Below are 57,671 nucleotides of genomic sequence, written 5' to 3'. Positions count from 1 at the left end.
GTATTTGCTAATGACTTATTAGCCAAAGCTTTAGAAGGTGATGTTAAAGATTCCTTAGGTAGCGGGTCGATGTTTTGGAAGGTTTTTATTCTGGTTGACATTATCCTTGCAACCGCGATGGCTGTGAAAAGTAAAAATCCTATGGTGTTTGTCGGTGTGACGGCTGTTGCTTTTATTCCAGCTTTTTTACTTAAAACGTTTGTGTTTTAAAGGATAACCATGAGCAACATGAGCTATCAATTCTTAAATCATATTGATGCACCTAAAAGGATATTAACGTTAACGCTGGATGAGCTCTTAGTGGCAGGGCTTGGTTCTATGTTGCTCATCGTCTCCAATCAAAAGGTAATCGTGTCCGTATTTGGCTTAAGTTTGTTAAGTGGTTTGCGTTACTTGAAAAAAGGGGAGGGGCCAAAAGCACTTTTAATACTGGCTTATTGGTATTTACCGAGCTTTGTCACCCAGTTTTTTCTGCCGAAATTACCTTTATCACATCATCGTGTCTATGTGGCTTAAGGAGTGAGAGATGAATTTTAATCAGTATCAAAGCCATTTAAGCCAATTATCCGCGCGATTTAATTTAATGGTTGCGCTAGTGTTTGGTTTGCTTGTATCAAATGTTTTACTGTCTTCTTTTCTTTTTAAGGTTTGGCGCCACCATACTATCGAAGTCACTCCCTTTTCTGGCAATCCAGGCTATTTTAAATCAGCAGCGCAGGTGGATGCTCATTACTTAAGTCTCATGGCTGAGAATTTTATAAATGAGCGTTTAAACGTTACTCCTGAAACGGTAGATGCTAAACATCTTCGCCTTTTGTCCTTTGTTAATCATGAGCACTATGCGCCAATGCTGGGGCTGTTAACGAATGAGGCTAAGGTAATAAAAGCAAAAAAAATGTCCTCTACCTTTGATATTACTCACATTAAATCGAACCCCGTTGAACTGACAGCGGTAGTTTCGGGGCGACTGAAACGTTATGTAGGGTTGCAGCCGTTAAATGAGGAGCAAAAGACTTACGTCTTGCAATTTAAATATAACGATAGCCGCCTTTCCATCATTCAATTTTCTCTTTTAAAGGAGAAAGGTAATGGTTAAATCTTTTTATATCGCGCTGGCTTTATTATCAACTACCGCAATCGGAGCTAACAGCATCCAAGTCAAGGATAATAGCGACATTGCCTTAACTTTAAGTCAGGGTAATTACAATAGAATTGTAGTTAAGAACGATAGAATCATCGAAGCAGTGTTTCCGCCCAATGCCATGGCCATTAAACGTGATGAGCAAGATGGGTCCGTGTATGTCATGCTTGCAACAAGCAACCCCTTTACCTTGTTCTTAACTACAGAAGCGGGCCGACATTTTTCAGCGACCTTAACCGGAAGTGAGTCATTAGGTAAGACAATTGAGCTCATTGCCTCACAGGCGGCACTCCCTGCCGCAGCAACTACCCCTCTTAAGTCAAATTCAAAAACAAAGAAAGAAAATACCGTTCCTGAAGCAATTCTTGCTCTGTTAAATCACATGGAGCAACACACGCCTTTTGCCGATGTGAGTGTAAAACGCCAATGGGGACGCGTTGAGCGTTGGGCAAAAGGATTAACGCTCGTTCCTAAAGAGACTTGGAATGGCAAGCTTTTAAAGGGAGAAATTATTGAATTGCATAACGGTGGTAAAGCGTCTTTGGCGTTAGCACAAGCGTGGTTTGTGAAAGAAGGAACCTTAGCGATTAAATTTTCCAAATCCTTAATTGCGCCAGGTGAGCGTGCCATGTTGTATCGCGTGCAAGGAGTGAGCCATGGCTAGGTGGCAATTAAATAAGCAAGTGTTGAGAGGCCAGGTACGAACGTTAATTGTTGTAGGATGTGGTCTAATGTTCCTCGTTGCCATGATGATTGTGTTATTAGCAGAAGGGCGTCCAAAAAAAAGCGAGGCGCAAAAAAAATCAGTCGATTTAACAGGCATCGTTGAAGAATCGTTTACAGAGGCCGCGACAGACAATGCACTCACCACCCAGCAAACTGAACTTCAATCATTAAAAAAACAAGTGGGTGAATTAACACTTTATCTTAAAACCATGAATGATGCGCATCAAAAAGAATTGCAAGCGCAAAAAGAAGAACTTACCTCGAAAGTCCAAGCGCTTATTTTAGCCCAGCAGGAAAAACAACAGGCAGAGCAAAACAAAGAGCCTTTGGCATTAAAGGACGTACAAAACCCAAAACTATGGCATAACCCCAATACGTATGCCATGAATACGAGGATAAATAGTGGAACTACCTTATCTGATGCAAATCCTCGTATTCATACAGTGTCCTTTCGCCCTAAACGCCGCCTTACAAAATCACGCCACTCTGTTTATTTAAGTGCAGCCCATTACGTTCCATCCAATACGTCTGTCCGAGCAGTTATTTTAGGCGGTGCCGATGCTGATGCTTCAGTCAATGGCCAATCGAAAAATAATGGTGTGATGCTTTTTAAATTTTTAGAAGACGGTACTTTGCCTAATGGGGCGCGTTCCCATCTTAAAGGATGTCGCGTCAGTGCTAATTCTTATGGCGATATTTCTAGCGAGCGTGCGTTTGCAACTCTTTATCGCTTATCTTGCGCGCATCCCGGTCAGCCCATCATTGATAAAGAAGTGACAGGCTGGGTGTTTTTCAACGGTAAGGTGGGTATTAAAGGTAAGCCCTTAATGAGGGATAACAAAGTCATGACTTGGGCAGGGGTGAGTGGTGCCTTATCTGGCATTGCTCAAGCGGCACAATACGCCCAAAGCGTGCAAAATATTGGACCCTATGGCGCAAGTTCTGTAGTACCGAGTAGTCAAATTGCACCGTTTGCCGCCTATGGTGGCGCCTCAAAAGCCGCCGATACCTTATCGGCCTATTATGTTAAACGCGCTGAACAATACCATCCCGTCATTCAAGTAGGAAGTGGCAATGTAGTCACGATTGTCTTTAAAGACGGGTTTTACTTAGAGCCCGATGAAGACAAACGTCAACACGCACTGCAGACGTTGAAAGCCGCGCAAGTTACCCAATCACTCATTACTAATCAAGAGGAGAACCAAACTTCTGAGATGAACTTTACGGTTCCCCCTGAGGTCTTAGGGAAAATTGACCGGATGAATACTTTAAGCCGCAATGAAGGAGGCGGGTTTTGATGATAAAGCATGCACTTTTTGTCTTAATACCTATCCTTTGTGGCCTTATGGCGGGTTGTGGCACGATGAATTCTGATTTCAGTTGTCATGCTACTGCAGGTGACAGTTGTTTGACCATTGAGCAGGTCGACGCCATGACCCGCTTTGCGGATGAGGTGACACCGCCACTTTCAAAACGTACTCAAAGGTACCAAGAATTTAACCACGTGAATCACTTAGGGAAAATCATCAAACAACCTAATGGCCAGTCGCTATGGGTCGCACAACAAGTGGAGGAGCAATCATGGGCATAGACTTCACCGTTTGGCGTGATAAAGCACGTGATTTATTACATCGCACGGTCACCTCACTTGGGGAAACAGTAAGTATTAAACCTGCATCTTGTCGTGCGCAAAGTAGGGCGCATGCGTCTTATACGATGGATTTACCCTCCATTAAAGCCCTTTTACCTTATGAAACCATTAATGACGCAGGATTTTTTGTCAATCGCAATTCAAGGGGCTTTGGTTTAGAGCTCACGCCTATGGCAGGTGCCGATGAGTCCTTAATGAATAGTCTCTCACAACTGTTTAAAAACAAATTGACTGCAGGCACCGATTGCACCGTACTTTTGTATAAACATCCCTGGCTTGGCGATACACTTTTACAAAACTATGAGCCTATTTTAAAGCAAGGCGGCATTTATGCAGAACTTGCGCGTTTTAGCTTTAAATACCACTTAAATGCCATTAAAAATGGGTATAAAAATGGCCGCAATGTTCCGGCAGGATTAAGTGATTATTGTGTCTATCTTTTCATTTCAAGACCACTTAACTCAGAGTCGATGCACGCACTTCACTTATTAAGAGAGGACTTTGAATCAGAACTTAAGGTTGCAGGATTTGGATTTAAGCGCTTAGAGGCTGCGCATTTTAAGCTACTGTTGCGGGCCCTAATTTCACCCAATTTTAATGACTTCACCTGGCCTGTGATAGAAAAAACTCAAGGCCTTATTGCAGAATCAATCCCGTGCCCGTCTACCATGATTGAAATTGGAGATGAGGCAATTGACGTATCCATTGTTGATGCAAATGCTGAAAACCTCAGTACTCGTGTGGTTAATTGTGAGTTAAGTCACTATCCAAGTGCGCCCTTTGCGCTGTGGCAAACCCCAGATTTATTCGCCAATCTATTGCAACCTGAGCAAGGCATGCAATGTCCTTTTGTGATTTCATTTACCGTGCGAGGGGTCAATCAGGAAATCATGAAAAAACGCGCTAAAGCCCGAGCTAAATCCTTAAACGCCAATAACAATGCCATTCAGTCTTTCATTAATCCATCCATCTGCGAAGAAGCTGCTGAATGGAAATTTGTGCACGAACATGCCTCTAAAGGTGAATTGCATCTTTTACCTTCTTTTTACAATGTTGTGCTGTATACCACTGAGCATCAAGAGCGCGAGCATGTTGCCAAAGCGATTGCAAGTTTTAGGCAACTGGGATTCACCTTAACACAAAGTCGCTGCAAGCAATGGTTAAGGTTTTTAAGTAGTCTCCCTTTTATGCTTACGGAAGGGTTTTTTTCAAGTCTTGAGTTGCTCGGCATGACTAAAAAGCTTACGCACACCAATATCGCTAACCTTTTGCCAGTCGTTGCTGATTTTAAAGGAGCAAGACAAGGGCTCATTGTGCCGACTTACCGTCATCAGTTGTTTTATTTAAATACCTTTGATGACAGGGTATTACCCATCACCAATTTTAATCGGCTCACTGTGGCTTCAACTGGTGCGGGTAAATCCTTCTTTGAGCAAGCACAAATCTTAGATGGGTTGTCACGTGGTCAGCAGATTTTTGTCATTGATTTAGGCGGCTCTTATAAGCATTTATGTAAGATGGTGGGTGGCAGCTATATCGATGTTTCTACCCTTTCCTTAAACCCTTTTACCCTGTTTGATTTTGATGGGGTGACAGACATTAAAGGAGAAGAAGTCAACGATTACATTCAAATCAGAGATTTGCTTGCGATTATGGCCAGTCCTTCAGAGCCTCTGGGCGAAGTACAAAAAGCCTGGTTGCTGGATGCGGTGACTCATTGCTGGAAAGCATATGGGCGGCACGCCAAAATGGATGATGTGTTAAATGAACTTCAGCGGATGTTAGATAGGCCTGAATCAGAGAGTGATCAACGGCTTAAAGATTTGACTATCTTGCTTGGCAAATATGGCAGCCATGGACTTTACGGTCATTTATTTAATAGTGATATGCCACTACTTAATGACTCTAATTTCATCGTCCTTGAAATGGGAGAACTTGAATCAAATCCTGAGCTTCTCACAATCGTTATGTTTGTCATGATTGTCATTATTCAGGGGCAATTTTATCACGCCGATAGAAAGCGCGAAAAACGCTGTATTATTGATGAAGCTTGGCGGTTTTTAGCACGTGGCTCAAATCCCGTGTGCGCCAGTTTTATCGAGCAGGGTTTTCGCACAGCTAGAAAACACAGAGGCGGCTTTACTGTCATTACCCAAAATCTTCTCGATACTATGAACACCATTCAAGGTCGTGCCATTGCAGCAAGCGCTGACACTAAAATCATTATGCGTCAGGGTTCATTTAAGCACTACCTCGAAGAGCACCCAAATCATTTTAATCCCTTACAAGTTAAAGTGATTGAATCCTTTGGTGAGGCCAAAACGCAAGGCTTTTCAAATCTTATGATTCAGTTTGGTCAAGTGATCACGTTTCATCGTTATTTTTGCGACCCCTTTTCCCGTGTCCTTTTTTCTACCTCAGGCGATGAGGTAAGTGACATTGAGTTGTTGATAAAACAGGGGATGGCGTTAAGTGAGGCAATAGAGCAGGTGGCGCAAAAATACTATGGAGAAGAGTTATGCGATTAATGTCTCTTCTTACAAGGTCTACCTTAGCGCTTTCCGTTTTAGGTGGCGTTTTTTATAGCGTGCATCAACATCCCGTATTGGTGACGTTTGATAAGGATGTGGTCCAAGGCCAATTTATTCGTCAATTGGCAGAAGTAAACGCAAATGAGTCTCAAGTAGAACAATCTAGCAGGCGCTTTAATACGGTGCTTCAACAGGTGCTCGCGAACTTAGCACGGCAAAAGAACGTCATTATTTTAAAAAAGAGTGATGTGCTTGCTGGTGGGGTAGATATTACCGATGAGGTGATTTTAAAGTGTCATCAAGCGATGAGGAAGAAGTCATGAACCTTCTTTGCCTCATAATCCTTCTAGCGTTATCAATTGGGCAAACTCATGCTAAATCCTTTGGGGTTGTCGGTGAAGTCTTTCCCGTGGCTGAAAAAAGTTTTTTGATGTTGATTGAAGAGCGTCTAGCTACTTTGAAAGCGAGTGGGGCGCTTGACGCTATAAATATGCGTTGGGTGCAAACGGCAGCTGAGCATGCCAATAGACCCGAAGCCTTGGCACTTTCGCGTGCCACAGTCTTTGCAGAGCATAAGTTTATTCCTGAAGTGACCTTAAACCAAGATATTACAGATGCAGGAGGTCGTGTTTTGTTTGCCCACGGCACGACGGTTAATGCACTTGCCGAACTACCTGCTTATCGGCCCTGTTGGCTCTTTTTTAATGCTGAAGATGACGCGCAACTTCATTGGGCCGCGCAGCAAAAAACAAGCTGTGCAAGTCCTAAATTCATTCTCACCGGTGGGGCTATCAATACAACGGAGAGAAGGTTGCAGTCGATTATTTATTTTGACCAGGGCGGACGAATCACACGCAAACTTCATATAGCCCATGTACCGGCCAAAGTGATACGTCATCAAAATCACTTAGTTATTCAAGAAATGGCGATTAAGGAGAATGGCGATGTGCTTTAAATCTGTTTTATTTATGATGATGTTTATCACATCCATTACAATTAATGCCCGCCAATGCACGGGTCATTTTGTCAATCCTTTAACTGATGTTTGTTGGCGTTGTTTGTTTCCTTTATCCATCGGTAATACCAAGGTGGTTCATTCCTCACTTCCTGACACTGAAAATGCAGAGAGTCCTATAGGTGTTTGTCCAACCAGTATTGGCGCACGCGTTGGGTTAAATATTGGTTTTTGGGAACCGATGGCGCTTACCGATGTAACCGATACACCTTATTGCTTAGTCAATCTAGGGGGTGCGAAATTAAATTTAGGGTTAAAGCAGGGAAGAGGTGGTCGTCATATAGTCGGCAATGGCCAGCAACGCGCCTTTTTCCATGTGCATTGGTACAAATACCCCCTCATTAACTGGATGAATCTTATTACCTCAGTTGGTTGTCTGGAACAAGGTGATTTTGACATTGCTTATTTAACTGAACTTGATCCAACTTGGATGGACTCCGAGATGAGCTTTGTGCTAAGCCCTGAATCGGTGCTCTTTGGTAATCCAATTGCCTCAGCGGCTTGTGCTTCGGATGCGCTCTCTTCTACGTTAACAAATAAACCACTCGATAGTCTTTTTTGGTGTGCGGGCAGCCAAGGAACCCACTACCCCATGACAGGACATGTTAATGCCTCGGTGTCGCCTGTGCAAACCGCGCTTTTGTTAACAGAGCGCATGAACTACAAGTTGCATCGCGAGTTTTTAGTGTCTGATTCAAGCCCAAAGTCTGGCGAGATTTGCATTGAACATCATTACACGATGACGCCTAAATCACGTTACCGCTATGAGTTAGTCAATCAGGTGGCCGATGGCAAACACTGTTATCCTTCAGGCCATAGCACGCTTACTTGGGAAGCTGGAAAAATTAAACCCCACACCCCTGACCAATATGGTTTTTTAGTGTGGCGAAAACGCAATTGCACCTTTTTGTGAGTGAAAGACCAAAATGATTAAAGAAGGTTTAGCTGTATTGATGGGGTGTTTAACCACGCCAACATTGATAGCCGCAACGTTATCAGTCTTGGTCAGTTTTTCTATGCCCACTAATCTCTTAGAGGAAACGTTAAAAGAAAGTAGTCGTCTGGGCATTCCTGTTTATTTAAATGGGCTTTATCACGATTCCATTGAAGACTCCGCCTTAAAAATAATGGCCTTAAGTAAGCATGTACCTAACTTAAATCTCCAAATTGACCCGACAATATTTGAGCGCTTTGGGATTACAGAGGTACCTGCGTTAATTGCGGATAATGGAGCGACATTTGATGTCATTTATGGTCATTTGCCCATTAAGGAAGGATTAGCGCGCATGGCAGGACGCGGTGATAGCGGCTTGTCTGTACTTGAGGTTCGGAGAATAACCGGTGATTAAATACCTGTCCTTTTTCGTATGTGTCTTTTTATTCAATAGCGCTTTTTCAGGAAATACGGCGGATGTCAACAATGCACGAGACCAAGCCTTGCAAGCGCTTAAGCAGTTTAATCCGCAAACAATTATAAAGGAGTATTCAGAGCACCCGCCAGAAGCCAATATCACGGCGGCTGAAGGCACGAGTCACTTACCGGAATTGGGAAGTCAGAGAGCAAGGCTTAACGACACAGCGACAACGATTCTCTCCCAAGCGTCCCGTCCTCATCTTAAAGCCAATCCCAACGCCTTAGAGATGCAATACGCTGAAACGTTATTGTCTGAAGCTGATGGTGTTTTAGAGGGTAAATGCTATGAGCAACTGGCGCATTGTCAAATGGACTTTACGACAAAAACGTGTGAAGACAAGACGACTTATCGCAATGAGCGTTGTGGTAGCACCTTAAGTATTGGCACTAAAACGGCAGCCCAAACCGTCAATCGTTATCTTTTTTATGACAATAAGCCAGGCGCTGAAATGCTTCGCAAAACAATACATTTAAATGCGTGTGATGCAGAAACACCAGCGCCGTTGTGTTCGGCAAATAATCTCATTACGGTAAGCACACAATGTATCCACTTAGCGGTACTTGTTAGCCAAGGTGGGCTACCTTTAATCGTGCTCAAACCCCCAAGTTGCCAAGACCCAACCGTTACTTTTGATTTATTGTGGGATGAGGCGGCCTTTGGTGGTACCGTGACAATTACCGCGGTTGAAAGTCAATTTGAAGACCACTGGAGTGCGGCAAATTGCACGCCCTTTGATGAGAAAATTAAAGAGGGAGCCTGTGTTATTACAGGGTCTGACTTATGTTTAGAGCCTAACACGAGTCGCATTATTGATGGCGTTGTGGTTTATCGTCCTTGTTGGGGGAAATATAGTGCTTATCAGTGTATTGATGGCTTAACCAGCACCTGTGAACCCTTATTTTCAGAAGGTTGTTCGCAGATTGATTCTAAGTGTAGGCTTGCTACTGAGAGACAATGTGAGGCGTTTGTACAAACCTTTCGCTGTCCTGTCAATCATTGCTTTCCAAAGCAAACCATTTGCCAGCCAAAACTTTCTTGCACTCAAGGTGAGTGTACTGAAACTAAAGATGAAGCGAGTGATGATGTGGCCGAAGGGCTCACGCGATTAGGCGCCCTTGCGGGTACGGCGGCGGATGTTTCAGCTAATCAAATTAATTTAAGCGAACCCTCTATTTTTAAAGGGGCCACTGTCGAATGTGACGCCTACCCCTTAGGAATTCACGATTGTTGCCATGATAAGGGCTGGGGAAAATGGGCCATTCATTGCCCTCAGAATTTACAACAATTATTAAAAGCTAAACAGGCAAAGCGAGTACATAAAGTAGGCCATTATAAGAAAAACTTAATTAAGCACTATGTCTATTGTGTGTTTCCTTCAACCCTTGCAGGCCTTGTGCAAACTCAGGGGCGTTTTGGACAGCTTCATATTGGATTTGGTAAACCAAAAGCGCCTGATTGTCGAGGGCTAACACCGGAGGAGTTAGAGCGTATTCAATTTGATGCACTTGATTTATCAGCATTAGCCTCTGAATTTACCGAGCGACAAACGTTACCTGACGCAACTGGAGTAGGTGCTTCTAACGAAGCTAAAATTACACGGCTTTATCAAGAGGGTAAGGCCCATGATTAAAATCGCTTTTCTACTTTGTTTCTTAATCACACAGGTTTGGGCAGCAGAGAATAAGCCCGCTGGCTTTCTTTGGTACGCTATTGAAAAAGAGAAAAAAAGAATTGATAAGAAAAAACCTGCTGGTATTCCTTTTAAGCGTTTAAGTTATACCGAGCGTGATGCCGTTTTGCGCTTTTATACCATGGAGGCGCTTCATAAAGCGCGCTACACCAAAAAAGTTAAAGATATGCGTGTTTTTTTAAGTCTTCAAGATTACTGGCTTAAAGAATCCTCCCGATTTAAATCGGTATTTCAACAAACGATGCTCACGCATCCTGAATATGACTACGCCGTAACACATCCAACTTCCAATCTTGGTAGCAAAATCACCGATGAACTGCGCGAAACCCAAACGAGAGAGGTGATTAATCGCTTATCTAAATCCCATGGTTTGTTATTTTTTTATCGTGGCAAAAGTCCTTATGATGTTAAACAAATCCCAATTCTCGTTGATTTTTGCAGGCGCTTTAATATTTCGTTGATTCCTATTAGTGTGGATGGCGTTATCTCCCCTGAACTCATACATTCACGAATTGACAAGGGGCAAGCGAACCGATTAGGCGTGCATTATTTTCCCGCCTTACTGTTGGTTAATCCGCTGAGCCATCGCGTGGCGCCAGTCGCCTATGGCCTAACCACCCAAGATGTATTGATGACGCGTATAAAGCAAGTAGCAACTCATTTTAAAGGAGACGAATAATGAGTAGGCGCATCCTTTTAGGATTGGTTTTAGCCTTTAATGTCTTTAGTGCCGAAGCTTCTGGTGCGCAATGGCTTAAGAACCTCATTGCGGAACAAGAAGAGCCCGCTCTATACAAGAAAGTAAAGTCGAATAATCGAGAGGCACAAGGATTTTTTAGCATCCACGGATTGATTCTATTTTACGGTAGCCGCTGCCCGCATTGCCAACAATTCGCGCCGATATTAAAACGCTGGGCAAGTCATAAGCACGCCGATGTACTTCCTCTTTCGCTAGATAATGAACCCCTACCTGAATTTCCAAACTATGGACCTGCCACTACGGAATGGATTAACTTAGCCTTTGGCAGTAATACCATTAATTATCCAGCCCTTTTTGTGGTTAACCATAAAACAAGCACGTTATATACCGTGGGATTTGGCTCAATGACAGAGGCAGAACTCAATGACCGCATGGCAGACCTTATTAGTAAAATCCAAGCGTATGAAAACGAGGGAAGAATGCAATGAAAAACTTTTTTTTAGTGCTTGGCTTATTTAGCTTCTTCTCTACGGCTTATGCAAATATCAGTCAAGATTTAGATAATTTCTTTAACAAGATGGGCTATGCCTCTAATGTGACGTCCCCTGGTGCCTTTGAATCGCAAGCTGCAGGCTTTTTTGGGGGTGGCTCACTTTATTCGCGTAACCAAGTACGGCAGTACCAATTAGTGCAACTCGATTTACCGAGTTATCGTGCAGGCTGTGGTGGCATTGATTTATTTACAGGTAGCATGAGTTTTCTAAGTGAACAAAAGCTTGTTGACTTAGGAAAATCGGTAATGACTAATGCAGGAGCATATGCTGTTGATGTGATGCTTGCATCAACGGTACCTGAACTCAAACAGGTGCGTGACTATTTACAGCAACTAGAGCAAATGGCTAATCAAGCTAGCATTAATTCTTGTCAGCTCTCGCAAAACATGGTGGGTGGCATCTGGCCAAAAACCGCTGAATCCCAGCAAAAAATTTGCAAAGACCAAGCTGCCATGGGTAAGGAAGGATTATTTAGTGATTACGTCAAAGCGCGTATGGCGTGTTCCGGCAATGGCTTTGACCAGGTGATGGAGAAAGCGTCTCTTGATGAAACGCGAAAAAAACAAGTGGTGCTAAATAAAAATTTAGTGTGGTCAATCCTACAGACAAAGTCTTTTTTAAACAGTGATAGAGAGCTTGCTGAGATGGTTATGAGTTTAACAGGGACATTGATTATTGATAAAGAAGGCAAGGTGACCAATGTACCTTCTCTTGCTGGTAATGCTGATTTAATTAATGCATTAGTTGGCACTAAAGATGGTTCGCAAATTGCCAAAATATGGCGCTGTAAGGATGCTAGCAGTACAAACCAATGCCTGCAGGTGAGCTTACAAGACATTACCATTGCACAAACATCAAATCTTACCTCAAAAGTACGTGAAATTATTCGCGCGATTAACTTAAAACTTACGAATGATGAAAAACCAAGTCCCCGCGAAATTAATTTTTTAAGCATGGCATCGCTGCCTGTCATGAAGTTTTTAAGCGTACTAAATAGCACTCAATACGCAAGTGCTGCGGTAGATATCGAAGAGTACGCAACGTTGATTGCTCATGACTTATTAACTAATTATTTAACAGAATTATTGGCTCTGGTAAGTCAGGCAACAGCAGGGTCTGAGTTGAATTCGGATTTGGTCAAAGACATTCAAAAGCGAATTCATGAAGCCTCAACCAATGTAGCGGCGCTAGATCCAAAAGTAGGTCACAAATTAAAAGAGAAATTGTTACTGATTGAGCGTATGGCGCGCATTGAAAAACAAGTGGCCTCGCAAATGAACAGCACAGCGGGTTAAGGGAAACATTAGATGATAACGATTCATGTGTTAGCAGGAGGTGAGTTATTTCAACATGTGCTCAATGCCATTAGCGCCTTTATGAAGCAGGATAGCTTTTTAGGGTTGCTGCGCATTACAGCCTTAATAGGTATTGTCATGGCCACCATTGGGTTTCTTAAAACTCGTGACCCCATGGCTTTTGCACGCTGGTTCTTAGGCTATGTGTTTTTTATCAATTTAGTGTTATTGCCTAAAACGTCTGTGCTGATGGATGATATTTCATCGCAAACGCCAAGGGTCGTGGATAATGTGCCGGTGGTGTTTGCACTTAGCGCTAGTTTAGTCACCACAATTGGATATGGGATGGCAGAAGTTTATGATGCGCTTTTAACGATGCCTAATGATTTGCAATATACAAAGACAGGCGCATTATTTGGCTCACGCTTAATTTCAGCGTCAACATCTTTTCGTATTAAAGACCCCGTACTTAAAGAGGAAATGAATGAGTACTTTCGCGTCTGTGTGGTAGGTGATATTCGATTAAATCGTAAATATAGTGTGGGGGATTTAGCGCATACTACGGATATTTGGAAATTGATTACAGCAAAAGCTTCGCCCCTTCGCATGATTTCTGTCAATGGGAAACCCGTGACTTGTCTTGATGCCTCTAAACCTAACGGGCCTTACAGTCTTTTCAAAAAGCTCGAGGCCGAGATTAAAAAAGCCTATACTTTTTTTGGTGTGAATTTATTTGGCAAACCTAAGAACACCACTTATGAAGCACTCTTTAGTACTCATTTGAAATCTGCCTTTGATTACTACCAGGGGTTAACGGATACTGCCAGCAATATCTTTTTACAAAGCATGATGATTAATGCCATGGGTGATGGCATAGCACACTATCAAGCATTTACCGATGCAACAGCTGGGATTGTGAACCAGCAGTTTACCAAATCCCAAGTACAACATCGCTTTAGCTGGGAAGTGTTAGGCCAAAAGGCACTTTGGATTTTACCCATTACCCATACATGCTTAACACTTTTATTGTTTGGCGTTTTCCCTTTAATTATTGCGTTAACCACGCTACCAGGTGGCGTAAAAATACTTTATGGCTATCTGCAGTTTTTTATGTCGTTACAATTTTGGCCAGTGCTTTTTGCAATTTTAAATGCCGGCATGACAATTTACGGCGCTTCTTCTTCCGGCGAATATGGTCAATTTACGATGGTCAATCTTGATAAAATCGATGAGTTACATGCGGATATTTCAGGGGCTTGTGGGTATTTGATGATGTTGATTCCCTTTCTTTCGCATGGTTTGGTATCTAATTTAGGAGGTGCATTTAGTAATCTTGCAACGAGTATGATGAGCCATATGCAAGGCTCTAGTATGTCTGTGGCAGGCGAAGCGGCTAGTGCTTCCTTTGGACTTGGGCAGACCAGCTTTTATAACACGAATGCCAATAATTTTTCCGCTAATAAGCACGACTCAAATTGGACACACATGCAAGGCATGCACACCGAGCAATTAAGAAGTGGGGTATTAAAAACAATTACAGGAAGTGGCGATAGCGTGTTTGATATAAGTCCTGGCATGACTCGAAGTGCTGTGTCAATTAATGCACAAGAAGGATTAAATGCCTCACTTAATCAAGCTTATGAAGAGTCTACCCAGGCTGCTCGAAATGAGTCGGCACATTATCAAAGTTCATTATCTAATTTTGCACATCGTGCGCTGCAATTGTCCCTTTTGGCAGGCCATGATATGCGTTTAGGCGATGGCGTATCAGAAGCTGAAACAGGGCAATATTCCAAAGCCTTATCAACCATTAGTCACATAGCTGAGGATGTGGCGCGCCGTATGGGAGTAAGTAAAGAAGATGCGCTCTCGCATTTGACTAGCGGTGGTTGGGGTGTACAAGCTGGTTTGAGAAGCCAAAAAACAATATTAGGCAAGCTTGCTGAATTAGGGACTGGATTACATGCTAGCGCAAATGCGAATCTTAAATTTGATCGCGCATCTTTAAGTAGTGATAAATATCATACAGGTATAGATGGTGCGCTTTCTGCGCGGCAATCGCGTGATTTTAATGATGCAATGAGTTATGTGAAGCACTTTTCACAAAATCATCATTTTGATGACAGCCATTCACAAGCTGCTTCTCTGTCTAATCAATTAGGCGCCGACTTAAGAGAGGCCGAAACGGCCAGTCGTAATGTGGATACCTCTCTTGCAAAGGCTACGCGCATCCAAAATACAAAGAGTTTTGTAGAATCTCATTCATCACAAATTACATCCGACTTAAATCAAGCCTTTCCCTCTTACGTAGCACGCCAACTTGGTGAGGCAGCACGCGATGAGCTATTTAGTCACCCAGGCGATCCACAATCACTCAACAAGCTTCAAGCTTTAGGTCGGGATTTTATTGCAAGCACGCGAGATGAGTTAATCACCAAATTCGGTAGCAAAGAGCAAAAGGCAGAGGTTGAATCTTTCTATCAGAAGGAGCAACGAAAATTTGTTTCTCAAGAAAACCAATTAGGGGCTCATTATCAAAAAAACAATGACCAACTAGCTCGCCAAGCACAATCCATGACGCTTGGCACTAATGAAAACATGTTAAGGTTATTACAACAAGAAATAGGTGAGCAAAATAATACGTTGCATCAGCATCTTAAAAAAGGTGAACAATCAATTAAGGCAAAGAGCCAAAATTTAAATGATGAAAAAGATTTAAAATTACAAGAAGGAATAATTCGTGCACAAAAAGATGTCATTTTAATGGATCAGTTACCTAAAAATTGGGGACTTCACAATAAAGGAGAGTAAGCTAATGACACATCAAAGGTTAAGGGAACTAATTAGTGAGGATATTGAAACAATAAAACATCTTAATCCTGATATTATTCCTGCCAAAATATATTATTTGAGATTATTAAAGTTATTCGTTAGTGGGTTTTGGAAAATTTGGCTAATCATTTCAATCACTATTGCTTATGCAGGCCTTAATCACCCCTCTAATGGAGGACTAGCAAGCGAGCCAGCATCTCAAGTCATAAGAGAGTCAATGTTGCTCGCATTTTTTTTGAGTTTTGGTGCCATGCTCTTGCTTTCACCCTCTATCAATTTTTTCATTCTTTTTTGTTATCACTTGGAAAGCAAACTTAAAACAGGGGCTTTGCTAGCTAGAAAATTCAAGCACATTACCTATCTATTTTTTGGATTTTTTATTTTTTTATGCACCTTATTTGGAAGTTATAGTGAATCGGCTGCGATATTTATGATGATTGTCTTTTCATTTTTTGGAAGCCTTGCTGCAACTTATTTTTTTGTGAAAATGGAATTAAATCGTATAGGAATTAGCACAATTTTCTCTATTTTCAATCATTACTTTAGTAAAGAAAATAAGCTATCTATCGAATAGCTCTTTAAATTTATAGCTAGTTTTTTAACCATTTTTAAAGCAGTGGTAGCTACTGCTTTGCCTGAAAAAGGATAAGGAGTTAAACACCGTGCGTGATGAACCCAATTTTAAACACTATACCCGTGGCGGACAAATCAGTTTTCATAACCTTCGGATGTGGGATCAAATTACGAAAACATTATTATGGGTTTGTCTTTTTCTCTGGGTAGTATTAACGAGCCTAATTACTTGGTTAGTTACGCCTTTAGAAAAGTTTTATCAAGCACTGGCTTACTATAGTTCTTCTTTTTTAAATCTTATAGGCCAAAGACATACATTTAATCTTTCATTTCAGGGGGCCTACTATCAGCAGACCGTAGAAACCATTCTTCAGTACCCTTATTACAAAGAAAATGCAAGTCATATGGTTAAATTATTAGGTCAATCTGCATTAGCGGCCTTTGCATTTTCATTTATTTTCGGATTTGGCCTTGCCGTCTATTTTATTTATAGGGGAAAAGAGCAGCGGCGAAATCAATTTATTCGCGGAAGTCGCATAGATTCGAGAGAAAACTTGATTAAACAGATTATTAAAAACGATGAGCAATCAGATATCAGAATTGATGGATTTCCACTCATTAGAGACTCTGAAGTACAGCATCTTTTAATTCATGGAACAGTAGGTACTGGTAAAAGTCAGCTCATTATGAAAATCATGGATGCGTTGCGTCAAAGAGGAGATAGAGTCATTGTTTATGATAAGGGTTGTACTTTTATTCCTCATTATTACGACGCACATGAAGATGTGATTTTAAATCCATTTGATGAGCGATGCGCCAATTGGGATATGTGGCGTGAGGCACCCAGCGATTCAGATTTTGAGAATATGGCAGAAAGCCTTATTCCGATACTTGATGAATCAGATTCATTTTGGAATAGGGCAGCCAGAACTGTCTTTGTAAGTAGTGCTGTAAAAATGCGCCATGATAAAGACCGCTCGCTTGAAAAACTACTTAAATTATTGTTGACCGATGAGTTTTCCTATTTAGAGAATTATCTTAAAGGCACTGCTGCTGCAACCTTAGTCAGCGGTAGAATTGAAAAAACAGCTTTTTCCATTCGCTCAGTCATAACAACTTACTTAAAATCCCTTAAAAATTTATCAGGGCTAAATTTAAGGGATGCACCTCCTTTTTCTATTCATGATTATATTACCAATGAGAGCTCTAAAGGTTGGCTTTTTATTTCATCTAACGGTGAGAATCATAATTCATTAAAGCCATTAATTTCGATGTGGCTAGCGATGGCGTCTTTAACGTTATTAAGTCTTACACCAAATTCACATCGCCGTATTTGGTTTATTTGTGATGAATTACCTAGCCTTCACAAACTGCCACTCCTTGGTGAAACCATTGCTGAAGTTAGAAAATTTGGTGGTTGCTTTCTGCTAGGCATGCAAAGCTTTTCTCAACTGACGAAAGTTTATGGGCAAGCAGGCAGCAAAGAGATTTTTGATTTGCTAAACACACGCTTTTTTTTCAGAAGTCCTAGTAGTGAGATGGCAAGACTTGTTTCAAGTGAACTAGGTGAAGAAGAAATTGAGGAATTTCGAGAAAATTATTCCTATGGCGCTAACAGCATTCGTGATGGCATATCACTTGGCAATCAGCGGAGTACGCGTCCCATCGTATCTTACCCACAAATTTTAGAATTAGAAAATTTACATTGTTTTGTGCGCTTGCCAGGAAGCTATCCTGTTACCCAGCTCAAACTTCAGCCTAAAAACCGACCACATCTTTTGAAAGGGTTTGTGGCCCGCAAAGTGCCTGCGGATGAAGACTTACAACAAAAAGCTGTTGTAAATAACACCTTTGACGCGTTAATAGATTCGTTTGAGCTTTCTAAAGAAAAGCCGGCTGTTATGGAATTTGAAGTGTAAGAAAAGGAGCGTTGATGTTAAGTATACAGCCACTTAAATCAGCCGCAAGTGCTGCTGACTATTATACGCAAGCATTTAATTACTACGCAGGGGACGCAACAGCCATGCAGTGGTTAGGGCAGGGGAGCAAGAGTCTTAATCTAACTGGCGTGGTATTTAAAGAGCAAATGCTTGCTTTATTAGAAGGTAAGCTTCCTGATGGCCAGGTTTTACAAAATCTCAAAGGTGAGCATCGCCCAGGATTTGATATGACCTTTTCAGCGCCTAAAAGTGTATCCCTTCTAATTGGATTAGGCGTGGCCCCTGAGTTAATTCAATTTCACGATAAAGCGGTGCAATTTACCATCCAACAAATTGAAAAAGAATTTGCTCAAACTAGAATTTCGCAAAGCGGCCTAGTTTCCTTTGAGAAAACGAATAATTTAGTGGTCGCCGCGTTTAGACAACCTAGTTCGCGTGCTAACGATCCAGCCTTGCATACGCATTGCGTTACTATGAATATTACCTTTCATAAAGGTAAGGCACGCTCGCTTGCAAGTGATACATCAAGAAACCAGGGCGTCATTGAGCAGATTCAAAACAATGCACATTACTGTGGTTTGATTTACCGCCAACATTTAGCTAATTTGCTCAAAGAACAAGGCTTTCATTTACGATTAACCGGTCATGGATTATTTGAAATTGATGGGGTGCCTGAACATGTTTTAAAAGCGTTTTCAAGAAGACGTGAAGATATTACAAGTCTCCTTAATGAAAAAGGATGGCAAGGCGCAAAAAGTGCTTCAACAGCAACGTTGCTAACTCGCAATACTAAAGAGGAACACGACTTAGAATTGCTCGTTAAAGACTGGCAACAACGTGCAAACGATTTAGGATTTGACGCGAAAATCTTTATGCAAAATCGAGATAGAGAGCCACCGGTTTCTTGGTTTTCAGGCATGAAAGATAAACTGATATCCTTCGTTAACGCCCTCAAAAAAACTACAAAACCTTCAGAGCTCGATGCAGCTTTCGCGTGTCTTCATGTTGCAACAGAAACGTTAAGTCAGCGAACGTCTATTTTTTCAGAGCGAGTGCTACTTACAGAAGCGATGAAACATAGCCTTATTTATCCTAAAGCCGTGTCGCAACAAGCAATTATTAAAGCCATTAACCAGCAAATAAAGGAACAAACATTCTATGAAGCGAGATGCCCTGACAGTGGTGAAAAAAGGTTAACCACTCCTTGGCTTTTGACGTTGGAAGCAGAAACAATTGCACGTATTGAGCGCAACAAAGAGACAGTTGCTGCCATAAGCACTCTTGGAACCGTAAAAGCGTTTCAAAAAGAGCGAGCACCCTTATTGTCATATCCTATGACAAACTCGCAGATTGAAGCGATGCGCGTGTTACTAACCAGCAAGGACCGTTATCTAGCTATCCAAGGTTATGCAGGGGTTGCAAAGACGTCCATGCTTGCGGAAGCGAGCTTACTCATTAAAGCACAAGGTTATGCGCTTCGGGGTATTACTGTGGCAAGCTCGGCAGCCTTTGAGTTGCAAGAGAAAGCAGGCATTAAAACCGATGTCTTTCCACTGGTGCATCAAGAATTAAAGACCGCAAAAGCCGCTTCTTTAGCTAAAACAATTTTTATTATCGATGAAGCCTCGATGTTGTCCTCGCAGCAAGGTCATGAACTCATTAAACATATTGAACGCACTGGCGCAAGACTTGTATTAGTCGGGGATAAGGCACAACTACCCAGTGTGAATGCAGGGCGCCTTTTTGGGCTAACCCAAGAATATGGTATTGAGACAACTATCATGGATGAAATAGTACGGCAAAAGAATCAGATGCTTAAAGAGGCGGTTATGGCAGCAACCAAGGGAGATGTGAAAGACGCCTTAGATAAGATTGAGATTAAAGCCCAAGCTACCCATGAAGAGCGTGTAGCTTGGATTGCCACTCATTGGCTCTCTTTAACACCGGATACTCGAGAGAAGACCTTGCTTTTTGCACCCACGCACGCTAATCGTGAGTCCATCACTACGTTACTTCGGCAGGGCTTAAAAGAAGAAGGTACCTTAAATGGTAAGCCTTTTAATCAAATGATCCTTAAAGCAAAAACAATAGAACCCATACAACAGCGATTCGTCACCTACTATCAAAAGGGTGAAAAAGTGCGCTTTAACCAAGATTTTAAACGACATAAAATTGTATCAGGTCATTATTATACGGTAGGTGAAATCAGTAAAAGACATCGAGAAGATAATGTATTACCACTAATAGACAAACAGGATAGGTTAATTAAATTTAATTTGAAAAACTTACCGAGCTATAAAACGCATACCGCACCTTTGGAGCGTCTTATTGAAGTGTATGAAGCAAAATCGTTAGAGCTTTTCGAGGGCGATAAAGTCATGTGGACCCGTAATTTTAAATCACATGAAATTCGGAACGGGCAGTGCTCAACACTGGTAGCAATCAATAAAGACGCGCTTCATTTTGTCACGAAAGAAGGGCGCTCCTTAACACTTGAAAAAACACATCCCGCTTTAAACCACCTCGATTACAGCTATGTGCTGACTAACTATAAAGTTCAAGGAAAAGATGCACCGTTTGGTATTGGTTTAATGGAATCGTTTCATCGGTTCGGGACCACACTTAATAACTTCTATGTCCAAATTTCAAGAGCTATTCATGGCATGATTTTGGTCACAGATAATAAAGAAAAATTGATTGACGCGATTGAAAAAAACTCATCTCTTAAGCCAGCGTCCCTTGATATAACTTCTAGTAGCCAATTAGCTCAACATGAAAAAAGATTTAATCACTCAAATCAACTATCGCTTCAATCCATTATTGATAAAAAAATTCAAATAGAATCGCCAGAATTATCAAAAATAATGACTTTAAAAATGAAGACAGAAGAGCAAGAAATTAAAACAGGAAGTGTAGAAATTAATAAAGAACTATTCAAAGAATTAGAACTATAAACTAGGAGTTTTTTCCATGTCACGTTTAACGATTTCATTGCCTGAAAATTTACATCATTGCCTCGCAGCGCTTGCAATAAAAAATAATGTTTCATTGTCTAATCTTGTTAATCAATTAATTCAAGTGGGACTCCATCAAACGCTAAAAGAACGAGGTGAGGTTAGAGAACATGACGCTGTCGAAAAATATTGTCATCAGCTCATTATTCAGATGAACGCCCTTATTAAGAAGTTATCCAGTGAATTGTTAAAGTTAAATCGAGAGGATTTTGAGAAATTACAGCGTGCAGCAGATACTAAATATAGCGAACTTCTAACGACTTCGCTTAAAAATCAGTCATAAATCTCAATTGGTGTGGTGAAGATGTGATGAAGTTTGTGATGAACATGATGAGACATCGACGCTAGAGGTCAGGAATAATAAGGACTTTGCTTTATTTTATCTTCACCAAAAACTTCATCATTTCTTCATCGCCATTTTATGCAAATAAATTAGCAACAAACCCTTAAAAGCCTGATGGATAAAGGAAGAGAAGGGCATATGCTAATAATGCGAAAGGTGTGCTGGCTATGCAATAGCTCTCTTAATACTCCTCTAGATTTTCTGCTGTTTTATTAGGCTAACTTAATTTAAAATTTACAGCGCAAGCCAATTGCGCGTTTGTGATTGATTCATATTAACGATATAAATTAATGCCTATAGCTATCATTTTTTAGTGTAAGACTATAGGTAATTTGTTAAAATTACTTATTATAAAAATAATAACTTTCTTATGTATATTTTTTTAGATGAATCAGGGGATTTAGGATTTAATTTTGATAAAAATAACTCAAAATATTTTTGTATCACTTTACTTGTCTGTCATGATTCAAATACTTTTTTTTCATTTAAAACAGCGATTAGAAGAACATTAGTTGAGAAGCTAAACCAGAAAAAAACTAAAAATAAAATTTCAGAATTAAAAGGCTCTAACACTACCGCTGCTATTAAACAATATTTTTATCGCCAACTAGAAAAATTTTCTCATCAAAATTGGGGTATTTATAGTATTGTTGTTGATAAAGTTCATTTATATTCTCAGATTAGTGACGTGATTGAACCACATCGATTATATAATTTACTTTGTCATGAAATCATTGATAAGGTGGACTTTTCTTTTTCAGATAAACATATCCAACTTATCGTTGATAAGTGTAAAGGTAAACGCGAAAGGTCAGTATTTGATTATTTTCTTAAAACTAATCTTGAACCTAAATTACCACTTAATGTGTCTCTCAATATTTTGCATGAATTATCACATAATAATTTTGGACTTCAAGCCGTTGATTTATTTTGTTATGGCATCGTTCGTAAACATGCATTAAGTGATTTAGGCTGGTATGAAGCGTTTTCAAGTAGGATTATTGAAGAAATTAGATGGCAACCGAAACTAAAATAAAAAAGACGGCGCCCGCTATGTCTTTTTCCTCCAACTCATATCCCGCGATTGCGGGGAGCATTGAAGGCACATAACTAGGTTTTACCCGTCTTAATTATATTATAACAAAAATATAGAAATAATCACAGTATCATTGCCTAAATTTTAAACTCAAGAAGTCTATTATTAAGTCTGATAAATCGTATTATCAGACTTATCCTTAAAATACGGCCTTAAGACCTTTTTTAGATATTAAAGAAAGTAGTTTTAATGAAGTTCCAGCGGGTTTTTTAACCCCTCTTTCCCATTGACTAATTAAATCTTTAGATACATTAAGGCAGTTAGCAAAGACAGATTGACTGACATTTTCTTGCTCACGTAAAGCTTTAATATCCTGAGGAAGAAAATTACCTATAGGCGTTAAACAGGATTGGTCAAATTTTCGTAAGGTTTTTTTATCAACCACCCCTGCATCATACATATCCATTACCGTAGAATGAATGGCTTCCATTGCTTCACTTTTATACGTTTTATTTCTAGGCATAATTTACCTCGATAAGTGTACCTGTATTTATTAGTTTATCTATTTCTTTATCCGTAAAATTAAACATCTGCTCAGATAGGTCCTTAAATGCTCTTTCCTCATCTAAACTAATATTGTCACGTTCATTTTTAGGGAACCCGTAAACAAAAAAAGTCTTTTCATTAAAGCGAAATAATATTATACAACGATAACCGCTCGACTTACCCTGGTTAAGCCTAGCTAGACGTTGTTTTATTACGCCACCTCCATAATCGACATCAATAAGCCCTTTCTCAAGGTTTTTAACAATTTCACATAACTTTTTATCGCTAATCTTTTCTTTTTTGGCAAATTTATTAAACCATTTATTTTTAAAAATTCGCAAAATATACTCAAATTAAGTTCATTATTCTAATTATATAGAACCTAGTTCTATAATTCAAGATTAGTATTATACTTAATGATGTTGTTAGTACTTTCTCTAACTTTCGGCGAGGTCCTTATGAGAGTACAGTTTATAGATCCGATAGAAAAGCGCTTAAATCGAGCTAAAGAGCAAATATTTGAGCTTGAGAAAGATATTGTTAGGTGGCTAGAGCAAAATCCAATAAAATTTAAAATCGAGTATAGAGAAAACCAGTTTGGCTATAATATCTATAGAGAAGAATTAGATACATCTAGTTTATCCTCTTTCGGCTTTAAGTCTGGGGAGTGTATTCATAATATGCGTAGCTCTCTCGACATACTTGCTTTTGCTTTAGCAAAAATTAAATGTGATCCTCCAGAGAAAACTAGTACCATTTATTTTCCTATATTTACTGATGAAGATAAATTTAATTCAAAGCTTAGAATTCTAAATTTTAATTTTACCCCTGAAGTAGTTAATATAATGAGAAACATCCAGCCATTTCAAAGAAAAAATCCTGGTGTTATAGGGGAGCCAGAAAATGATCCTTTGGCAATTTTAAGTTTGTTAAGTAATATCGATAAACATCGCAGTTCTATTTCTGCGGAGATGACTCCAGCAGAACTTGAAAAAAATATTCAAGTAAAATTTGCAACACCAGAAGATGCTGCTATGAATTGCCCTCCTAAAGTTATTTTCCATGGCATCCAACCTGGTCTGATTATGGAATATCGCACAAATAAACCTATTGAACTTACAAATTTTGATCTGAATTTAAAAGCTCACTTAGTAATTAGATTTGAAGATAAAGGTGAGGTAATTCCAGATATATTGAGTTATATATATTCATATATTCATCTGGTTGTTAATGAATTTAGAAAATTTCTATAGAAAAATTTAATCATTCATATTATTCAAAAAGGTCAAAGAGGTAGAATTAAATAAAAATTAATTTATAGATAGCACATACGAATCTATTCTTAATAGAAGAAATTGATTTTGAAAGGCTGCAACAATCCTTCATGAGACCCTCATTTTCTGTTACCTCAATGAAATTAAGGTTATCTTTATCTAGGATAAGTGATTTTTATGGGTCTTTTTGAGCGATCTACTTTTGCGAAGGAAGTTAAGGTATGCTCACGAGCAGATGTGCGACTTAAGATGTCAAAAACGGTAATACCGCGAACTATTTCGGCATCAGCAATAAGAGAGCGATGACATCGCCAAGGTAATGCTTCGGCACACATAATTACAACTCGCCTTTTTCCTCCTAATAGTTGATTTAACTTTTTAAGCCCTGCATAGAACTCAGACGTTTGCATGTAATCTGCATATCCCCGAAAGCTTGTATTGCGCCATCCTAAATTAATAGAATCTCTATTAGTTCGGCGTCTGCCTCCAAGCGCTGTTATATGAAGATAGGAAATATTCACTTCGCGTAATGCGGCATCTAGTTCTTTTTCATTAAACCAGGGTACATGACGCGATTTAGGAAAAGCGCGTACATCAACTAAATGGGTAATCGCATAGGATTTTAAAAGAGCATAAAATTCTTCAAAAGAATGCGAAGAATGACCTATAGTATATAGCTTTGGCATAATAATGACCTAGGTAAAGTTATCATTATAACTACTATGTTTAGCTCCTAGAAAATTACTACTCCCAATAAATACATTTTAATAGAAAATAATTAATTAATTTCTATATTGCTTATTAACCTTTTAGACGTATGTTAAATTATTGGCGGTTAGTTAACTTTAATAATAGTTATAACCTAACTATAAAAATAATATTTTCTCGATAACAACTGGTTTACTTGAATGACTCTTTTATTCCGCTTAACTGCCATTTTAATGCTTTCATCTTCTGTATTGGCACTACCCCCTAAAACCTTTACTCAAGCCAAAAAACAAGCACGAATTATTTTTGCATTCCAACGTGAAACCTTATACTGTCGCTGCAAATTTGATGCGCGCTTAAGGGTTGATTTGGCAAGCTGTAATATGCAGTCAGCATCCGGAATTCGTCGCGCTCATGTGGTGGAATGGGAGCATATGATGCCCGCTGAGAACTTCGGTAACCATTTTGCTTGTTGGCGAGAGCCCCTTTGTATTAAGAAAAATGGAAAAAGATATAAAGGCAGGAAGTGCTGCGAAAAAATTGACAAGCAATTTAGGCAAGCTGAAGGTGAGCTTTATAATTTATGGCCTGCAGTAGGACTTGTAAATAGTGCCCGCTCTAATTTTCGTTACAGTATGTTAGAGAATCATACTTCCTTTTATGGCTGCCCTATTACTATCGATAAAAAGTCAAGGCGGGTAGAGCCTGCAGATTACGCAAAAGGTATTGTGGCACGTGCGAATCTTTTCATGGCCTATAAGTACGGTATTGAGCTAAGTGAAGCACAACGAAATCTTTTTATCGTCTGGGATAAACAATTTCCACCCAGTACAAATGAAAAATGGTGGGCCGAAGCGGTTGCTAAAATAGAAGGCTATCCTAATCCTTACATTACCAACCATGAAGTAAAAACAAATGGCTCTTTATCAAAATAAACTTTGAAAACCCTCATATCCGCACGGAGCGTAACAACTTCAAACTAGTGAAGCTTGAGTCAGGGTATATGGGTAAAAAACACAATTCTTTTAGCTTTCCTATTCAATTTCAATTTGAAAAGCATGCAGTAAATTTAACACCTCAGGTACTGAGAATTTTCCTTTGCGAATATCATTATCAATGGGATTAATAGAATAATTTATTGCTTCGATAAAGGATGCAGCATGCAATTTAGTATGCATAAAAAGACTATTCTCAAAATCAGTTAGGGTAAAATTCCCATTAGAAAAATTGCCTTCTCTAAAATCCACATCGTGCGCAATACACTCTTCAATAATGATTTCTTTTAAATCAAGCCCATAAAAACTTGAATAACTAATGTTTGAGCGATAAAACTGAATTGGGCTTGTTAATTTAATCAGTGGCCACTTCACTTTTGTCCAATTGATTCCCATTAATTTACAGTCTGCAAAGAGTGTTTCACTAAAGGAGGTATTATTGAGCTCGATTGCACTTAAATTGCAGGATACAAACTCACAATCGACAAATTTGCAGCTTGTGAATTTGGCTTCACTAAAATTAGATTTTTCAAACTTACAATTCTCAAATACTTTATTTTCAAGCTCTGTTTTTTCTAATGTTAAATCTGAAAATTTATAGTTGTAAAATTCCTGTTGGTTAAAAATAGTTGTCTCATAAGTATTTGCCATCGGCCACCTTTGTCCTTCCTTATTGGAATAGTTTTTAAAATTAAGGTACATCAGTAGTTGAATTCATGATGAATTATAAGTATTCAGTTAGCGCTTGCCCCATTAATCTTAATTCAATGAGCTGTCCAAACCATTTCACACTGTCTAAATCAATTTTTAGCAACAAAAGGTCTTCAGTTGCGTTTTGATATTTAATAAAGAAATCACCCTGCTCTTTGTAGATTTTATTAAGGATAAGGCCATACTTATTAAAGTAAACTAACCCGCACTGCGATTCTTCAGGCGTTCTACTTGGCGCAATGATAGCTAAACTTTGATTAGGCCAAAGGCTATGACAAATTCGTTTATGAATAAAGAAGGCAAAACTTTCTTCAGGATACGAACCAAGTATAAATTCATTGTCTATTTCTGCTTGCTTAGAAAAGTTCAATGTATTTTGATTCCAGTTTAAAATGGGAAATTTCCTAACAGAACTTGTAGGCTGATTGGCTAGCTCTATTTCTAATAGGGTTGGAATTGAGATATCAAAAAATTGAGCTAACTTTTGTAGAAGCTCACTTCTTGGTTTTTTAGTTTTACCTGATAAAAGATGGTGTAAGGTGGGTTGAGGAATCTTAGACTCCTTAGAAAGCGTTAATGTATTTAGACCCTGCTTCATCATTAGCGCGTGTAAGTTTTTAGCTAGTGTATTGCTCATTATCGAATCACTCTAAAGTCAGAGTTCAAACTGTATTTATGGTCTTAAGCACTAACAACTTACAAGTTCGTCATTTGAGATCTTGAAAAAATTTCTCGATTTCACCTCTTCTATTCTCAATGTTTTTTGTTATTGCCTGTTCTTTCTCTGCGAGTTCACTTAATTTCTTACTCAATTGTTCGTATTCACTTTGTGCTACATAATCATCAAAAGTAAAAACATTATTTGCTACTGAAAAATGACCTAGGTTATTTTGAATTAAATCTAGTAAAGATGATAGCGTTTCGATTAATTCCATATTTATTTCATTTAATTCTTTAGATTGTTCTTCAGATTTGGCTTTGCCGGAATCGTATTCCTTCCAGAAAGATTCGTTGTTAATACCAGAATTTTTTAGCTCATTTTCTATTTGAGACTGAAAACTCGCATTTATTGAATTGCGTTCATTAATATATTTTCTGAAATCCGATAAAACTAGTCTTGCATTGTTTATTTGAGTAATTGTGATTAATTTATCTGGAATGAACGATTTTTCTAGTCTAGATTCTAATGATTGATAATCATCATTCATTTTCTGTATTGAGTTATAGTTTCTTTGATAAACTTTTTTATAACTAGTCGCTATTTTATTAATTAAATTTTGAGAGTCAGTTGATGAATGATTTTCTGGTTGTTTTTTATCTTCCATTACAGCTGTACCTTTAGCTATGCTAGATAGATAATCAATATCTTGATTTGTTTTGCGTTTAGTTTCCATAGTTGATATCAATAAAAATACGAGTACTAAAATATATCCAACCATGATTCCATTTTTACTAGTTGCCCAGCCTACTCTAAATTTTTTTGTTAGCAATGATGCCAACCATCCTAATATCCAGAATGGAATTGCCCAAAAGAATATTACTGCCATTGTACTATATCCAAGCGCATAACCTATTGAGCTATAGAATGTAGCCTGATTTAGTGTATTAGTTTCATTGATAGACGTAAAAGCGTATATAAGACAAATAGCAATTAAAACCAAAATGATAAAAACCCATTTACTATTCAAAAATTGAATCACGTTCATTTTTTATCCTTACCTAAGGCAAGTTTTAAATAAGTTCTTGGAGTTCATAGGATTCAGAAGAAGAAACTTGTCTTATTATCAGCCATTTAGATCCTTGGTATGAGGATTTGTTCTTATTTATATATTGTTTAGCTTCCTCTTCTTCATCAAATTTTTCAATTTTGCCTTGAATGATTGGTTCAGGCTGAAAGTTGACTCGATAGACATAGTAGGTATTCATATTTTTCCTTAAATCAATATTTGTTTTATTTTCCTTATTTTATTATAGAAATACTTTGCCAGTTTATCTTTTACGCATGGATTTTTTAGGGCAACACATCGCCCTCCCTTAAATAAATTCCTTACAAAAAAGTACATTCTTAAGAATCTCACAAAGGTCAGTTAAATAAAGTTAAAAATAAACTATTTATAAGTAGCCATGATATCGACAAAGGACAAGGGAGGCGATAAGCGTTTAGAAGTTATACATTTACAAAAAATAAGGTTATGCCTACACTCAATAGACGTGTTCATTTTAAAGAGCGGCTATGGACGCCTTAATAACAATAAAAAAGAATAAAGAACCTTTAACAAAAGCCACCATTATTGCTAAGTTTGATACTACTCATGCTACATCGGTGCAGCGTTTTCCACTTTATGGGAGTAAAGTTGCTGCCGGTTTCCCTTCGCCTGCTGATGATTATCTCGAATTAACGCTTGATTTAAATGAGTATTTAATCAAGCATCCCGCAGCTACCTTTATGGTGAGAGCCCAAGGTGATTCGATGCGTGATGCAGGTATCCATAACGGCGATTTACTCATTGTTGACCGAAGTGTTGAGGCAGCGCATGATAAAATTGTGATTGCGGCTATCAATGGTGAATTAACCGTTAAACGTTTATTTCGAAAAGAGGGCTCAGTTCGCTTAATGCCTGCTAATAAGACTTACTCACCGATTGACATTACCGAAGAGGTAGAGCTCGTTATTTGGGGAGTCGTTACTCATATTATTCATCAGGCCTCCTAACAATGTTTGCCTTAATTGACTGCAATAATTTTTATGCATCCTGTGAGCGTCTCTTTCGGCCTGACTTAAGAACAAAGCCTGTTGTCATTTTATCGAATAATGATGGGTGCGTTGTCGCACGCTCTAATGAAGCAAAAACACTTGGCATTAAAATGGGCGCGCCCTATTTTAAAGTAAAAGAACTATGTGATTTATATGATGTCACGATTTTTTCGTCGAATTATACCTTGTACGGCGATTTGTCAGCACGCGTTATGCGAGTCATTGAAGAAGCTTGGGATGAAGTTGAGGTATATTCCATTGATGAAGCATTTCTTGATTTATCGACACTTACAAAAAAAGACATTAATACATTTTGCCTAACCCTTCAGCAAAAAATTTTACAATATACCGGTATTCCAACATCCATAGGTATAGGGCATACCAAAACATTAGCAAAGGTAGCGAACTTTGTGGCTAAGAAAAAATTAAACATGCCTGTTTTTAACATTTCAGGCTTCGAAACCGAGTGGTTAGAAAAAATAGAAGTTGGTGATATTTGGGGTATAGGTAGACAGGGGAAAAGAAAATTAAAGGGGTTTGGAATTCTAACGGCCTATCAATTAGCTAGCCAAAATCCACACTGGATTAAAGCGAACTTTAATATTGTTTTACAACGCACCGTCATGGAGCTTCAAGGTATTTCATGTCTTTCTCTTGAAGCCATTGAACCTAAAAAAAGCCTTGTTGCCTCATGCTCTTTTGGTTTACCTCAAACTAATTTGATAGCAATTGAGGAAGCAATAAGTCATCATTGCGCAACAGCCTGGGGTAAACTTCGCAAGCAAGAATTAGTCGCACACTATATGTCCGTCTTTCTCTACACCAATCGTTTTGACGAAAGCCTTAAGCCCTATTCCAAAGCAATCAGCTTTCGGTTAGTCAATCCAACCGATGATATAAGACAAATAACCTCATTTGCTAAACAAGCATTAAAGCGTCTTTATAAAGAAGGTATACCCTATAAGAAAAGCGGCATTATGCTGGCAGAACTCGCGCCTAAATCACATATGCAAATGGATTTGTTTCATAAACCTTCTGACACCATGATTGCTAAATCTGAAAAAATAATGACGCTAATAGAATCCATCAATAAAAAATATGGTACCCGCACTATTCGGCTTGCAGCAGAAGGTTTTCAAAAGAAGTGGTCGATGAAGCGCGAAATGAAAAGCCCGTGTTACACAACTTCCTGGGCAGAATTGCCTTGGGCTCAAGTAAAATAATATAAATTTATTTTAAATTTAGCACATTAACATTTTAGATACTTATTATTGTTAAAATAAACAGAAACTCGAATTAAATAAAAACATATTTAGCCCCGCAAAAATAACTTATGCTAATTATGCAATAAAGTGGGTTAATAGGAATAGGAATAGGAAGTGCAAGTATAACTTATGACTAATAAGAAACATTTAGAATTAGAGCGAGTTCTTAACCTGCTAAGTGCCACCATGATGGGATTAGGCTCTATCTTAGGGACAGGCGTCTTTGTAAGTATTGGTTTAGCTAGCGGTGTTACTGGCCCCTCGGTTATTTTAGCGATTGTGATTGCTGCATTGGTTGCGACATGTAATGCATTATCAAGCGCACAGCTTGCCGCAAATCATCCTGTTAGTGGCGGTACTTATGAATACGGTTACCGCTATCTTCATCCTTCTTTAGGATTTACTGCCGGTTGGATGTTTTTATGCGCCAAAATTGCCTCGGCAGCAACGGCTGCTTTAGGCTTTGCTGGTTATTTTTTACACCTAATAAATTTTCACAACGGTCCCAATAATTTTTTAGCCAGCTTGGTAGTCATCGCTTTAACATTTATTGTATTAAGTGGCATAAAGCGCTCTAACAGAGCTAATTTGCTTATTGTCTCTATCACTCTGGTTTCACTGCTCATCTTTATTCTATCTGGCCTGCCTAACTTATTCCAAAATATAGGGCGTCAATTTACACCTTTTTTCCCACAAATTAAGGATGGTTTAGGGAATTTTTTCTATGCAACGGCCTTAATGTTTGTTGCTTATACAGGGTATGGACGTATTGCAACCTTAGGCGAAGAAGTAAAAGAGCCCAAATATACTATCCCTAAAGCAATTATCTTAACTTTAATTATCAGTGCATCGTTTTATATTTTAGTGGCTTTAGTTGCTATAGGCTCTGTTGGAGCCAATCAATTGTGGTTAACAACCAAATATCAAGCAACGCCACTTGAAACGGCAGCCAGGGCTATGAGAATTCCTGGGCTTACTACATTAATCGCATTAGGTGCTTGTACTGCCATGCTGAGTGTCTTGCTTAACTTAATTTTAGGTTTATCGAGAGTAGTATTAGCAATGGGACGTCGAGGTGATTTACCAAGATTTTTTGCCTTTGTTTCTAGAAAAAATTATACCCCAATTGTTGCTATAGCGAGTGTTGGTATCTTGATAGCTGGCTTTACTCTATTAGGCAGTGTTGAATTAACTTGGTCATTCAGTTCCTTTACTGTATTAATCTACTATTTTATAACCAATTTGGCGGCATTATATTTGCCTAAAGAAGAGCGAATGTATCCTCAAATTATAGCCGCTATAGGTTTAATTGCTTGTTCGTTTTTAGCTTTTTGGGTTCCTTTGGCTGTTTGGGTCTCAGGCCTTATTTTAATTCTATTGGGTTTAGTGTGGCATGCTTTAAATGCTTATTATCTAAGGAAAACATGAAAAGGAATTTATAGTATGAATCAAAATCAATTTCACTATTTATTGAATAGTACTGCTTCCCCCTGGGTGATTTTAATTCGCCTATCTGTAGGATTGATTTTTTTACCAGAAGGAATTCAAAAACTAATATTCCCTGAAATGCTTGGTGCTGGCCGGTTTCTAGGAATTGGAATACCATACCCTGAAATCATGGGTCCATTCGTTGGATGGTTTGAAATAATTTGTGGCTCATTGATACTTCTAGGATTATTCACTCGTCTTGCTGCAATACCTCTAATTATTATTATGATTGTCGCTTTTATTTCGACAAAAATCCCTATTTTGCTAGGGAGTGATTGGTGGATTTTCCAGGTGCGGGAACTTAATCGCTATGGCTTTTGGAGTTTCATGCATGAATCAAGAACAGACTGGGCTATGTTAATGGAGGCATGTTATTTACTCATCGTAGGAGCTGGCCGCTGGTCATTAGACGCTTACCTAATAAAACATGAGTATTAAATTTATTAAATGTGAAGGCGGTGTTGCAATATAGGAATCATCTCCTATTTACAATAGAGCCTAAAAAACTATTTCACATTAAAAATATTTAATTGGGATTTTGAAAACGATTCATTGACCAACTAAGGGCATGAAAGCCTCTTATAGATTTAATGACTCAGTATGGATAGGATAATCATCTATCACATTGAAGGTAGAATATTTAGTACTACATGACTGTTCTTTATTAACTTCTAGTTTATTAACAACTTCAGAAAAATTTTTTTGGGATAGTTGATAAGTCAAACCTAGGACAGGGGTGACTTGTTCAAAAAAACATTTACTAAAAAATGACCCCGAATCAAAAGGAGCATCAATATCAGCTACGATTTGTTTAACATCCTCTGTCATAGCGTGAGTAACTATCAATTTCATTAAAGAGGTACCTATTTTTTTGTGTCTATCTTGGAGGTTTTCTTCTGTTTCTTTAAAGGCCCTAGCTAAAATATTCCATGGCGCTGTTAAGATATCATGTATATGGTAAGAAGGTATTATTTTTTGCCTACCAAATAAGGACAACGCATCCGTCGCATTTCCATAATATCGTTTCGCTCCAAATGCTATACCTTGTAATTCCTCATTATTATCAGTGATGATAAAGCAATCGATTTTCCTATCGGACAATAAAAAACTATTTATTCGTTCAAAAGCTTTATGCCAAGCATAAAGAAGAGTCGTCTTATTAAAATAATTCTTATTATATTTATCTTCATAATCTCTGATTGCAATTTGCCAGGCATTAATTTGTTCAATTAGATATTGCTTTATTTTCACATAATCATTAGGTAAGAGTAGCGTTGCTTTCATAACATAATTCTTAAAATTATCATTTAAGGAAATTTAATGTTTTCATAGTTTGATAGCAAGTTAATCTTAGTGCTCATATAAGATATTTGGGTCGCTCACTCTAATTCGCAAATTTTTATTTTGGCAAATTAAAATTAATAAAAGATATTGATAAAAACTGTAATCTCTAAGTCTTAAAAAAGGACCCTTTCTAATAAATTTATCTAATTTTTGTAGTGTCGCTAATTGTACATAAGTAATAGAGAATTAGTTAAATTATTATTGAAATGACGTAAAAATAGGTTGTGCTAGAATCAAAAAAATAAATGTTTAAAATAGCTCAAGATTTAAAAAATCATTTATTTCTGTCTTATATATATAATTACGGGTTATGAGAAAAAAATAAATTAGCTGATATTCGATTGTTAAACATATTTTGAATCCCTCTTGTCTATGAACTTGAGAAGGAACATTTATTTTTATCGGGAAATTATGGTTTGCTTTCGCAGTTTTGATAAAGATTGTTTTCAGCTTCTTGCTACCCTTGCCAAATAATAAACAATAAGTTTTATTGCGACCATGATTAATTACCCCACTAACTTTTAGGTTTCTTGCTGCTCTTTTGCCCGTATTCCTTATAGTTAAAATTGATACAGTAGATTGAAGTTGTAGATTACATGTAAATTCTGGCCGCTTAAGCTCAAAACATGTCAGTGCATCTAGTAAAAAACTTAATAACTCCCAAAAAGAAGTCATATTCACCTCATTGCTTCAGCTATTAAGCGTAATTGCAACAAAACCATGTCAATAATAACGGTATGTATCGTATATATTATCTGAAAGATTTGCTATAAATCGCTTTATTTACAAACCTTGGTAATCAATTATGCTTTTTAAAGACATTTCACGCGCCTCATTTTCAGACAAATATGCCTACCAGGAAGCTCAAATACTCAATCAGGTTAGCCTTGAAATATTAGCAGGCAACTATGTCAACTTAAAGGCACTCACAAAGACCTTTGATTCAGACATCCTTAAACAATTTATAAAAACTGAATCGACCCTAGGCATACTTATTCAAAACCTTCATACTTATTGTAAAAGTGCGGATGAGAAAGATTCTCATGCTTTATTTTTACAATCCCTTTTATATTCATTTGGAATAGGCTGTAATGTAGATTACAAACGTGCCATTGAGTACTTAGACAAGGCTATTACATTAAATAATAGTTATGCCATGTATAGTCGCGCATATCTACATAACCTAGGCTTAGGTGGGGATAAAAATCCCCCTGAAGCCATTAGACTTCTTGAACAAGCTATTAACCATGGCAATGTTGATGCTATGGTTAGCCTTGCCATCATTTATCGGATGGATGAGCCTGTTAATTATCCTGAAGCGATTCGCCTCTTGGAACAGGCTATTAAATTTGGCAATGTTTATGCCCTAGGTAATCGCGCCAGTATGCATCGACTTGGTCAAGGTGGGCCTGTCGACTATGCTAAAGCCATTCAACTTTTCGAGTATGCTATTGAACTTGGCGAAGAATATGCTATGTGTAATCGTGCATACATGTATCAGGCAGGTGAAGGTGAAAATATCAATTATCCTAAAGCCATTCGTCTTTACGAATGCGCACTACGCAAAGGCTATAAGAGCGCGCAAATTAGTCTTGATTATATTGAGATTGATAAGACGGTATCTCTTGAACTATTAGATGTTCTCTGGGAGGATTTAATTGATGGCAAATCCTTTAGCAAGCCTACCATAGCCGCTTTAAGTAAGTATTGTATAGAAGAAATTATTAATAGGATTATAAACTCACCTAAATTACCTAAAGAAACAAGTTTTAAGTTTTTAAAAGAACTATTAAACTCACACTCTACCCATCCACTTGCAAAAATTATTAGAGAAGAAATTAAAGAAGAATCCATAATAAAAAAATTGACCAATTACATAACATCATTTTTTTATAATCCAACTTCCACAAAACCTCTGGAAAAACGAGCTAAAAACCTTCGAAACACCGCCATGACTTTTTTTACTTTATGCAATCATCCAACTTCAAGCTCATTTAACTTAGTAAAAGATATCCAACATGCCATTTTATCTGAGGTACAACCAGGCATTGAAGAAGATATTGCGCAATATCAATATAAGCTATAAGTATTAATTCTGAAGGGTCTCAAAAAAAGACCCTTTCTGAAACTTTTCTTGCTCATAACATTCTAATTAAGTATCGCAATAATAGGATAGAATTTGATTTCTAAAAGTTTAAATAAATTATTAATCCTATACTGCTTACGCTACTATTAATGCATTGAAGTTATGCGCATGTTTAGAAAAGCAATTTAATATCTAGCTATATGAGACTAGAAATAAAGTATTATTCATCAATGAATGGTCTGCAATTACAGTTGGATTCTATCTAAAATTTAACTTTTCTTTCGTTGATATTTTTTGCAACGCGGCCCTTAATAATTCCTTAAGTCAATTAACGTATAATTTTCAACCAAACTGGTTTTATATAATAAAAATATGCTAAAACTATCACATGGCGACCTAATAGCACTTGGCAAGTGTCTTGGTTATGAATCAATGAAAGGTGGCCTATGTCAGGGATTCTCCGGCATGTGGGGTCAAGCTGTTTTAGCCGACGATGAGGTAAGCTTTTTTGAGCGACTTGACTTCATTAGTGCTTATAAAAGTGATTTTAACAAGTTAGCAGCACACATCGCTCAAGTTAAAGAACAGGTTAAAGCAAAGCAGGTACTTGATGCGAGGGCTCAAAAATACCTGCAAATTCTTTCTTTTTTTGATGGAATGCAGCTTTACTTAAATCCGCAATTTTATAGTGAGTTATTTCCCGATGCGTTTGTCTCACAAGACAAACTAACCACGATTTACCCGGTTGCTAAATCAGAGCAGTTAGAGCACGTTAAGTTTACTATTCTCTTTGATAAACCCTATGCGTTTAACCGAGAGTGCTTAAGGGCTTTTTTAAATGACCTGGCCAATCTATTAACAGAGGCGCCATCAAACTGCCCTATTTTGTTGGGTAATGGATGTCATAGCGTATGTTTGAAATACAATAAAAGACATAACCAATGGCATTATATCGATACCAATGATTTTGCCCGTTATGGGTCCCCTGAGTATGTTCGCATGTTAACGCCTACGGAGACAGTTGAGAGCTTGTTTCAATCCTTAAGGGGCAATAGCCATATCGTTTTTACAACCACCGTTTTGACTCGCCCTCATCAAGGCCTAGAAGCCCTACAAAAGCGCTTTTTAAACCTTTATCACAATTATCCTATTACAGCGGAGATTGCTGGGGTATTTAATTATTTCGGTATAGGATTAGTATACCTCGCTTGTCGAGGGGGCCACCTGACAGTGTTACAGGAACTACTCAAGCACCCAGACATTGCGATTAATCAAGCAGACAATAGTGGGACAACCCCGCTTTGGATAGCGTGTCAAAATGGTCACTTGACTATCATGCAGGAACTAGTCAAGCGCTCAGATATTGCGATTAATCAAGCAGACAATAGTAGGATAACTCCGCTTTGGATAGCGTGTCAAAATAGTCACTTGCCTATCGTGCGGGAACTAGTCAAGCAACCAGACATTGCGATTAATCAAGCCAATAATAATGGGGTAACTCCGCTTTGGATGGCATGTCAAAATGGTCACTTGACGATCGTACAGGAACTAGTCAATCACTCGGACATTGCGATTAATCAAGCAGACAATAGTGGGGCAACCCCGCTTTGGATAGCGTGTCAAAATGGTCACTTGACGATCGTACAGTATCTACTCAAGCGCCCAGATATTGCGATTAATCAAGCCAATAATAATGGGGCAATCCCGCTTTGGATAGCTTGTCAAAATAGTGATTTAACTATCGTACAGGAATTAGTTAACCACCCAGGTATTGCGATTAATCAAGCCCGTAGTGATGGGGTAACTCCGCTTTGGATAGCCTGTAAAAAGGGCCACTTGACGATCGTACAGGAATTACTCAAGCACTCAGATATTGCGTTTAATCAAGCAAACAATGATGGGGAAACTCCCCTTTATATAGCTTGCCAAAATGGCTACGACACAATTGTTGACTTGTTATTAAATCACGAAACAATCCAGGTAGATACAATTGGCCGGCAAGATCATACCCCGTTACAGGTCGCCTGCTTATCACCTGATACCCATAACAACACACACTTATTCCAATCATTAGTTAATAAAAACGCAAGCCTTACCCACTCAAATAACTTAGGTCAACGCGCCTTAGATATCGCCATTGAGCAAAGCAATAGAGCAGCACTCACCACCTTATTAAGTTTTGTAAAAACTCACCAGATTAACCCTCATACGGTAATGTCAAAAAATTCTTTGAAAAAGGCCATCAAATGGTCGAAAGAAAATTTGCCTGAAATTAGAGAGTACTTAATCAGTAGAAAACTTAAGCAACGTGCTGTCAAATCATTTCCATCAACTTTGTTTACGCGGGTTAAAGAAAAACGGAAAAAATCACCACACCCTCAAAGCAAATCAATCTGCAGAATGATGTAATCAGACCTTTTTTAAATGTGCGTTTATTGGCTAACTGCAAAGTCTCAAAAAAGGACCCTTTTTGATAAAAAGTAATATCAATCTTATTATACTAAGTTAGTAATAAAAGACACAGATACTAGGATATAGAGTCTAAGAGATCATTTAGAGTAATAAGTATCTTAAAACGAACATTATTTAAACTAAGAGACAGCATCTCATCCTTTGACATAAATTAGTAAGGATGAATGGACATATATAAGATAAGCTAGCAATAAAGATTTATCAAAGGAAGAACTAATGATGTTATTTTCTACACTTATTAAGGAATATGAGACAAATTATTTCAGGCATTTCCCTAAACAGGCACTTTTAAACTATCGATCTGATGCGAAGCTTGATGGCTTTCTTCTTTTGTTAAAATAGCCTTAATGAGAGATAAACATGTAAGTTGATTAGGAGCAAGAGTTACCTTAAAGAAATGATTTTTTTGCCCTGCTTGCAACTCTTTTTCAAAAAGCTCTATCTGATTTAATAGTGCTGCTTTATCTAAACTCTCTTGCATTGCATCTACTTCATTAACTAATTTGTTCAAAGCCTTTATATCATGACCGGATTTCACTGATTCCCTCAACGTATTTTTTAAAATAAATAAGATACGCTGCTGGGGTAGCAGTGAATGATAAATGGTTTTTTCGTTAGTGTCCTTGGGCAGCAAGTAATTTAGCACCTGCATTTTGAGCTCAGGGGTCAACTTGAGAAGATGTGCTGACAATTGAGTAAAAGGAATAAATCTCATTTTTGTTTCTTTTATTGCTTTATTTCGTTCTAAATAAGTTTCAATTAACTTTTTTTGCTCGTTATTAACCAGTGAAAGATTGTTTACTTTAGTAATAGAATAATTAGTTTTTAATAATTCTAATAAACAAGTAATAGACTTTTCTAAAAGCTTTTTATTCATATTAATAAAAGAAAATTGATTGGGTGAATGATATCGCGATAAAACTTTTTGTAGTTGCTGAGTAGAGCCGGATGCTGCAGCATAATGCGTTATATTGAAGCCATACTTGTTTGTTTCTAAAAGTTGCTCAGGATAATTATTTTCAAACCATGTTAACGCCTTAACACTGCCTGACAACGCAGCATAATAACCAGGCACGTTACCTGAATTGTCTCTTTTTAAGAATTCGTGGGGATAATTCCTATAAAACCAGTCCAGTGTTTGAGTAAAGCCCATCCAGGCAGCATTAAAAACTGGGCTAATTCCATTACTATCTTTTATAAGTAACTGCTGAGGGTAATGAACTTGCATCCAAGTTAGGGCATCAGCAGAGCCCGATAAAGCTATGTAGTGGCCATGAGTAACGTTCCCATAACTTCTCTCTAGTAATTGTTCGGGATAATTTGCTTTGAACCAATCTAAGGCTTTAGTACACCCAGACATTGCAGCATAGTGACTTGCCTTTCTACCTTTACTATCTCTTTTTACGAATTGTTCAGGTGAGTTCATTTTAAACCAATTTAAAGCGTCAACATTTCCAGCCCAGCTAGCATAATGAACTAATGCCCCTCCTACATTATCTGTCGCCTCTTTATATTCTTGTAGAAAATAGTCAGACACAGTTTTAGATGAGTTAAAAAACATCAATTGCCATGAAGCATCAATGACTAATGGATATTGATAAAATTGCATGGCGGGCTTTAATCGTATGTAGGCCTCATAGTAATTAAGCTGTTCAATCAAAAGGGTAGAGGATAGGCCTAAATCAATTAAACATGCTTTATAGTCTAAATTAGTATTGTGCATAAAAGACTTGCTTTATCTAAATTAAAGACACTTTATATCATAAGTCATTGAAAAACAAATAAATTGTAAGATTAATAAATGAGATATTAAAAAATAAAGCTTGGGTATTATTAAATAAATTAAAGAGTTAATGAAAACGACTCTTCGTCAGTTGTGTCTTCCAGAAAACCAGCTAACTTTTGGGCTGCATTTAACGCTAGAAAGGGTAAATCGTTCTCACTCTTTCTAAACATGCTTTGAAATTGGAGGGGACTTCGTTGGTTAGCAGTGCTGTTGTTACTAGAAGGTATTTTTATGTACTTGAATTGAGATTCACCCAAAGTTAATTCCTGACTTTTATCAACACTTGACTGAATTTCTTCTTGTTCTTCTGAAATAGTTTTAAAGGATGATGAATTTTCTATTGCCATAGTTTCATCACCAGAAATTTCTTTGGCAGGCGTTTCTAATAAAAACTGCATCTTAGTATTGCCATTTTCTTTAGCCCAATACAAGGCGTTACGCCCATACACATCAACCACATTACGATTTGCACCATGATCAAGCAAAATTTTTAGCATTTTTAAATCATTGCGACGAGCAGCAATCAGAATAGCGGAATTTCCTTCGTCATCTTCTTCATCAATGTTTAAAAGGTCATTCTTTTGAGTATAAGTATTTAACCATTCGATAATTGCTTCAGTTTGTCCTAACTTAGCCATTTCAATGATAGGTATCTGATACATAATTACGCCTTAATTTTGCTGCTATTTAGTTCAAATTTTATCGCTCTGGCAAAAAATAAGCAATTAATTAAACAACACTTTCGTTTGTTGCATGTTGTCAAATATTAGGAATAGGATAATTATCTATTATATTGAAAGTAGAATATTTAGTACTACACGATTCTTCTTTATTAACTTGTAGTTTATTAACAACTTCAGAAAAATCTTTTTGAAAGAGTTGGTAAGTCAAACCAAGGACTGGGGTAATTTGTTCGAAAAAACATTCACTAAAAAATTCCCCTGAATCAAAAGGAGCATCAATATCAGCTACGATTTGTTTAACATCCTCTGTCATAGCGTGAGTAACTATCAATTTCATTAAAGTTGTACCTATTTTTTTTCTATCCTGAAGGTTTTCTTCTGTTTCTTTAAAAGCTCTAGCTAAGATATTCCATGGCGCTGTTAAGATATCGTGTATATGGTAAGAAGGTATTATTTTTTGTCTACCAAATAAAGATAACGCATCCGTCGCATTTCCATAATATCGTTTCGCTCCAAATGCAGTACCTTGTAATTCCTCATTATTATCAGTGATGATAAAGCAATCGATTTTTCTATCGGACAATAAAAAACTATTTATTCGCTCAAATGCTTTATGCCAAGCATAAAGCAGAGTTGTCTTATTAAAATAATTCTTATTATATTTATCTTCATAATCTTTAATTACAATTTGTCAGGCATTAATTTGTTTAATTATATATGGCTTTATTTTCTTATAGTCATTAGGTAGGAGCAGTGTTGATTTCATAACATAATTCTTACATTTATCGTTTAAGGTAAATTTAGAGTATATAATCAGCTCATCTTAACTATGTAAATATTTATTTTTTCAAATTTATAAAAACGGTAATCTTTAAATATCAAAAATGATCTTATTTAAGATGGAATGTCTAACTATTACAAGGCCGGGCTTAAGAAATTAGACGCAAATTTAATAAATACTTTACTTAAAAATTAGGCTGTAGGTTATTAGAAGGTAACTGGTCGTTTAACAACACCTTATAATTTGTTGCAAAGATTTGTAGAACTGGGTCAGTTTCTGATGCCAGTTGCAAAATTTACAGCAAATCCTCGTTCTTTAGTTTCAATTGAATCACTTGGAGTAACACACTGATCTCATTGGGTGACAGGTGGAGGATAAATAGAGATAAACAATTAAGCGCTGCTTCACGTATCATCCTATCCTTGTCAGCCAGTTTTAACTGAACGGCTTGAAGTAACACGCTGACTTCACTGGGTGGTATTGAGGGATTAATAGGGTTAAACAATTGCGCGCTGCTTCTCGTACATTATTTTCATTATCCAGTAGTTTCAACTGCGCTTGTTGAAGTAATGGATTGATCTCACTGGGTGGCAAGTTGGGGATAAGCACGCCTAAACTTTTTAGCGCTATCTGTCTTACATTCCTGTCATTATTTGCCAATTTTAATTGAACAGATTGAAACAATCTACTCACTTTACTGGGTGACAAATGGGGAACAAGCAAGGTTAAACCCTTGAGCGCCACTTCCCGTATTTTCTTCTTATAATCTGCCAGTTTTAACTGAACGGCTTGAAGCAGCCTATCAAAATTGGTATTTGCGTTAAGATAAGGAATCAAGATAGTTAATAATGTAAACGCCTGATAAATTTCCTCATTATGTTGGCTCTTTAATTTAGACTCAATCTCATCCAAAGCGGCATCCATTAACACAAATTCTTGACCCTTTAATTTACCTAGTAGTTGTATTACCGCTAACTTATTTGTTAATTCAAACAAAGGATTTTTTATAAGCCGCAACAAAGTGTTTATGAGGCGATGATGATGGGACTTTGAGAAAATTATAATGGTTAGTGTCAAATGTGTTTGCGAATTCAATAAATTCATGACTAATCATTGTTGATAATTAACCGCCGCTTTCTCTTGCTTATCTAGTAAGGCAATCGTCGCTAGAAACGACTGTTGTTTATCTAACATGCCGCACTTTAAATATAACTCTTGAGCGGGCAGCTTTGAATAAATTAAAAGCAATGCATTAGTCGGTAGGCTTGAAAAAAAAGTTAAGGGGGGAAAGCATGATGCTCTTTAAATAACAAAAAAGTGTATTCTAGTGATTTTGAGACTTTTTAAAACAATTATTCTTTTTTTTGCATTTATGAAAAATCTTTTTAAAACGACTATTTAAAAACCAATTATTATCTGACTATTAAAATAACCTAATCGAAAATATATGTTGCCGCCTAATAAAGAATTATTATTTCTTAACTTTGTATTGTTTAGGTGTATTATATCCTTTGCTTTATTGAAAGCTAACATTGGAATTGTTTTTAAGGATTAATTAATAGTTTTATCTTTACTCGCATTAAGTAGTGGCATTGCTATTGCTGGTACCATGGGTCCTGTTTGTGTACCTGGAAATGTTACTGTACCTTGTGAATCTGTAGGGTTTGACGTAGGTATTCACGCTCTGTATCTAAGACCTGCTTTTAATGGCAACCAGTATGCTGATAATTTCTTAGGTTATAATACAAACGGAACATTCTTAGACAAACATGATGACTGGTTATGGGGCTTTAAACTTGAGGGTTCTTACCATTTTAGTACAGGCTCTGATATTACAGCAAGCTGGTATCATTTAAGAGATGATATTGTAACTTCGGGTAATACCTATGATAGCTTAGTCACAGGCAGCACGTTATCATTTGCTTATAATAAAGATAAGTATGCTTGGGATGCAGTTAACGTTGAATTTGGACAACATGCAAACTTTGGTATGTTTAAAGATGTGCGTTTTCATGCAGGTATTCAATATGTAAATATAAAGCTTCAAGAATATGCCCCAGTCACTATTACTACTACCGATGGTGATGTAATTCCAAACTACAATGATACTACTCAAAAATTTAAAGGTGTAGGTCCTCGTGTTGGTATGGACTTGGCTTATAATTTTAATGATGCATTCAATATTTATGGCAGACTTGCGGGTGCTTTATTAATTGGAGATGTTGATTCACTGGATAAATCGGGTGGCACGCTTCCTTTCTTTAATTCTTCTTCTACAACTATTGTTCCAGAGTTTGATGTTAAATTAGGTGTTGCCTACTCTTACAATATGCCAACGAGTAAACTTATTGTTGATGGTGGATATATGGCCACTAACTATTTTGAAGCCTTAACTCTAGTTTCAGGTGGAGTAACACCTTCCACTAGTTATGGGTTTCATGGACCTTATTTTGGTGTTAAATATATCGGTATGATGATTTAAAACTACAATTAATTCTTACATCAATAGACTAAGAGCTGCTCTCCACTTCCTTAAACTTTTTTGATGTAAGATTAATAAATATTCATGATTGTTATTTCCTAGCAAAAACTTAATACAGTAGGATTCATGCTAGGAAAATACAAGCTTTTATAGCAGCTATAGCGTATAATAAGAGGTAAGTAATTCGCTGTTTATACCAGTCTAATCATTTTTTAAGTTCAAACGCATAGCATAGCAGCCAACGATAAATGCTGATGTGGTCAATTGATAATCCTCGCTCTGCCAGCATTTCTTCTAGAACCCTATAGCTGAGGCCATATTTATAATACCAACGCACACATTGCAGAATGACCTCGCCATGAAAATGGCGCCATTTGAAATCGGATGAATTTTTTAAATTCATAGAAATAGCCAGCTAAATTCGCTTAGTAACATCCATCTTATTTTTGTAACGCTCCCAAAAAAAGACAATTCAATAAGTTATTTGTTTAAACAAAATCCGAAGTGTCCTTTATTAGAGAACAATTTAGTTTACATAGTTAAAATATAGCCAAAAATTAATTAACTAACTCATTGGTAATAAATACAAATGGAGCGCTCCTAGGGCTCAAATCCCCGACACCTTGGTCCGAAGCCAAGTAAGTATAAAGATAAAACTATAGCTAATTTTAATTAGTTGCAAAAAAATAATTTTTGTAGTTATAAATTATCTACCTTTTCTTTTGGTTTTAAAGTTACACTCTTCTGCTAATAGCTCTTCTGCTTGTTTTCTTTTAGAGAACAATGAGGAGCTTGCCAAAAAATAATGGTCCTTATTTAAGCTATGTTGATGAAAATTATGATTTATCGATTTAAGATGGTCTGTAATAAGGTTAGCAATCTCATTATGGCCCATTATTTTAGCAATATCATAAGGCTTCATTTTAACCTGTGTTGAAGATTGGTTTTTTAAAAACTCATGCATACGTTGACCAATTTCAGGATTTTGTTGTCTTTCTGACTCATCAGCTGCAAATTTTACCAAATAATCTATGGTTGATTCAAAAGAAATTTCAACATCACACCTTTTACTTGCTAGTAGTAATTTAACTACATCAACATGACCATATTGTGCTGCGATAAATACAGGTGTGGCATTATCTATTAGCGCTTTATTTAAGTCTGCATTTTCTATAATTAAAATCTCAATCACTGCAACATGGCCCCTTTTCGCTGCAATAAAAGTCGGTGTAGTACCATCTTCCGTGACTTTATTAATATCAGCTCTTCCTTTAATTAAGGCTGTCATAACCGAAGCATCACCTATTGCCGCAGCAATCATAGCAGCGGTTACACCATCTTTATCGGCTTGGTCAAAATCAGCACCCTTTTCGGCTAAAATAGTAATGACTGATAGGTGACGTAACCTTGCAGCGGCCATCAGAGGAGTTACGCCCTTTATATCGGGCTTATTTAAATTGGCGCCTTTTTCTGCTAAAAAAATAAAGGTCGAAATATAACCAAGTTCTACGGCCAAAGAAATAGGCGTTACCTCGCTTGCATCACCCTTATTTAAATCAACCCCTTTTTCAACTAAAATTGTAAACATTTGAATAAAATTATTTTCTACAGCAATATAAAGGGGGGTTTGACCTTTCGGCGTTGTTCTATTTAAAAAATCTATATCAACAACATCAACTAAAGTTGCCATAAACGCAGTATCATTTTGTTGAGCAGCTAATAAAGCCAATGTAATACCATCCTCACCTTGCCGCAGAGTGAATTCCTTTAATACCTCAGTACTTGGCCCTACAGGAATTAAGTTTTTTAATTCAAAATTAGTAATATTATTGGTAGTTAAGATAAAACTTGTATTAAAAGCAACATAGGGGGATGAATCCTTAGGATTAAGAGCCTTAATGATATTATCAACCAAATTATAATCTATAGCTGTCCTTGTCATCGTTGTTAAAGGCTGATTTATATCACGAAATAACCAACCTAAACTGGCTATATAACTTAATGAAATAGCATGATCATAGCTTGATAGTAAAAAACCAATGGGTTTATTCTTATCCTTTAAATTATTATTTATTAAATAAGCTAATTCATGAAGATAGTTGTAAAGTTCATCTCGTGCTAGAATTTTAGGCTGTAAATAGATTTCTTTTAAATGGCCTTGTGCCTCAATCATAGCAGAAGATGCTACGGGTGAAATAAGGGAAACATCATTTTGATTTAAATTTTGCTCAAATAAGGTAGTATATTTCTCAGGTGAATGAAATAGTTCTAAGCTATCAAAAAAAGCAAGTATGCCGAGTAAGGCGTTATCTTCATCAGAAAGACTTTGCCCTTTTTTAGATTGTGTTTGCTGTATTTTCGCCAACAGTAAGTCAGGTGGTAGGACTTGAATAAGAGCCATACGTAATTCAAAACGTCGAAGCTCCTGCTCGCCTAAAAAAGTTGCCTCTAACCAGCGCAACGAAAAACCATGACACAAACCTGCCGATTCCTTATAACCTAATAAGTTATGTAAATTTAATAATGCCCTATGCAATGCCATAAGATGATATATGATTAATATGATTGTTTAATTTTAGCACATATAAATTAAACAATTATTAATGAAAAGCTAACAAGGTTTTTCCTTTTCTACTTTTCTAAATAAAATATTGTTACATTGGAAATTTAAGCTGTTATATGAGGCATATTTTTTAAATTCTTTTATGGAGAACAGCAAAACATTATCTTATGCCTATATTAGACCATGCTTGTAATTTAATTTCTCATAATTTTGATAATATTTGCGACACAACTTTATTGATTTTTAACTGCTCTATAACCGTAACGCGAACGGGGGAAAACTTTTTCTAAAGAAGCTTATAAAAAACAATTCAACTTGCGATGTTAGCATTATCAATGCCTATTAGAATTCAATTTATAATTAAGTTATTAAAAAAATGAAAGTATAAAATTGGGGCTACAGGTTGACCGTTTGCAAATAAAATATTGTAATAACCGCTTAGAAGCTGAACATGGCAAGCTCAAACGACTCATTAATCCTACTTTAGGTTTTCAATCGATGAAAACAGCTTATGCCACCATTAAAGGCTTTGAAATCATGCGCATGTTTAAGAAAAAACAATTTAATTGTTGGATGTTCGGAGCACGTAATGAAGTATCCTTTATCAATGAACAAATTGACCTATATAGCTACGTTTAATATCTACTTAAAATTTATGACTTTGTAAATTTAATCTTGTTTGCAGCAGAAATAATATTACTGGTTATAATACAATTCATTTAATTGACTTAAATATAATTTTATTGCACTATAATTAAACAGTTATTTATAGGTTCTTTATTATGCTCTTAAATAAAGTCCAAAGAAATAAAGCATCAACTACTCATAAGAAAGAACAAAAAAATAAAGTTTGGGTTTATACTAATACTTGTACCGCTTATGAAGGGTCATTGAGTCATATTCCATTTCTAGAAGAAAAAATAAAATGCCAATTTTATAATGATAAACATGAATTGATTACATTAGAGAAGATTGGTACTACTGCTCAGAGCAATCGAAAGACAAAGGGGTTACATTTTAAACCTATCGTCGCTAGTACAAAAAGCTATTCATTAGAAGCCCCTATCTATACTAATTTAAGCACACCTTCAATTACTGCTTTACCGGCAATTTTTGTTGATTCTTTTGAAAATGAAAACGCTACTAATAACTATGGCTATTCATCAAATTATTCTACTCAAACACAGAATAATTTAACTCAAGAAATATTGGATATTTCTGAACCAGAACCAGTTTTGGCTGGAAATTATTACGCTGATTCGTTTAGTATTCCGCAAGAGTCAATCAGCACTATGCTTACAGTAAGGACCCGTAGACGACAAAAATTAAACACTGATAATCCTTGTTTTGACAATATAAATTTAAATAATTTGGTTACATCTATTAACGCAGAAGATGATGGAAATTGTTATTCATTCAATGCTTTCAACCAAACGAATAGATTTAACAATCAGCGCCTAGAGACCGCTGGACAACAACTAGAACATAGCTTAGATGTTCACAGTAAAAATTTAAGTGAACTTCAAAAAACTCTAACTTCGCTTAATCCTAATTTAACTTCTGAAAAATTCCAACCCATGTCAATAGAGGAGAATTATTTTTTAAATGTAACTTATTTACCACCAGGCTATCTTAATTATTTTAACGAACCCATTGAAGAATCACCCTATCCTGAATATGACACCGTCTCATATAACTCTACTGAAGAGGTTACGTTAGATGAAGAAACATCCTGTGAAGAAGACGTTAATTTGGAGGCGTTAACCTCCTGGCCAGATGATCTTGTTTTACAAGATTCAACTGATGTTTCTTTTGCAGAAGGAAGCCCAATAGTATTACCCTGGCGTCTAAAAGTTGATTAATCCCAAGCAGCATATTTAGTTTCACTTTTCTTAAAGAAATTAAAAATCTTAAATTCATTAAACTGTATTTTGGTCAGGTAAAGCCGGATATTTATGAGTAAGTCATCTACACAACGGACCGGCTTAACTAAGCAAGCATTCGCCTTGACATCCTGATTGACTAATTCCTGGGGATTTAACTCGGGACAATAGGGAGGTAAAAAAAATTTCATTATCATCCTTATGTTTTTCAACATAGCACTGCACATTTTTACTATGGTGGACTTTAAGATTATCGACGATTAGAAATACTTTTTGCTTAACCTGGCGGCGTAATCTGCCTAGAAATTCAATAAAGATTTGACTATCACAGTTGTTTTCAAAAACCATCCAATTCATAAACCCTTGCGGACTAATGGCAGCGAGCATATTAACTTTAAAGCGACTTCCTGTCTTTTTTATCACAGGCGTTTGGTTGACAAGGCCGTAAGTTCTGCCACGATTGTCACACGATTGCAATCCCATTTCATCTGCCCAATAAATTCTTGCGCCTTCCTGCATCGCGCGTGTTTTGATGGCAGGATAGGTTTCATTGAGCCATTGGGTTACTTTATTAGGATCTCTTTGATAAGCTTGTTTAATCGGTTTTTGCGAAGAAAAACCCAATCTCCTAAGAAGGTCTCGCAAGCCACGACCTGAATACTTTATACCAAAAGCCTTCTCAATATAAGCGCCTATCGCCTTACTATTCCACAACGTATAATCAAGGCCAATGTCATCAGGCGCCTGCCTTAGTAGGGTCTTTAGTAATCCTTCAATTTGGGCTGCTGATAAAAAGCACCGCGCTGATTCCTTTACACCACGTTTTTTATAATGAAAACTGTCCTCACCCTTTAACTCAAACTCCCGAACATATTTGATCACTGACGTGAGACTAAATCCGAATAATTTCGCGGCCATGCTTTTCTTAACATCATGGTGCACAACTGCATAGACTACTTTCTTTCGTAGCTCTAATAATACTTCTACTGGCAATTCCCTGTTACTCATCTTAAGAAAATTCAATCATAAAATTTGCCTAGAATAGCACAGCCAACCATCAACTTTTAGACGCCAGGGTAATAGAATTTGCCATCCATAAATTTCACAGTGTCCCTACATTACTAGCTCAACGTGATTACGCAAAAATTTCAAATCTTTGAAAATCCAGAAGTAATTATCAGGATAAGCCCATATACCTCTAATTACTAATATTATTAAAAAATAAAGCGTGCTTGAAAATATAAGAAACGACCCTTTTTGATAATTTTGACTCTGATAAAATAGTAAGTTTTGCAACAGAGCTATATAAACGGCCGCGTTGCAAATACTATCAAAGATAAGAAATGTTAAATTTTAGGTAGATCTCACTTGTAAAGTCCAAACTGCTCATTGATAAAAGACACTTCATTGCGAGTACCATACATCCAGGCCTTGAATTGTCCTTTCTTAAACATGCGCATGATTTCAAAGCCTTTGATAGTATTCTCATCAATTGACAGCCTAAAGTTGGTTTAATAAGCCGTTTGAGACCAACTTTAGACAATTATTAAGATATTTTTAAATTACTTGTAACATTCTCTTCAGTAGGCTCTTTTGGTGTTGCAGTAAAAAAACATCCTTGTCTTAAATCGCTTACTAATCCAGGTTGAAGAAAGGAAAATATATGTGTTTTTAATTCCGGAGACAGGTCGTTAAGTGAAACACTGGGTTCATCCGCGGCTATTGCTTTTTGAAAAAAAGCTATGCGGCTATCGCTTATATTTCTGGCATGACGCATTAATTCCTTAAAATCAGTATCAACTGGTACGCCAAAGAAGGTAGATATATTGTAAATGGCTCTGCCTACAAAATGGTTTAATTTAGCATCATGAGAACTAAGGATCGAGGTCACGGGATGTAAAGAATTTAACTTCAATTGTTTTAAAAAGAAAAGACTAGTTCCTTCAGGTGAAGTTTTTAGCCGTTCTAAAAGAGTTTTGCTACAATATTTACTTAGGTAAGATAAGGTTTCTTGAGTAAACGATTCACCCGCTATCAACTCTTTCCAAAGGGTATTTAACAAATCCTCAGCAAGTTGTCCCTCGTCAGAAAGAATACTTTCTATCTTTTCTTTGAGATTATTATTTATATTGTTATCTTTGCCATTATTATAGCGATATGCTCTCTCATACCATTTAATCGCTTTGGAAAGATTAAGATTTGTACCTAGTCCGCATTCATGCATATGAGCGCAATTACCTGTAGCGTCTATATGTTTTAATTGACTTGCCTGCTTATATAATTTCATGGCCTCAGAATAATTAATGTCGCCACCATGCCCCTGGCAATACATCCAGGCACGGTCGTTCATTGCATCTGCATCTCCTAGTTCAATAGCTTCTTCGAATAGTCTAATTGCCTCAGAATAATTAACGTCGCCACCTTGACCTTCGTAATACATTAAGGCACGTTTTCTCATTGCGTTGGAGTCACCTAATTGAATTGCTTGCTCATAGAGTTCAATAGCCTTAGAAAAACTTATTTCACCACCTTCCTCATACCCATATTGATGCATCATGGCTCTCTCAATCATTGCAGGAGTGTAACCTAATAAAATTGCATCTTCATATAACTTGATAGCCTTAGGAAAATCTTTATTTGATAGATATATTTGTGCCTGAGAATTCATTGCGACAACATTACCTAAACTAATTGCTTTATCATATAATCGCATGGCCTCAGAAATATTTATATCTCCACCTTCACCCCACTGATGCATTGCAGCGCGCTCTATCATAGAAAAGCTATTACCCTGGGTAATAGCTTTTTCATGATAATAGATAGCTTGTTTATCGTCTTTAGGTCTCTCAATGCCTAAATAACAAAATACACCTTCTAGAAACAAGGCATGCGAGCAGTTCCAATCTAGCTGTTTTTGGCATTGACGACTAAGTGCCCTAATACTTTGGCTAAGAGATGTATCTTTAACGTTAGGTGAGGCAGAAGAAATAGAAACCAACGTTGTTGTCAATAAGAATAAATTAGTATAGTTTCCAGCAAGTACTTGCTGACCAATGACCGTAACTAGGTCAGTGTTACTATATTTTTTTAGGTCTTTAAGGGTAATTTCTGTGCTATTAGTGATTGGCATTTATATGGTACTATATAATACAAAGAATTTAATATTAACACTAATTGTACATTTTGTAAACTATAAGTAGACTTCTGCACACTAAAAAATATTATTTTTTATCTTATTAATGGGTTAACGTCCGCAGTACGAGTAATTTTCTCTAGGATATAAGATATTATAATTTAGGCCATGCTTAATAGTGAAGCACGCAAAGCGTAATCTTACTGCGATTTATTATATACCTAGGTCTACCAATTACTTATAAAAGAATACTTCATCCCTTATGTTGCAGATTACATCTAAATTATGACAATTTTGGTTGTATTTAAGTAAATCAATAGATCATGCTGTTAGGATTAACTTAGTGACCAATTTATTTTATCAACATCAAATATGCATTAATACTATTTTCATTGATTCACTCATTACTATTTTTAAGTCTCGGAAAACGACCGTTTTTTGAGACTCCTCACGCTTCTACTCCCCTACTCCCAACTTTCCTTATTCAGCCTGGGTTTTTACATTGCTATTTTTATTATATTTCCATATCATAATCAAAGTATTAGATACTCGTTAAAAATAACAATAATTGAGAAAAGTAATGTCACGATTAATTGGCTATGCCCGCGTTAGCACCATTGAGCAAAATTTAAACTTACAAGTCGATGCCCTTCTAAAAGCCGGCTGTCAAAAAAATCTTATTTTTAAAGATAAAGTTTCGGGCTCCAAAAATGAGCGACCTGGATTAAACCAATGTTTAGAGCATTTAACTTCTGGAGATGTGTTAGTCGTCTGGCGCCTTGACCGCTTAGGCCGTTCGATGGTGCATTTAGTAACGCTTATAGAAACGTTACGCGAAAAAGGGGTCGGATTTAAATCCCTCTGTGATGGTGCGATTGATACGACTACGGCCTCGGGTGAGTTGGTCTTTAATATTTTTTCTTCCATGGCCCAGTTTGAACGACGCCTTATTCAAGAGCGAACTCAAGCAGGTCTTTCTGCAGCACGTGCACGAGGCAAAAAAGGTGGACGCCCTAAAGTGGATAGTTCTAAGATTCAAGCGGCTAAACGGATGCATCAAGATAAAGCCTTGGCTATTGCTGATATTTGTAAAGTACTTAATATTTCAAAGCCTACACTTTATCGATATTTATCTGCATAATCAGAAAGCTAATTTTTACTTAATTAAGTATTAGGTCCATATATTTTCTTGCTTTAAACCTGACGCTATTGATAAATTATAGAATAATTTGAAAAAAATAATGCTTATATATCCTATACTTAAACATGGGGGATATATGAAATTAAAAAATAGCGCGCTTTCTTCAATAGCTACAGAGTTAGCTACTTACATTGCTTATCAATGGGAAAAAGGACCACCTTCTTTAGACCATTCTACTATCTTCATTATTAATTTAATAGAAAATTTTAAGCCTGCCAATGTTTATGAATTTCAAAATTCTAATGAATTACAAAGCGTTAATATGAAGGACCTCGATTTTGATGATCAACTACAAATTGTAACCACTTCTATGCAAATATTGGCAGCAAAACAATTAGGAGCTCAGAATTATAAATATCTCACAACTTCCGATAATATAGAATTGAATAAAGAACGAATGTCACCAATATACAATCAAGTTACTCTTTTTTTACTCAAACAACATATTGCTAAGAAGGAAAATCCATTAGAAAAAAAAAGAAATAGATAAAATCAAAAGCGAGCAACATTCCATTAATGATAAAATTAAAGCTCTAATTGAACTTTATCAAAGAAAGGATAATTTAAACGTAGATAATAGTCCCCGCCCTTTACTCTTTATACAATTGAAGGCCATAGAAAAAGTTATAGAGCTTGAAATAGAACGAATTAGGACAAAACAACCTAATGATAAAAGAATTGATATATTAAATTCCACATTAAAAAAAATAAATAAAACCAGGCTCTACTCTGAAATACAATATGCGAATAATCCACACGCCTTAAAAAATTGTCATCGTGAAATAGAAAAGACAATCAAAACTGAATTACTTGATAATGGTAAATTAGAATCACCCTCCTGGAAGGAAAGATTTGTTCAAGGCTTATTAAATGCACTTATGAGTTTTAGTTTTGGCCGCTCTTCTGGTGTATCTAATACTGGGTTAAGTTTTTTTAAAAGCAAAACACAAGAAAATGTTGAAGAAATATATCATTTTCTTAATGAGAATAAACCAAGTTAATATTAAAACCTAACAAATAATATATCACAATAAAAATACAAAAATTTAGACCTCTTGTTTTTGGAATTTCAGCCAGTTAAATTAATAAATATAAATTTTTTACTGTAAAGATTATATAAATAAGGGTGTCGTTTCACTCTGTAAATACCAAGAACAGTTCCTAAAATTATGAAATTAGGCTTTGGCTTTATTATGGTATTGTTTTGAACTGTTCATTTTTACGGCTATAAAAATTAAATCTTTCAATACAAATTCTATTAGGTTATCCAATGAACGAAACTTAAATAATTAAAGGCTTTTAAAATGTTAATGTGCTAAATTTAATGCATATCGAATAGACAAGTTTAGCAAAATTACAGATAGGCTTTTTAGGTGAGCTTATAACACAACTAGCTATTTTCCCCGACTACTGCACAAGGTTATCCCCAGAATTTGTGAATAACTTATCCTGTCGTTTAATATTTTAAATTAAACTAATTTTTTATTTTAATACCATCTAAATCACACGATTAGTTCAGTAAAATTAGTATATTATTCAGCTAATCCAGCTCCTAATAGATAATATATTAATTTACGAAAACTCTATTGATCAATAAGAATTAATTAGTTATTTGAGAATCATATAGTAATCTATTAGCAATCATTTAGTATTCTATTAAAAAGCATATAGTATGCGTTAAATAATCATCTAAGAATCATATAAGTAACATAAAAGAATCATATAATTATCATTTAGGAATCCTAATAGAAATCAACCTAATTTAATTTTCATTATAATCAAAGAGGAACTTCGAAAGAAACTGGCTCATTAATACCCTTTTACATTAAAATTAAGTCTATATTTTTCTTCAAATGGATATCAAATAGAAATCCAAACAAGTTCTCTTAAGCAATTTAGTAATCAATTAGATATCATAATAGAAATCATTTAAGTTAAATATAATAGTAATAATAGTTATAAAACTATTACTTTAAACCATGTAATATAATTAATAATTTTTATAGTGTTTTTATTGACTTACCAAAAATCCATGTTTAAGATTAAATGATAAATTGCAATAAAACTTAAACAAAGCAATCAGGAGATGAGATGATGGATCCCAAAATGCTCGTTAGCGAGGCAGCGGAAGCATTAGGAGTAACTGCTCAAGCTCTTCACAATCAAATTAAACGTAAAGAGCTACAACATGTGAAGAGTAGAAATAGAGTTTATTTTGGCCATCAAACAGCTAAATCTCTCTTATCTCTCAACTTTAAACCTCAAATACTATGTTTTCAAATTGTAAAGGGCGGTACTGGAAAAACTTCTATGTGCTTGGCTATAGGAGTTCGTGCATCTCTATATGGAGCAAAAACTCTGTTAATTGACCTCGATCAACAAGGTAACTTAACCAAAGCATGTAGAATAAATACGCATGATAACCCAATAATGATAGAGCTTATTAATCAAGATATTCCAATCGAAGAAGGGATTATTCCAGTGTGCGATGGTCTTGATATTTTACCAAGCCGCATTGAAAATGCCTTATTAGATAGCAATTTAATGTTGAAGCGGTTGCCCCTTGATCGAGTGTATAAAGAAATGATTACACCTCTCAAAGAGAAATATGATTTAATCCTTATTGATTGCCCCCCTGCTCTAGGTAGCTCTGTCACTGCTGCAGCTTTAGCGTCAGAGCGAATAATTGCACCTGTCACACCTTCTGAATTTAGTTTAGAGGGTTTAGAAATTACTAAGCAGGAAGTTAAGAATATTGAAAAAAATTTCCATACTTCTTTAGTATTAAGCCCTCTTTTAAATGAGTTTGATGTTAGAACTTCTTTGTCGCATGAAACCATGAAGTTTCTTATGACACACTATGAAAATAGTTTAATCCGTTCTGTTATTAGAAAAAGTCAAGAATTTGAAAATGTATTAACTAAAGGGGAATCAATTTATGACTCCCTTAATAACTCTCCAGCTAGAGAAGATGTTGATTTACTAACTAGAGAGATATTAAACATTGGCTCACCTGACAACAAAGAGCTAGGAGATATAACTCGAGCATCTACCAATAAAAATTTATCTAATAACCTTGTGAAGGCTTAATAATTAGATTTAAGGAAAAAATTGATGCCTACATTAGATGAATTAACTAAGAAATCAAAAATAAAATTTAAAAAATCTGATTACAGACCATGGAATTACATGGATGAATTAGATAAGGAATCAAATAGTAATCAATTAGAAGTCAAAAAGGAATCGCCGTCGAAAGTATTAGAAACTAATGATGATAATAAGTTTCACAAAAATTTTGATTCAAAAATTATTGAAGAAAAGATAGTTGCTATTCCTGCAGAGCCTATATTCCACAATACCGAAACAGCTTTAGATATTATATTTAGAATAACAGGGCATCAAAAGAAAATATTTTTATTTATAATTGAGCGATGTCTTATTAGAGGCATGTTATCTACAGGAGTCATTAAGGGTGAAACGCTTGCTGAAATAACCCAGACTAGTTTGAAAATGGTAAAGACTTCTATACAAAGGCTAATACATAAAAATTTAATTTTAAGAGAAAAAGGTAAAACTGGGCGTGGCGGCTTTTATTCTTTTAGAATAACAGAAGTAGTCAGAAATGCCGCTTTAGAATACAGAAGAATGGTTAAATTAGATAATCCATTAGAAATCAATAGTGAATCATATGGAAATCAATTGGGAATCAAAAAAGAATTAGTTAGTGAGAAGAAGAGTATATTACCTCCCGAATGGGAGGGAATTAATATTCTTCCCTTAGAGCACATAGGCTTTAACAAAAGCCATCTAATAGATATTTTTGAAACAGGACTTATTGAACCACAAGTTGTACAAGAATCAATTTTACATTATTCCTATGGTTTGGAATATGAATCTACTAAATATAAACAATATGATAATCCTCTTAATGTGTTTATAGGTAGATTAAGGAAAGGTAAGCCTTGGTTTGAGAGCAACTATAGATCTCCCCAAGAGCTTGCACAATTAGAGCTAATAAAAGCAAAAAAAAATGAAGTTGAAAGAATAAAACAGTTAGAAGAAGAAGCCTATAAATTAGCATTAGCAGAATGGCAGGGCACTCTAACCCAAGATGAAATAAAAAAGATAACTGCCAAAAAAAATAATCATAGTGATTTTATGCCTCAGAATGCAAAATTAAGCCTGTATTTTAAAGATGTTATTTGGCCCCTAAAAAAAACAGACTATCTAATTTTAGAATGAACAAACATCACAGACTTTAATATCTAAGAAATCCATAATTAATATTCCGGCTTGTCAAAATTTGATAAATCTTATGTTTTTTAAAAAATGATTTCTATTAGATTCGTAATTGATTCCTATATGATTCATTATTGATTTATATTTGATTACCAATTTTGAATTTGTTTAAATAATAGGATTGATGCTCATTTCGGCGTGACTTAACCCTGTTGAGAAAATATTTTATAAATTCCACCAAATTAAACTTTTAGTAAATAGGTTTTCTAAGGCTTATACGTTGCAGAGGAAGAGAAATTACTACTTTTATCATTAATAATTTCAAGTTTAACAGTAGGTTTATTAGCCTTAACAAGCAAACACCAAAACCTTACAGGTATTAATTCATCTTCATCACAATTTGCTTGCCTTAAAAACTCATTTGCAAAGTCATTTAAAAACTCTTCCTTCCTATCTTCCGGGATTTGCTTAATTTGAGAGCCGGCAGCGCTGAAAAAGTTTTTAAGCTGTTCCTTGGTATCAAAGAAATAAGTCATCTCTTCCTCAATAAGTTCATTTACATATAATCCAGATTTTGAAACCATGTCTTTATATATTTTAGGATTGAAAAACGAGCGAGGATTATCAAAATTTAAAAAATATTGATTCCACTTTTGACTAGAACAAATTTTATCAAGTACCTGGTGATATAAAGATTTTTTATGAGATAAAAGTAGAACTATTTGTGCACCTGGAACAGCAGCAGCTGAGATGCCATCCAATGCTTCTTGTTGTTTTTTAACCCAGTGTAAACAATTGAAAGAAATAAGAATATCAAATT

General features: G+C 36.5%; 53 protein-coding genes and 3 pseudogenes (1 of these 56 running past the window's edge). 37 read left to right on the top strand and 19 right to left on the bottom strand.

Going from position 1 to position 57,671, the window contains the following annotated elements; translation table 11 throughout:
- The 21 genes from DYH30_RS17715 to DYH30_RS17615 form a co-directional block, all read left to right on the top strand.
- Positions 1 to 210, top strand: partial view of a hypothetical protein gene (locus tag DYH30_RS17715; RefSeq protein WP_242604794.1) — the 3' portion only. Its footprint begins 72 nt before the window's first position; the window shows 210 of its 282 coding nt (coding positions 73–282); its start codon lies off the left edge, out of view; the stop codon is at positions 208 to 210.
- A 9-nt stretch (positions 211 to 219) separates the two neighbouring features.
- On the top strand, positions 220 to 516 hold the full coding sequence (traL, locus tag DYH30_RS17710) for a type IV conjugative transfer system protein TraL (RefSeq protein WP_115333072.1): 297 nt from the start codon (positions 220 to 222) through the stop codon (positions 514 to 516).
- A 10-nt stretch (positions 517 to 526) separates the two neighbouring features.
- The gene (traE, locus tag DYH30_RS17705) at positions 527 to 1,096 is read left to right on the top strand and encodes a type IV conjugative transfer system protein TraE (RefSeq protein ID WP_115333071.1); all 570 of its coding nucleotides are present in this window, start codon (positions 527 to 529) and stop codon (positions 1,094 to 1,096) included.
- The gene (gene traK, locus DYH30_RS17700) at positions 1,089 to 1,805 is read left to right on the top strand and encodes a type-F conjugative transfer system secretin TraK (RefSeq protein ID WP_115333070.1); all 717 of its coding nucleotides are present in this window, start codon (positions 1,089 to 1,091) and stop codon (positions 1,803 to 1,805) included. Before traE ends, traK begins: the two co-directional genes overlap by 8 nt.
- Positions 1,798 to 3,165 carry a TraB/TrbI/VirB10 family type IV secretion system protein gene (locus DYH30_RS17695; RefSeq protein ID WP_115333069.1) on the top strand — a complete coding sequence of 456 codons (1,368 nt, stop codon included), beginning with the start codon at positions 1,798 to 1,800 and terminating at the stop codon, positions 3,163 to 3,165. The genes traK and DYH30_RS17695 overlap by 8 nt, the downstream gene beginning before the upstream one ends.
- The gene (locus DYH30_RS17690) at positions 3,165 to 3,458 is read left to right on the top strand and encodes a conjugal transfer protein (protein WP_115333068.1); all 294 of its coding nucleotides are present in this window, start codon (positions 3,165 to 3,167) and stop codon (positions 3,456 to 3,458) included. Before DYH30_RS17695 ends, DYH30_RS17690 begins: the two co-directional genes overlap by 1 nt.
- Positions 3,449 to 6,046, top strand: coding sequence for a type IV secretion system protein TraC (traC, locus tag DYH30_RS17685; protein WP_115333067.1), 2,598 nt, complete (start codon positions 3,449 to 3,451; stop codon positions 6,044 to 6,046). The genes DYH30_RS17690 and traC overlap by 10 nt, the downstream gene beginning before the upstream one ends.
- The gene (gene trbI / locus DYH30_RS17680) at positions 6,037 to 6,372 is read left to right on the top strand and encodes a type-F conjugative transfer system protein TrbI (protein WP_115333066.1); all 336 of its coding nucleotides are present in this window, start codon (positions 6,037 to 6,039) and stop codon (positions 6,370 to 6,372) included. Before traC ends, trbI begins: the two co-directional genes overlap by 10 nt.
- On the top strand, positions 6,369 to 7,004 hold the full coding sequence (gene traW / locus DYH30_RS17675) for a type-F conjugative transfer system protein TraW (RefSeq protein WP_115333065.1): 636 nt from the start codon (positions 6,369 to 6,371) through the stop codon (positions 7,002 to 7,004). The genes trbI and traW overlap by 4 nt, the downstream gene beginning before the upstream one ends.
- The gene (gene traU / locus DYH30_RS17670) at positions 6,994 to 7,977 is read left to right on the top strand and encodes a conjugal transfer pilus assembly protein TraU (RefSeq protein WP_115333064.1); all 984 of its coding nucleotides are present in this window, start codon (positions 6,994 to 6,996) and stop codon (positions 7,975 to 7,977) included. The genes traW and traU overlap by 11 nt, the downstream gene beginning before the upstream one ends.
- A gap of 40 nt (positions 7,978 to 8,017) precedes the next feature.
- On the top strand, positions 8,018 to 8,413 hold the full coding sequence (gene trbC / locus DYH30_RS17665; protein ID WP_242604793.1) for a type-F conjugative transfer system pilin assembly protein TrbC: 396 nt from the start codon (positions 8,018 to 8,020) through the stop codon (positions 8,411 to 8,413).
- The gene (gene traN, locus DYH30_RS17660; protein ID WP_115333062.1) at positions 8,406 to 10,109 is read left to right on the top strand and encodes a conjugal transfer protein TraN; all 1,704 of its coding nucleotides are present in this window, start codon (positions 8,406 to 8,408) and stop codon (positions 10,107 to 10,109) included. The genes trbC and traN overlap by 8 nt, the downstream gene beginning before the upstream one ends.
- Positions 10,102 to 10,848, top strand: a complete 747-nt coding sequence (gene traF / locus DYH30_RS17655) for a type-F conjugative transfer system pilin assembly protein TraF (protein ID WP_115333061.1) — start codon at positions 10,102 to 10,104, stop codon at positions 10,846 to 10,848. The genes traN and traF overlap by 8 nt, the downstream gene beginning before the upstream one ends.
- Complete coding sequence (gene trbB, locus DYH30_RS17650; protein WP_115333060.1) at positions 10,848 to 11,357, top strand: type-F conjugative transfer system pilin assembly thiol-disulfide isomerase TrbB; 510 nt, start codon at positions 10,848 to 10,850, stop codon at positions 11,355 to 11,357. The genes traF and trbB overlap by 1 nt, the downstream gene beginning before the upstream one ends.
- Positions 11,354 to 12,718 (top strand): conjugal transfer protein TraH, encoded by a 1,365-nt coding sequence (locus DYH30_RS17645; protein WP_115333059.1) that lies wholly within the window; start codon positions 11,354 to 11,356, stop codon positions 12,716 to 12,718. The genes trbB and DYH30_RS17645 overlap by 4 nt, the downstream gene beginning before the upstream one ends.
- Positions 12,719 to 12,730: 12 nt before the next feature.
- A complete protein-coding gene (gene traG, locus DYH30_RS17640; protein WP_115333058.1) occupies positions 12,731 to 15,529 on the top strand; it encodes a conjugal transfer mating-pair stabilization protein TraG in 2,799 nt (932 codons plus the stop codon).
- Between the two features lie 4 nt (positions 15,530 to 15,533).
- Positions 15,534 to 16,124 (top strand): hypothetical protein, encoded by a 591-nt coding sequence (locus tag DYH30_RS17635; protein WP_115333057.1) that lies wholly within the window; start codon positions 15,534 to 15,536, stop codon positions 16,122 to 16,124.
- An 88-nt stretch (positions 16,125 to 16,212) separates the two neighbouring features.
- Positions 16,213 to 18,042 (top strand): type IV conjugative transfer system coupling protein TraD, encoded by a 1,830-nt coding sequence (traD, locus tag DYH30_RS17630; protein WP_115333056.1) that lies wholly within the window; start codon positions 16,213 to 16,215, stop codon positions 18,040 to 18,042.
- 14 nt (positions 18,043 to 18,056) lie between these two features.
- Positions 18,057 to 21,017, top strand: coding sequence for a MobF family relaxase (gene mobF / locus DYH30_RS17625; RefSeq protein ID WP_115333055.1), 2,961 nt, complete (start codon positions 18,057 to 18,059; stop codon positions 21,015 to 21,017).
- 16 nt (positions 21,018 to 21,033) lie between these two features.
- Positions 21,034 to 21,360, top strand: coding sequence for a hypothetical protein (locus DYH30_RS17620; protein ID WP_115333054.1), 327 nt, complete (start codon positions 21,034 to 21,036; stop codon positions 21,358 to 21,360).
- A 430-nt stretch (positions 21,361 to 21,790) separates the two neighbouring features.
- On the top strand, positions 21,791 to 22,456 hold the full coding sequence (locus DYH30_RS17615) for a DUF3800 domain-containing protein (RefSeq protein ID WP_115333053.1): 666 nt from the start codon (positions 21,791 to 21,793) through the stop codon (positions 22,454 to 22,456).
- Positions 22,457 to 22,655: 199 nt separating this feature from the next.
- On the opposite strand, the gene DYH30_RS17610 is transcribed toward DYH30_RS17615, so the two are convergent.
- Positions 22,656 to 22,979 carry a helix-turn-helix domain-containing protein gene (locus DYH30_RS17610; RefSeq protein WP_115333052.1) on the bottom strand — a complete coding sequence of 108 codons (324 nt, stop codon included), beginning with the start codon at positions 22,977 to 22,979 and terminating at the stop codon, positions 22,656 to 22,658.
- A complete protein-coding gene (locus DYH30_RS17605; RefSeq protein ID WP_115333051.1) occupies positions 22,972 to 23,343 on the bottom strand; it encodes a type II toxin-antitoxin system RelE/ParE family toxin in 372 nt (123 codons plus the stop codon). The genes DYH30_RS17610 and DYH30_RS17605 overlap by 8 nt, the downstream gene beginning before the upstream one ends.
- 117 nt (positions 23,344 to 23,460) lie before the next feature.
- Between DYH30_RS17605 and DYH30_RS17600 the strand changes: the two genes are divergently transcribed.
- Positions 23,461 to 24,255 (top strand): hypothetical protein, encoded by a 795-nt coding sequence (locus tag DYH30_RS17600; protein WP_115333050.1) that lies wholly within the window; start codon positions 23,461 to 23,463, stop codon positions 24,253 to 24,255.
- Positions 24,256 to 24,431: 176 nt separating this feature from the next.
- Here the strand turns inward: DYH30_RS17600 and DYH30_RS17595 are convergent, their stop codons facing one another.
- Positions 24,432 to 24,962 (bottom strand): DUF488 domain-containing protein, encoded by a 531-nt coding sequence (locus DYH30_RS17595; RefSeq protein ID WP_115333049.1) that lies wholly within the window; start codon positions 24,960 to 24,962, stop codon positions 24,432 to 24,434.
- 222 nt (positions 24,963 to 25,184) lie between these two features.
- On the opposite strand from DYH30_RS17595, the gene DYH30_RS17590 reads away from it, so the two are divergent.
- Positions 25,185 to 25,919: an endonuclease gene (locus DYH30_RS17590; protein WP_115333048.1), complete on the top strand. Its 735-nt coding sequence runs from the start codon at positions 25,185 to 25,187 to the stop codon at positions 25,917 to 25,919.
- 99 nt (positions 25,920 to 26,018) lie between these two features.
- On the opposite strand, the gene DYH30_RS17585 is transcribed toward DYH30_RS17590, so the two are convergent.
- From DYH30_RS17585 to DYH30_RS17570, 4 genes are all read right to left on the bottom strand, one after another.
- Positions 26,019 to 26,630 carry a pentapeptide repeat-containing protein gene (locus DYH30_RS17585; RefSeq protein WP_115333047.1) on the bottom strand — a complete coding sequence of 204 codons (612 nt, stop codon included), beginning with the start codon at positions 26,628 to 26,630 and terminating at the stop codon, positions 26,019 to 26,021.
- A 73-nt stretch (positions 26,631 to 26,703) separates the two neighbouring features.
- Positions 26,704 to 27,327, bottom strand: coding sequence for a helix-turn-helix domain-containing protein (locus tag DYH30_RS17580; RefSeq protein ID WP_115333046.1), 624 nt, complete (start codon positions 27,325 to 27,327; stop codon positions 26,704 to 26,706).
- A gap of 70 nt (positions 27,328 to 27,397) precedes the next feature.
- Entirely contained in the window at positions 27,398 to 28,396 is a 999-nt protein-coding gene (locus DYH30_RS17575; RefSeq protein ID WP_115333045.1) for a hypothetical protein, read from the bottom strand.
- Between the two features lie 25 nt (positions 28,397 to 28,421).
- Positions 28,422 to 28,616, bottom strand: coding sequence for a hypothetical protein (locus tag DYH30_RS17570; RefSeq protein ID WP_115333044.1), 195 nt, complete (start codon positions 28,614 to 28,616; stop codon positions 28,422 to 28,424).
- A gap of 307 nt (positions 28,617 to 28,923) precedes the next feature.
- Between DYH30_RS17570 and DYH30_RS17565 the strand changes: the two genes are divergently transcribed.
- The 4 genes from DYH30_RS17565 (at position 28,924) to DYH30_RS17550 (ending at position 32,636) form a co-directional block, all read left to right on the top strand.
- Positions 28,924 to 29,403, top strand: a complete 480-nt coding sequence (locus DYH30_RS17565) for a LexA family protein (RefSeq protein WP_115333043.1) — start codon at positions 28,924 to 28,926, stop codon at positions 29,401 to 29,403.
- Between the two features lie 2 nt (positions 29,404 to 29,405).
- Positions 29,406 to 30,668: a Y-family DNA polymerase gene (locus tag DYH30_RS17560; RefSeq protein WP_115333042.1), complete on the top strand. Its 1,263-nt coding sequence runs from the start codon at positions 29,406 to 29,408 to the stop codon at positions 30,666 to 30,668.
- Positions 30,669 to 30,839: 171 nt separating this feature from the next.
- Positions 30,840 to 32,138 (top strand): APC family permease, encoded by a 1,299-nt coding sequence (locus tag DYH30_RS17555; protein WP_115333041.1) that lies wholly within the window; start codon positions 30,840 to 30,842, stop codon positions 32,136 to 32,138.
- Positions 32,139 to 32,153: 15 nt separating this feature from the next.
- Entirely contained in the window at positions 32,154 to 32,636 is a 483-nt protein-coding gene (locus DYH30_RS17550) for a DoxX family protein (RefSeq protein ID WP_115333040.1), read from the top strand.
- Positions 32,637 to 32,777: 141 nt separating this feature from the next.
- On the opposite strand, the gene DYH30_RS17545 is transcribed toward DYH30_RS17550, so the two are convergent.
- Positions 32,778 to 33,482 carry a hypothetical protein gene (locus DYH30_RS17545; protein WP_115333039.1) on the bottom strand — a complete coding sequence of 235 codons (705 nt, stop codon included), beginning with the start codon at positions 33,480 to 33,482 and terminating at the stop codon, positions 32,778 to 32,780.
- Positions 33,483 to 33,791: 309 nt separating this feature from the next.
- Complete coding sequence (locus DYH30_RS17540; RefSeq protein WP_115333038.1) at positions 33,792 to 34,217, bottom strand: hypothetical protein; 426 nt, start codon at positions 34,215 to 34,217, stop codon at positions 33,792 to 33,794.
- A 130-nt stretch (positions 34,218 to 34,347) separates the two neighbouring features.
- On the opposite strand from DYH30_RS17540, the gene DYH30_RS17535 reads away from it, so the two are divergent.
- Together DYH30_RS17535 and DYH30_RS17530 are read left to right on the top strand one after the other, a co-directional pair.
- Complete coding sequence (locus DYH30_RS17535) at positions 34,348 to 35,628, top strand: tetratricopeptide repeat protein (protein ID WP_115333037.1); 1,281 nt, start codon at positions 34,348 to 34,350, stop codon at positions 35,626 to 35,628.
- Between the two features lie 372 nt (positions 35,629 to 36,000).
- Positions 36,001 to 38,037 (top strand): ankyrin repeat domain-containing protein, encoded by a 2,037-nt coding sequence (locus tag DYH30_RS17530; protein ID WP_115333036.1) that lies wholly within the window; start codon positions 36,001 to 36,003, stop codon positions 38,035 to 38,037.
- Between the two features lie 337 nt (positions 38,038 to 38,374).
- Here DYH30_RS17530 and DYH30_RS17525 read toward each other — a convergent pair whose 3' ends face one another.
- From DYH30_RS17525 to DYH30_RS17510, 4 genes are all read right to left on the bottom strand, one after another.
- Entirely contained in the window at positions 38,375 to 39,823 is a 1,449-nt protein-coding gene (locus DYH30_RS17525; RefSeq protein WP_115333035.1) for a hypothetical protein, read from the bottom strand.
- Positions 39,824 to 39,942: 119 nt separating this feature from the next.
- On the bottom strand, positions 39,943 to 40,548 hold the full coding sequence (locus DYH30_RS17520) for an ankyrin repeat domain-containing protein (RefSeq protein ID WP_115333034.1): 606 nt from the start codon (positions 40,546 to 40,548) through the stop codon (positions 39,943 to 39,945).
- Between the two features lie 97 nt (positions 40,549 to 40,645).
- Positions 40,646 to 41,152, bottom strand: coding sequence for a hypothetical protein (locus DYH30_RS17515; protein WP_115333033.1), 507 nt, complete (start codon positions 41,150 to 41,152; stop codon positions 40,646 to 40,648).
- A gap of 633 nt (positions 41,153 to 41,785) precedes the next feature.
- Complete coding sequence (locus DYH30_RS17510) at positions 41,786 to 42,454, bottom strand: hypothetical protein (RefSeq protein WP_115333032.1); 669 nt, start codon at positions 42,452 to 42,454, stop codon at positions 41,786 to 41,788.
- A gap of 505 nt (positions 42,455 to 42,959) precedes the next feature.
- Here DYH30_RS17510 and DYH30_RS17505 point away from each other — a divergent pair.
- Complete coding sequence (locus DYH30_RS17505) at positions 42,960 to 43,832, top strand: Lpg1974 family pore-forming outer membrane protein (RefSeq protein WP_115333031.1); 873 nt, start codon at positions 42,960 to 42,962, stop codon at positions 43,830 to 43,832.
- A gap of 208 nt (positions 43,833 to 44,040) precedes the next feature.
- Here the strand turns inward: DYH30_RS17505 and DYH30_RS18515 are convergent.
- Positions 44,041 to 44,235, bottom strand: a pseudogene (locus tag DYH30_RS18515) (IS6 family transposase); the annotation flags it as partial.
- A 303-nt stretch (positions 44,236 to 44,538) separates the two neighbouring features.
- Positions 44,539 to 46,374: an ankyrin repeat domain-containing protein gene (locus DYH30_RS17495; RefSeq protein WP_115333030.1), complete on the bottom strand. Its 1,836-nt coding sequence runs from the start codon at positions 46,372 to 46,374 to the stop codon at positions 44,539 to 44,541.
- Between the two features lie 435 nt (positions 46,375 to 46,809).
- Between DYH30_RS17495 and DYH30_RS17490 the strand changes: the two are divergent.
- Positions 46,810 to 47,034 (top strand): annotated as a pseudogene (locus DYH30_RS17490) (DDE-type integrase/transposase/recombinase); the annotation flags it as partial.
- 143 nt (positions 47,035 to 47,177) lie between these two features.
- Entirely contained in the window at positions 47,178 to 48,257 is a 1,080-nt protein-coding gene (locus DYH30_RS17485) for a hypothetical protein (RefSeq protein WP_115333029.1), read from the top strand.
- A 123-nt stretch (positions 48,258 to 48,380) separates the two neighbouring features.
- On the opposite strand, the gene DYH30_RS17480 is transcribed toward DYH30_RS17485, so the two are convergent.
- The 3 genes and pseudogenes from DYH30_RS17480 to DYH30_RS17470 all read right to left on the bottom strand — a co-directional run bounded on the left by DYH30_RS17480 (position 48,381) and on the right by DYH30_RS17470 (position 51,408).
- Positions 48,381 to 49,286, bottom strand: coding sequence for an IS630 family transposase (locus DYH30_RS17480; protein WP_115333028.1), 906 nt, complete (start codon positions 49,284 to 49,286; stop codon positions 48,381 to 48,383).
- Between the two features lie 356 nt (positions 49,287 to 49,642).
- A pseudogene (locus DYH30_RS17475) lies at positions 49,643 to 49,806 on the bottom strand (IS6 family transposase); the annotation flags it as partial.
- An 18-nt stretch (positions 49,807 to 49,824) separates the two neighbouring features.
- Positions 49,825 to 51,408 (bottom strand): tetratricopeptide repeat protein, encoded by a 1,584-nt coding sequence (locus DYH30_RS17470; protein ID WP_115333027.1) that lies wholly within the window; start codon positions 51,406 to 51,408, stop codon positions 49,825 to 49,827.
- A 583-nt stretch (positions 51,409 to 51,991) separates the two neighbouring features.
- Between DYH30_RS17470 and DYH30_RS17465 the strand changes: the two genes are divergently transcribed.
- The 5 genes from DYH30_RS17465 (at position 51,992) to DYH30_RS17445 (ending at position 56,854) form a co-directional block, all read left to right on the top strand.
- On the top strand, positions 51,992 to 52,552 hold the full coding sequence (locus tag DYH30_RS17465; RefSeq protein WP_115333026.1) for a recombinase family protein: 561 nt from the start codon (positions 51,992 to 51,994) through the stop codon (positions 52,550 to 52,552).
- Between the two features lie 136 nt (positions 52,553 to 52,688).
- Complete coding sequence (locus tag DYH30_RS17460) at positions 52,689 to 53,102, top strand: hypothetical protein (protein ID WP_115333025.1); 414 nt, start codon at positions 52,689 to 52,691, stop codon at positions 53,100 to 53,102.
- Positions 53,103 to 53,217: 115 nt separating this feature from the next.
- Positions 53,218 to 53,613 (top strand): hypothetical protein, encoded by a 396-nt coding sequence (locus DYH30_RS17455; protein ID WP_115333024.1) that lies wholly within the window; start codon positions 53,218 to 53,220, stop codon positions 53,611 to 53,613.
- A gap of 1,090 nt (positions 53,614 to 54,703) precedes the next feature.
- Positions 54,704 to 55,702 (top strand): AAA family ATPase, encoded by a 999-nt coding sequence (locus DYH30_RS17450; RefSeq protein WP_115333023.1) that lies wholly within the window; start codon positions 54,704 to 54,706, stop codon positions 55,700 to 55,702.
- A 24-nt stretch (positions 55,703 to 55,726) separates the two neighbouring features.
- Positions 55,727 to 56,854, top strand: coding sequence for a hypothetical protein (locus DYH30_RS17445; protein ID WP_115333022.1), 1,128 nt, complete (start codon positions 55,727 to 55,729; stop codon positions 56,852 to 56,854).
- A 263-nt stretch (positions 56,855 to 57,117) separates the two neighbouring features.
- On the opposite strand, the gene DYH30_RS18115 is transcribed toward DYH30_RS17445, so the two are convergent.
- Positions 57,118 to 57,671: class I SAM-dependent methyltransferase (locus DYH30_RS18115; RefSeq protein ID WP_160116255.1), on the bottom strand; the 554-nt coding region annotated here is incomplete at its 5' end.

Origin of the sequence: Legionella busanensis (genome assembly GCF_900461525.1) — a bacterium.
Lineage (GTDB): Bacteria > Pseudomonadota > Gammaproteobacteria > Legionellales > Legionellaceae > Legionella_C > Legionella_C busanensis.
Note: the sequence above shows the minus strand (reverse complement) of the source record. Positions and strands in the feature narration are given on the sequence as shown.

Bases quoted from the DNA above. Each gene is read 5' to 3' on its own strand.
- mobF (WP_115333055.1), top strand. From the start codon at position 18,057: ATGTTAAGTATACAGCCACTTAAATCAGCCGCAAGTGCTGCTGACTAT.
- DYH30_RS17620 (WP_115333054.1), top strand. From the start codon at position 21,034: ATGTCACGTTTAACGATTTCATTGCCTGAAAATTTACATCATTGCCTC.
- DYH30_RS17450 (WP_115333023.1), top strand. From the start codon at position 54,704: ATGATGGATCCCAAAATGCTCGTTAGCGAGGCAGCGGAAGCATTAGGA.
- DYH30_RS17495 (WP_115333030.1), bottom strand. From the start codon at position 46,374: ATGGCATTGCATAGGGCATTATTAAATTTACATAACTTATTAGGTTAT.
- DYH30_RS17520 (WP_115333034.1), bottom strand. From the start codon at position 40,548: ATGTATCAGATACCTATCATTGAAATGGCTAAGTTAGGACAAACTGAA.
- DYH30_RS17485 (WP_115333029.1), top strand. From the start codon at position 47,178: ATGCTCTTAAATAAAGTCCAAAGAAATAAAGCATCAACTACTCATAAG.
- DYH30_RS17530 (WP_115333036.1), top strand. From the start codon at position 36,001: ATGCTAAAACTATCACATGGCGACCTAATAGCACTTGGCAAGTGTCTT.
- trbI (WP_115333066.1), top strand. From the start codon at position 6,037: ATGCGATTAATGTCTCTTCTTACAAGGTCTACCTTAGCGCTTTCCGTT.
- DYH30_RS17570 (WP_115333044.1), bottom strand. From the start codon at position 28,616: ATGAATACCTACTATGTCTATCGAGTCAACTTTCAGCCTGAACCAATC.
- DYH30_RS17505 (WP_115333031.1), top strand. From the start codon at position 42,960: ATGGGTCCTGTTTGTGTACCTGGAAATGTTACTGTACCTTGTGAATCT.
- DYH30_RS17645 (WP_115333059.1), top strand. From the start codon at position 11,354: ATGAAAAACTTTTTTTTAGTGCTTGGCTTATTTAGCTTCTTCTCTACG.
- DYH30_RS17615 (WP_115333053.1), top strand. From the start codon at position 21,791: ATGTATATTTTTTTAGATGAATCAGGGGATTTAGGATTTAATTTTGAT.
- traL (WP_115333072.1), top strand. From the start codon at position 220: ATGAGCAACATGAGCTATCAATTCTTAAATCATATTGATGCACCTAAA.
- traU (WP_115333064.1), top strand. From the start codon at position 6,994: ATGTGCTTTAAATCTGTTTTATTTATGATGATGTTTATCACATCCATT.
- DYH30_RS17585 (WP_115333047.1), bottom strand. From the start codon at position 26,630: ATGGCAAATACTTATGAGACAACTATTTTTAACCAACAGGAATTTTAC.
- DYH30_RS17580 (WP_115333046.1), bottom strand. From the start codon at position 27,327: ATGAGCAATACACTAGCTAAAAACTTACACGCGCTAATGATGAAGCAG.
- DYH30_RS17545 (WP_115333039.1), bottom strand. From the start codon at position 33,482: ATGAAAGCAACGCTACTCTTACCTAATGATTATGTGAAAATAAAGCAA.
- DYH30_RS17590 (WP_115333048.1), top strand. From the start codon at position 25,185: ATGACTCTTTTATTCCGCTTAACTGCCATTTTAATGCTTTCATCTTCT.
- DYH30_RS17540 (WP_115333038.1), bottom strand. From the start codon at position 34,217: ATGACTTCTTTTTGGGAGTTATTAAGTTTTTTACTAGATGCACTGACA.
- DYH30_RS17510 (WP_115333032.1), bottom strand. From the start codon at position 42,454: ATGAATTTATTGAATTCGCAAACACATTTGACACTAACCATTATAATT.
- DYH30_RS17575 (WP_115333045.1), bottom strand. From the start codon at position 28,396: ATGAACGTGATTCAATTTTTGAATAGTAAATGGGTTTTTATCATTTTG.
- DYH30_RS17565 (WP_115333043.1), top strand. From the start codon at position 28,924: ATGGACGCCTTAATAACAATAAAAAAGAATAAAGAACCTTTAACAAAA.
- DYH30_RS17460 (WP_115333025.1), top strand. From the start codon at position 52,689: ATGAAATTAAAAAATAGCGCGCTTTCTTCAATAGCTACAGAGTTAGCT.
- DYH30_RS17525 (WP_115333035.1), bottom strand. From the start codon at position 39,823: ATGCACAATACTAATTTAGACTATAAAGCATGTTTAATTGATTTAGGC.
- DYH30_RS17465 (WP_115333026.1), top strand. From the start codon at position 51,992: ATGTCACGATTAATTGGCTATGCCCGCGTTAGCACCATTGAGCAAAAT.
- traC (WP_115333067.1), top strand. From the start codon at position 3,449: ATGGGCATAGACTTCACCGTTTGGCGTGATAAAGCACGTGATTTATTA.
- DYH30_RS17555 (WP_115333041.1), top strand. From the start codon at position 30,840: ATGACTAATAAGAAACATTTAGAATTAGAGCGAGTTCTTAACCTGCTA.
- traE (WP_115333071.1), top strand. From the start codon at position 527: ATGAATTTTAATCAGTATCAAAGCCATTTAAGCCAATTATCCGCGCGA.
- trbB (WP_115333060.1), top strand. From the start codon at position 10,848: ATGAGTAGGCGCATCCTTTTAGGATTGGTTTTAGCCTTTAATGTCTTT.
- DYH30_RS17445 (WP_115333022.1), top strand. From the start codon at position 55,727: ATGCCTACATTAGATGAATTAACTAAGAAATCAAAAATAAAATTTAAA.
- DYH30_RS17595 (WP_115333049.1), bottom strand. From the start codon at position 24,962: ATGCCAAAGCTATATACTATAGGTCATTCTTCGCATTCTTTTGAAGAA.
- trbC (WP_242604793.1), top strand. From the start codon at position 8,018: ATGGGGTGTTTAACCACGCCAACATTGATAGCCGCAACGTTATCAGTC.
- DYH30_RS17600 (WP_115333050.1), top strand. From the start codon at position 23,461: ATGAGAGTACAGTTTATAGATCCGATAGAAAAGCGCTTAAATCGAGCT.
- traK (WP_115333070.1), top strand. From the start codon at position 1,089: ATGGTTAAATCTTTTTATATCGCGCTGGCTTTATTATCAACTACCGCA.
- DYH30_RS17690 (WP_115333068.1), top strand. From the start codon at position 3,165: ATGATAAAGCATGCACTTTTTGTCTTAATACCTATCCTTTGTGGCCTT.
- traG (WP_115333058.1), top strand. From the start codon at position 12,731: ATGATAACGATTCATGTGTTAGCAGGAGGTGAGTTATTTCAACATGTG.
- DYH30_RS17535 (WP_115333037.1), top strand. From the start codon at position 34,348: ATGCTTTTTAAAGACATTTCACGCGCCTCATTTTCAGACAAATATGCC.
- traF (WP_115333061.1), top strand. From the start codon at position 10,102: ATGATTAAAATCGCTTTTCTACTTTGTTTCTTAATCACACAGGTTTGG.
- DYH30_RS17695 (WP_115333069.1), top strand. From the start codon at position 1,798: ATGGCTAGGTGGCAATTAAATAAGCAAGTGTTGAGAGGCCAGGTACGA.
- DYH30_RS17635 (WP_115333057.1), top strand. From the start codon at position 15,534: ATGACACATCAAAGGTTAAGGGAACTAATTAGTGAGGATATTGAAACA.
- DYH30_RS17560 (WP_115333042.1), top strand. From the start codon at position 29,406: ATGTTTGCCTTAATTGACTGCAATAATTTTTATGCATCCTGTGAGCGT.
- DYH30_RS17480 (WP_115333028.1), bottom strand. From the start codon at position 49,286: ATGAGTAACAGGGAATTGCCAGTAGAAGTATTATTAGAGCTACGAAAG.
- traW (WP_115333065.1), top strand. From the start codon at position 6,369: ATGAACCTTCTTTGCCTCATAATCCTTCTAGCGTTATCAATTGGGCAA.
- DYH30_RS17550 (WP_115333040.1), top strand. From the start codon at position 32,154: ATGAATCAAAATCAATTTCACTATTTATTGAATAGTACTGCTTCCCCC.
- DYH30_RS17470 (WP_115333027.1), bottom strand. From the start codon at position 51,408: ATGCCAATCACTAATAGCACAGAAATTACCCTTAAAGACCTAAAAAAA.
- DYH30_RS17610 (WP_115333052.1), bottom strand. From the start codon at position 22,979: ATGCCTAGAAATAAAACGTATAAAAGTGAAGCAATGGAAGCCATTCAT.